The sequence below is a fragment of the Streptomyces sp. NPDC001348 genome, assembly GCF_053597535.1.
On record NZ_JBSFIK010000047.1, the window covers coordinates 1 to 57,422 of the forward strand.

General features: G+C 70.8%; 49 protein-coding genes and 4 pseudogenes (1 of these 53 running past the window's edge). 32 read left to right on the top strand and 21 right to left on the bottom strand.

Going from position 1 to position 57,422, the window contains the following annotated elements:
- Positions 1-91: 91 nt before the first annotated feature.
- Positions 92-1,429, bottom strand: coding sequence for an MFS transporter (locus tag ACWC21_RS34725; RefSeq protein ID WP_450887798.1), 1,338 nt, complete (start codon positions 1,427-1,429; stop codon positions 92-94).
- Positions 1,430-1,529: 100 nt separating this feature from the next.
- On the opposite strand from ACWC21_RS34725, the gene ACWC21_RS34730 reads away from it, so the two are divergent.
- Positions 1,530-2,615, top strand: a complete 1,086-nt coding sequence (locus tag ACWC21_RS34730) for a DUF5937 family protein (RefSeq protein WP_450887800.1) — start codon at positions 1,530-1,532, stop codon at positions 2,613-2,615.
- Here the strand turns inward: ACWC21_RS34730 and ACWC21_RS34735 are convergent.
- Positions 2,557-3,603: a helix-turn-helix domain-containing protein gene (locus ACWC21_RS34735; protein ID WP_450887802.1), complete on the bottom strand. Its 1,047-nt coding sequence runs from the start codon at positions 3,601-3,603 to the stop codon at positions 2,557-2,559. The two genes, ACWC21_RS34730 and ACWC21_RS34735, sit on opposite strands and share 59 nt — an antisense overlap.
- A 436-nt stretch (positions 3,604-4,039) precedes the next feature.
- On the opposite strand from ACWC21_RS34735, the gene ACWC21_RS34740 reads away from it, so the two are divergent.
- Together ACWC21_RS34740 and ACWC21_RS34745 are read left to right on the top strand one after the other, a co-directional pair.
- On the top strand, positions 4,040-5,332 hold the full coding sequence (locus ACWC21_RS34740) for an MFS transporter (protein ID WP_450887902.1): 1,293 nt from the start codon (positions 4,040-4,042) through the stop codon (positions 5,330-5,332).
- 131 nt (positions 5,333-5,463) lie between these two features.
- Positions 5,464-5,817 (top strand): hypothetical protein, encoded by a 354-nt coding sequence (locus ACWC21_RS34745; RefSeq protein WP_450887804.1) that lies wholly within the window; start codon positions 5,464-5,466, stop codon positions 5,815-5,817.
- Positions 5,818-5,913: 96 nt separating this feature from the next.
- Here the strand turns inward: ACWC21_RS34745 and ACWC21_RS34750 are convergent, their stop codons facing one another.
- Positions 5,914-9,060 (bottom strand): AfsR/SARP family transcriptional regulator, encoded by a 3,147-nt coding sequence (locus ACWC21_RS34750; RefSeq protein WP_450887806.1) that lies wholly within the window; start codon positions 9,058-9,060, stop codon positions 5,914-5,916.
- 194 nt (positions 9,061-9,254) lie between these two features.
- On the opposite strand from ACWC21_RS34750, the gene ACWC21_RS34755 reads away from it, so the two are divergent.
- The gene (locus ACWC21_RS34755) at positions 9,255-9,629 is read left to right on the top strand and encodes a peptidase inhibitor family I36 protein (protein WP_450887807.1); all 375 of its coding nucleotides are present in this window, start codon (positions 9,255-9,257) and stop codon (positions 9,627-9,629) included.
- Positions 9,626-10,522, top strand: coding sequence for a hypothetical protein (locus ACWC21_RS34760; RefSeq protein WP_450887809.1), 897 nt, complete (start codon positions 9,626-9,628; stop codon positions 10,520-10,522). The genes ACWC21_RS34755 and ACWC21_RS34760 overlap by 4 nt, the downstream gene beginning before the upstream one ends.
- Positions 10,523-10,779: 257 nt before the next feature.
- Here ACWC21_RS34760 and ACWC21_RS34765 read toward each other — a convergent pair whose 3' ends face one another.
- Positions 10,780-12,774, bottom strand: coding sequence for a flavin monoamine oxidase family protein (locus ACWC21_RS34765; protein WP_450887810.1), 1,995 nt, complete (start codon positions 12,772-12,774; stop codon positions 10,780-10,782).
- A 219-nt stretch (positions 12,775-12,993) separates the two neighbouring features.
- Between ACWC21_RS34765 and ACWC21_RS34770 the strand changes: the two genes are divergently transcribed.
- Together ACWC21_RS34770 and ACWC21_RS34775 are read left to right on the top strand one after the other, a co-directional pair.
- Entirely contained in the window at positions 12,994-14,892 is a 1,899-nt protein-coding gene (locus tag ACWC21_RS34770) for a CASTOR/POLLUX-related putative ion channel (RefSeq protein WP_450887812.1), read from the top strand.
- Positions 14,893-15,470: 578 nt separating this feature from the next.
- Positions 15,471-16,457, top strand: coding sequence for a L,D-transpeptidase (locus ACWC21_RS34775; RefSeq protein ID WP_450887814.1), 987 nt, complete (start codon positions 15,471-15,473; stop codon positions 16,455-16,457).
- A 229-nt stretch (positions 16,458-16,686) separates the two neighbouring features.
- Here the strand turns inward: ACWC21_RS34775 and ACWC21_RS34780 are convergent.
- From ACWC21_RS34780 to ACWC21_RS34790, 3 genes and pseudogenes are all read right to left on the bottom strand, one after another.
- Positions 16,687-16,809: pseudogene (locus ACWC21_RS34780) on the bottom strand (GNAT family N-acetyltransferase); the annotation flags it as partial.
- Between the two features lie 91 nt (positions 16,810-16,900).
- Positions 16,901-17,752 (bottom strand): methyltransferase domain-containing protein, encoded by an 852-nt coding sequence (locus ACWC21_RS34785; protein ID WP_450887815.1) that lies wholly within the window; start codon positions 17,750-17,752, stop codon positions 16,901-16,903.
- 227 nt (positions 17,753-17,979) lie between these two features.
- Positions 17,980-18,264, bottom strand: coding sequence for a hypothetical protein (locus ACWC21_RS34790; protein WP_450887908.1), 285 nt, complete (start codon positions 18,262-18,264; stop codon positions 17,980-17,982).
- Here ACWC21_RS34790 and ACWC21_RS34795 point away from each other — a divergent pair.
- Together ACWC21_RS34795 and ACWC21_RS34800 are read left to right on the top strand one after the other, a co-directional pair.
- Positions 18,226-18,465: pseudogene (locus ACWC21_RS34795) on the top strand (amidohydrolase family protein); the annotation flags it as partial. The gene ACWC21_RS34790 and the pseudogene ACWC21_RS34795 overlap by 39 nt on opposite strands.
- Positions 18,466-18,861: 396 nt before the next feature.
- Entirely contained in the window at positions 18,862-21,246 is a 2,385-nt protein-coding gene (locus ACWC21_RS34800; RefSeq protein ID WP_450887817.1) for a glycoside hydrolase family 44 protein, read from the top strand.
- Positions 21,247-21,366: 120 nt separating this feature from the next.
- Here ACWC21_RS34800 and ACWC21_RS34805 read toward each other — a convergent pair whose 3' ends face one another.
- A complete protein-coding gene (locus ACWC21_RS34805; protein WP_450887819.1) occupies positions 21,367-21,792 on the bottom strand; it encodes a hypothetical protein in 426 nt (141 codons plus the stop codon).
- Between the two features lie 151 nt (positions 21,793-21,943).
- Between ACWC21_RS34805 and ACWC21_RS34810 the strand changes: the two genes are divergently transcribed.
- Positions 21,944-22,264, top strand: coding sequence for a hypothetical protein (locus ACWC21_RS34810; protein ID WP_450887821.1), 321 nt, complete (start codon positions 21,944-21,946; stop codon positions 22,262-22,264).
- 56 nt (positions 22,265-22,320) lie between these two features.
- Here ACWC21_RS34810 and ACWC21_RS34815 read toward each other — a convergent pair whose 3' ends face one another.
- The 3 genes from ACWC21_RS34815 to ACWC21_RS34825 all read right to left on the bottom strand — a co-directional run bounded on the left by ACWC21_RS34815 (position 22,321) and on the right by ACWC21_RS34825 (position 25,192).
- Positions 22,321-22,896, bottom strand: a complete 576-nt coding sequence (locus ACWC21_RS34815; protein ID WP_450887823.1) for a hypothetical protein — start codon at positions 22,894-22,896, stop codon at positions 22,321-22,323.
- A 134-nt stretch (positions 22,897-23,030) separates the two neighbouring features.
- Positions 23,031-24,116: an acyltransferase family protein gene (locus tag ACWC21_RS34820; RefSeq protein ID WP_450887825.1), complete on the bottom strand. Its 1,086-nt coding sequence runs from the start codon at positions 24,114-24,116 to the stop codon at positions 23,031-23,033.
- Positions 24,117-24,409: 293 nt separating this feature from the next.
- Positions 24,410-25,192, bottom strand: coding sequence for a methyltransferase domain-containing protein (locus tag ACWC21_RS34825; protein WP_450887827.1), 783 nt, complete (start codon positions 25,190-25,192; stop codon positions 24,410-24,412).
- Positions 25,193-25,422: 230 nt separating this feature from the next.
- Between ACWC21_RS34825 and ACWC21_RS34830 the strand changes: the two genes are divergently transcribed.
- Complete coding sequence (locus tag ACWC21_RS34830) at positions 25,423-26,001, top strand: DUF6082 family protein (RefSeq protein ID WP_450887829.1); 579 nt, start codon at positions 25,423-25,425, stop codon at positions 25,999-26,001.
- 58 nt (positions 26,002-26,059) lie between these two features.
- Here ACWC21_RS34830 and ACWC21_RS34835 read toward each other — a convergent pair whose 3' ends face one another.
- On the bottom strand, positions 26,060-26,608 hold the full coding sequence (locus ACWC21_RS34835; protein ID WP_450887830.1) for a dihydrofolate reductase family protein: 549 nt from the start codon (positions 26,606-26,608) through the stop codon (positions 26,060-26,062).
- Between the two features lie 216 nt (positions 26,609-26,824).
- Here ACWC21_RS34835 and ACWC21_RS34840 point away from each other — a divergent pair, with 216 nt between their 5' ends.
- Positions 26,825-27,142: a DUF2089 domain-containing protein gene (locus tag ACWC21_RS34840; protein ID WP_450887832.1), complete on the top strand. Its 318-nt coding sequence runs from the start codon at positions 26,825-26,827 to the stop codon at positions 27,140-27,142.
- Between the two features lie 10 nt (positions 27,143-27,152).
- A complete protein-coding gene (locus tag ACWC21_RS34845) occupies positions 27,153-27,509 on the top strand; it encodes an SHOCT-like domain-containing protein (protein ID WP_450887833.1) in 357 nt (118 codons plus the stop codon).
- Between the two features lie 57 nt (positions 27,510-27,566).
- On the opposite strand, the gene ACWC21_RS34850 is transcribed toward ACWC21_RS34845, so the two are convergent.
- Positions 27,567-29,201 (bottom strand): alkaline phosphatase D family protein, encoded by a 1,635-nt coding sequence (locus ACWC21_RS34850; protein ID WP_450887834.1) that lies wholly within the window; start codon positions 29,199-29,201, stop codon positions 27,567-27,569.
- A 138-nt stretch (positions 29,202-29,339) separates the two neighbouring features.
- Between ACWC21_RS34850 and ppk2 the strand changes: the two genes are divergently transcribed.
- Together ppk2 and ACWC21_RS34860 are read left to right on the top strand one after the other, a co-directional pair.
- The gene (ppk2, locus tag ACWC21_RS34855; protein ID WP_450887836.1) at positions 29,340-30,335 is read left to right on the top strand and encodes a polyphosphate kinase 2; all 996 of its coding nucleotides are present in this window, start codon (positions 29,340-29,342) and stop codon (positions 30,333-30,335) included.
- Positions 30,336-30,373: 38 nt separating this feature from the next.
- Positions 30,374-31,336, top strand: coding sequence for a YihY/virulence factor BrkB family protein (locus ACWC21_RS34860; protein ID WP_450887838.1), 963 nt, complete (start codon positions 30,374-30,376; stop codon positions 31,334-31,336).
- Positions 31,337-31,364: 28 nt separating this feature from the next.
- Here ACWC21_RS34860 and ACWC21_RS34865 read toward each other — a convergent pair whose 3' ends face one another.
- Positions 31,365-31,856: a hemerythrin domain-containing protein gene (locus tag ACWC21_RS34865; RefSeq protein ID WP_450887839.1), complete on the bottom strand. Its 492-nt coding sequence runs from the start codon at positions 31,854-31,856 to the stop codon at positions 31,365-31,367.
- A 265-nt stretch (positions 31,857-32,121) separates the two neighbouring features.
- On the opposite strand from ACWC21_RS34865, the gene ACWC21_RS34870 reads away from it, so the two are divergent.
- On the top strand, positions 32,122-32,292 hold the full coding sequence (locus ACWC21_RS34870; RefSeq protein WP_450887841.1) for a hydrophobic protein: 171 nt from the start codon (positions 32,122-32,124) through the stop codon (positions 32,290-32,292).
- 405 nt (positions 32,293-32,697) lie between these two features.
- Positions 32,698-33,177 carry a hypothetical protein gene (locus tag ACWC21_RS34875; RefSeq protein ID WP_450887842.1) on the top strand — a complete coding sequence of 160 codons (480 nt, stop codon included), beginning with the start codon at positions 32,698-32,700 and terminating at the stop codon, positions 33,175-33,177.
- A 200-nt stretch (positions 33,178-33,377) separates the two neighbouring features.
- Here ACWC21_RS34875 and ACWC21_RS34880 read toward each other — a convergent pair whose 3' ends face one another.
- Positions 33,378-33,950: a MarR family winged helix-turn-helix transcriptional regulator gene (locus ACWC21_RS34880; RefSeq protein WP_450887844.1), complete on the bottom strand. Its 573-nt coding sequence runs from the start codon at positions 33,948-33,950 to the stop codon at positions 33,378-33,380.
- A 303-nt stretch (positions 33,951-34,253) separates the two neighbouring features.
- Here ACWC21_RS34880 and ACWC21_RS34885 point away from each other — a divergent pair, with 303 nt between their 5' ends.
- The 8 genes and pseudogenes from ACWC21_RS34885 (at position 34,254) to ACWC21_RS34920 (ending at position 40,233) form a co-directional block, all read left to right on the top strand.
- Positions 34,254-34,796: a CBS domain-containing protein gene (locus ACWC21_RS34885; protein WP_450887845.1), complete on the top strand. Its 543-nt coding sequence runs from the start codon at positions 34,254-34,256 to the stop codon at positions 34,794-34,796.
- Between the two features lie 682 nt (positions 34,797-35,478).
- Positions 35,479-36,123 (top strand): annotated as a pseudogene (locus tag ACWC21_RS34890) (molybdopterin dinucleotide binding domain-containing protein); the annotation flags it as partial.
- A 1-nt stretch (position 36,124) separates the two neighbouring features.
- A complete protein-coding gene (gene narH, locus ACWC21_RS34895; RefSeq protein ID WP_450887847.1) occupies positions 36,125-37,747 on the top strand; it encodes a nitrate reductase subunit beta in 1,623 nt (540 codons plus the stop codon).
- Entirely contained in the window at positions 37,744-38,262 is a 519-nt protein-coding gene (gene narJ, locus ACWC21_RS34900; RefSeq protein WP_450887848.1) for a nitrate reductase molybdenum cofactor assembly chaperone, read from the top strand. The genes narH and narJ overlap by 4 nt, the downstream gene beginning before the upstream one ends.
- Positions 38,259-38,999 (top strand): annotated as a pseudogene (gene narI / locus ACWC21_RS34905) (respiratory nitrate reductase subunit gamma). Before narJ ends, narI begins: the two are co-directional and overlap by 4 nt.
- A gap of 174 nt (positions 39,000-39,173) precedes the next feature.
- Positions 39,174-39,566, top strand: coding sequence for a gas vesicle structural protein GvpA (locus ACWC21_RS34910; RefSeq protein ID WP_450887850.1), 393 nt, complete (start codon positions 39,174-39,176; stop codon positions 39,564-39,566).
- Positions 39,567-39,656: 90 nt separating this feature from the next.
- Complete coding sequence (locus ACWC21_RS34915; RefSeq protein WP_450887852.1) at positions 39,657-39,869, top strand: helix-turn-helix domain-containing protein; 213 nt, start codon at positions 39,657-39,659, stop codon at positions 39,867-39,869.
- Positions 39,870-39,987: 118 nt separating this feature from the next.
- On the top strand, positions 39,988-40,233 hold the full coding sequence (locus ACWC21_RS34920; RefSeq protein WP_450887854.1) for a DUF5133 domain-containing protein: 246 nt from the start codon (positions 39,988-39,990) through the stop codon (positions 40,231-40,233).
- A 39-nt stretch (positions 40,234-40,272) separates the two neighbouring features.
- Here ACWC21_RS34920 and ACWC21_RS34925 read toward each other — a convergent pair whose 3' ends face one another.
- Positions 40,273-40,926 carry a response regulator transcription factor gene (locus tag ACWC21_RS34925; protein ID WP_450887856.1) on the bottom strand — a complete coding sequence of 218 codons (654 nt, stop codon included), beginning with the start codon at positions 40,924-40,926 and terminating at the stop codon, positions 40,273-40,275.
- A 4-nt stretch (positions 40,927-40,930) separates the two neighbouring features.
- Entirely contained in the window at positions 40,931-42,136 is a 1,206-nt protein-coding gene (locus ACWC21_RS34930; RefSeq protein ID WP_450887858.1) for a sensor histidine kinase, read from the bottom strand.
- Between the two features lie 165 nt (positions 42,137-42,301).
- On the opposite strand from ACWC21_RS34930, the gene ACWC21_RS34935 reads away from it, so the two are divergent.
- Entirely contained in the window at positions 42,302-43,519 is a 1,218-nt protein-coding gene (locus tag ACWC21_RS34935) for an abortive phage infection protein (RefSeq protein WP_450887859.1), read from the top strand.
- A gap of 61 nt (positions 43,520-43,580) precedes the next feature.
- Here the strand turns inward: ACWC21_RS34935 and ACWC21_RS34940 are convergent, their stop codons facing one another.
- Positions 43,581-47,750, bottom strand: a complete 4,170-nt coding sequence (locus ACWC21_RS34940; protein WP_450887904.1) for a beta-galactosidase — start codon at positions 47,748-47,750, stop codon at positions 43,581-43,583.
- 501 nt (positions 47,751-48,251) lie between these two features.
- Between ACWC21_RS34940 and ACWC21_RS34945 the strand changes: the two genes are divergently transcribed.
- The 5 genes from ACWC21_RS34945 to ACWC21_RS34965 all read left to right on the top strand — a co-directional run bounded on the left by ACWC21_RS34945 (position 48,252) and on the right by ACWC21_RS34965 (position 53,188).
- Entirely contained in the window at positions 48,252-48,560 is a 309-nt protein-coding gene (locus ACWC21_RS34945) for a hypothetical protein (protein ID WP_450887860.1), read from the top strand.
- Positions 48,561-48,730: 170 nt separating this feature from the next.
- Positions 48,731-49,903, top strand: coding sequence for a histidine kinase (locus tag ACWC21_RS34950; protein WP_450887862.1), 1,173 nt, complete (start codon positions 48,731-48,733; stop codon positions 49,901-49,903).
- Positions 49,900-50,559 (top strand): response regulator, encoded by a 660-nt coding sequence (locus ACWC21_RS34955; protein WP_450887863.1) that lies wholly within the window; start codon positions 49,900-49,902, stop codon positions 50,557-50,559. The genes ACWC21_RS34950 and ACWC21_RS34955 overlap by 4 nt, the downstream gene beginning before the upstream one ends.
- Positions 50,560-50,756: 197 nt before the next feature.
- Complete coding sequence (locus tag ACWC21_RS34960; RefSeq protein WP_450887906.1) at positions 50,757-52,322, top strand: carboxylesterase/lipase family protein; 1,566 nt, start codon at positions 50,757-50,759, stop codon at positions 52,320-52,322.
- A 200-nt stretch (positions 52,323-52,522) separates the two neighbouring features.
- A complete protein-coding gene (locus ACWC21_RS34965; RefSeq protein ID WP_450887865.1) occupies positions 52,523-53,188 on the top strand; it encodes a hypothetical protein in 666 nt (221 codons plus the stop codon).
- A 99-nt stretch (positions 53,189-53,287) separates the two neighbouring features.
- On the opposite strand, the gene dctA is transcribed toward ACWC21_RS34965, so the two are convergent.
- Together dctA and ACWC21_RS34975 are read right to left on the bottom strand one after the other, a co-directional pair.
- The gene (gene dctA, locus ACWC21_RS34970; protein WP_450887867.1) at positions 53,288-54,748 is read right to left on the bottom strand and encodes a C4-dicarboxylate transporter DctA; all 1,461 of its coding nucleotides are present in this window, start codon (positions 54,746-54,748) and stop codon (positions 53,288-53,290) included.
- A complete protein-coding gene (locus ACWC21_RS34975; RefSeq protein WP_450887869.1) occupies positions 54,745-55,863 on the bottom strand; it encodes a PrpF domain-containing protein in 1,119 nt (372 codons plus the stop codon). Before ACWC21_RS34975 ends, dctA begins: the two co-directional genes overlap by 4 nt.
- A 130-nt stretch (positions 55,864-55,993) precedes the next feature.
- On the opposite strand from ACWC21_RS34975, the gene ACWC21_RS34980 reads away from it, so the two are divergent.
- Positions 55,994-56,902, top strand: coding sequence for a LysR family transcriptional regulator (locus ACWC21_RS34980; protein WP_450887871.1), 909 nt, complete (start codon positions 55,994-55,996; stop codon positions 56,900-56,902).
- Here ACWC21_RS34980 and ACWC21_RS34985 read toward each other — a convergent pair.
- Positions 56,835-57,422 carry the 3' portion of a GyrI-like domain-containing protein gene (locus ACWC21_RS34985; protein WP_450887873.1) on the bottom strand. 138 nt of this gene lie beyond the right edge of the window, so the window shows 588 of its 726 coding nt (coding positions 139-726); the start codon falls outside the window, past its right edge — the gene reads right to left on this strand; its stop codon occupies positions 56,835-56,837. The two genes, ACWC21_RS34980 and ACWC21_RS34985, sit on opposite strands and share 68 nt — an antisense overlap.

Consider the following 57,422-nt stretch of genomic DNA (forward strand, 5'->3'; position numbering starts at 1 on the left):
CTTCGGACAGCGTGATCTCCACAGCTGAAGGCCCGGGATGAGACATGACAACAGGGTAGTAACTAACCCTCAGAATTTCTGGCGCATCACACTAGCGGGTTCCCGGCGCATGCCGACGAGTCGGCCGGTCCCGAGCGCGCCACTCGGCCATGGCCCGGTTGGCGTGGGTCTTGACGGTTGAGCCCCTTCGTGGCCGCGGGAGAGAGCAGCGTCTCGTCCGCCGTGACGAGACGGACGGCGTCGAGCGGCGGGCGACCGCGGCGGCGGACAGGAGTGTCGCGGCGGCGAGGCCGCCCCAGAGGGCGGCCGGTCCCTGGGGCGCGAGAGCGGTGATGACCGCCGGTGAGACGGCGAGACCGAAGCCCGTGGAGAGCTGGAGACGTGCCAGGACGCGTCCCAGGGCATGAGCCGGGGCCAGGGCGGTGACCAGAGCGGTGGCGCTGCCGGCGTAGATGATCTCGCCGACGGTACAGACCACGGACACCGCGGCGACGGCCGGGACAGCCCAGCCGTGCCGCAGGGTGATGGTGACGAGAAAGCCGAGATAGGAGACGGTGAGCACCACACCGGCGAGCGCCAGCACGGTCCGCCGGGAGAAGCGGGACAGCGCGATGGTGACCGGAACCTGCAGGGTCACCACCAGCACCGTGTTGGCCACGAAGACGGCTGCCGACCACGCCGGGGCCGCGTGCAACTGCGTCACGAGCACGAGGGGCAGGGCGACTTCGGGAACATTGAGGCAGAACACGTAGACCACGTTGGCGGCCAGGAGCACGCGCATCCGGGGTACGGGCCCGTCACCGGTTTCGCTGACCGGACCGGCGACCGGATGCGCGTGCAGGTGGACCGACCACGCCAAGGCCGCCGAGGTGAGGTAGGCCAGCCCGGTGACGGCGGCCAGTGCCTGCAACACGGTGGTGCCGCCCGCCAGGCAAGCGGTGGCGATGAGCGCGCCCACGCCCAGACCGGCGTTGCGCAGGGAGCGGCCCGCCGCGAGAGCCGCGTCGCGTTCCCGCCCCTGGGCGACCGTGGCCACGACAGCCGCGTGGGCGGCCGGCCACGCCTGGTTGCCGATGCCGAGGAACAACGCCGCCGCGGTGAACGGCCAGACATGCCCTGCCGGGGTGGCCAGCAGCACCGCCACACCCAGCACCCGCACCAGCATCGACGCCGCCACGGCCGTGCTGCGGGCGCCCCGGTCCAGCCACCGGCCCACCGCGGGCATGCACCCGAGACCCGCGACGATCCCGACCGTCATGGCTGTGCCGGTGGCCGGCGCGGACAGCCCGAGCACCGTCACCCCGTAGAGCAGCAGGAAGGGGCGCAGCAGACCGGTGCCGAGTGCGTCGACGGCCAGGGCGACGGCGTAGCGGGGGCCTCCGGAGGCACGGACGAGGCCGCCGGGCCGGATCTTGGTGGTGGTTGCCATGGTGTGAAACCGTGCGGCCGGCCGCCGCGTCGGGCACGTCGGTTGACGGAGACCGTCAACCGACGCGGTCGCCGGCCGCCCGGTCGGTGATGATGACGGGATGACGTTGAGGATCGACATCAGCGGCCTGCCGTCCGAGCGGCTGCGGTTCGCCGCCTCCCCGCTGGCGGAGCTGACCGCGATGCTGCACGTGCTGGCCGAACCCGGGCATCACCCGCAGCTCGCCGGCTGGGCCGGGGACGTCTGGGCCGGGCTGCGGCCGGAGCTGGCCGAGCGGTTGCGGGAGGCCGATTTCCTCTGGCGTTCCTCGCAGGCGGACTTCCTGATCCCGGCCCGTCCCCGGCCGACCCTCGCGGAAGAGCTGGACGACGTCGACCGGATCGACGACGAGACGTATGTGACCGCCGCGCTCGTCACCACGTGCGGCAGCAGCCGGATCCACTTCGCCGCGCCGTCGCCGCTCACCGACCCGGCAGCACGCGAGCGGGCCCTGGACGTTGCCCAGGCCCGCGGCGCGCGGCAAGAGGCGTTCGCGGAACGGCTGCTCCAGGACCCGGCCGCGGCGCGGGCGCGGTTGCGTGACACCCTCGAACAGTGCGCCGAGGCCTTCTTCGACGCCGCCTGGGCGGATGTCGCCGTGCGGCTCGCCACCGACCTGCGGCGCAAGAACGACCTGCTGAAGCGTCAGGGCGTCGGGCCGGCACTCGCAGCGGTGTCCGGTGCCGTCACCCTGGCGCCGGACGGTGACTGCATCATCGTGGACAAGGTGCAGGACAAGGCGACCGCCGCCCACGGCGCCGGGGTCACCTTCATCCCCAGTGTCTTCGGGAACCCGCACCTGGTGGCGGTCCACGCCCCCGGCTGGCAGCCGGTGGTGCAGTACCCCGTGACCGAGCCGGGTCCACCGGAGCCGGTGTCGCTGGAGACCGTCGCACTACGGCTGCAGGCACTCTCGCATCCGGTACGGCTGCGGCTGCTGCGCACCCTGGCCCGCGGCCCGCACACCACCAGCGAGCTGGCCCACGCCTGGGAACTCTCACCGCCGGAGGTCTCGCGCCACCTCGCCGTTCTGCGCCGCGCCGGCCTGCTCACGCACCGGCGGCAGGGCCGTTACGTCCGGCACACCCTCAGTCTCCCCGATGTGACGTCGCTGGGCGCCGACCTGCTGGCGGCCGTCCTGCGCTGAGCAGATCGTCCTGCCGTACGCCGTCCAGTGCGCCGCGGTCCCGGCGGGGCACGGGAGCGTGGGCCGGGGACAGCGGGCGGGCGGGGCTCGGGTCGGCGGCCGGCTCCGGGTGGCCCGCGGGCGTCGGCTCCGGCCGGGCGGCCGCGGGCTCCAGGCGGAGCATGGCTTGCTCGTCCAGGGTGCCCGGGGCGGCCTGGTAGACCACCATGCGCTGGTCACCCGTGCGGGCCAGCCGCATGACCTCGTAGGTGAGGGTCATCGGTCCCACCTTCGGATGCCGGAAGGTCTTCTGCCCGCCACCGCGCTCGCAGACGTCGTACCGCTCCCAAAGCCGCGCGAACTCTGGTGACTTCAGCACCAGTTCGCCGACCAGTGAGGTCAGCTCGGGGTCGTCCGGGTCGGCGCCGGCGACCGCCCGCAGATGCGCCACCGACAGCGCGACCGTGTCCTCCCACGGCTCGTACAGCGTCCGCCCGACGGGATGGAGGAAGAGGTAGCGGGTGAGGTTGCGCTGGTCCTCCGGCCAGTCCCAGAGCCCGGGCAGCAGTCGCCGGCCCGGCGGGTTCGCGGCCAGTACCCGGTTGTACCGGCTCACCACGTAGGCGGGCAGCGGTCGTACGGCCTCCAGCATCCGCAGTACCGAGTCGCGGACGGTGTGGTCCGAGGAGGCGGGAAGCTCGGAGACCCGGCCGGAGGCCAGCTCCGCGAGCTCGTGCAGGCGTTCGTAGGCGTCACCGCGTAGCCGCAGGGCGCGGCCCAGGGCGTCCACGACAGCAGGCGAGGGGTTGGTCTCCCGGCCGCGTTCCAGGCGGATGTAGTAGTCCACGCTCACCCCGGCCACCGCGGCCAGCTCCTCCCGGCGCAGTCCGGGAGTGCGGCGCAGACCCGCACCGGCCGGAAGGCCGACGTCCTCCGGGCGCACCTGTGCCCTGCGGGCTTTGAGGTATTTGCCGAGTTCCGTGCCCCGCGGGTTGGTCGCTGCTGCCATTCGGCCCATTCTGGCAGGCGCGCCGGGGACTTGGGGGGCCCTGTCAGGGCCTGGAACGCCGCACCACGGTACGGCACGGTCTGCCGCGCGGTCGCGGGCGGGCGCAGAGTTGTTCCCGGAGCGGGCGGCCCGGCCGCCGGGGACCCAGGGGGTGCGTGACACCGGACCGCGGCCCTGGCGAACCGCGGCCGCCCGCCCGATCACCCTGATGGACACCGTCAACCATGCCTGCTTCGTCCAGGAGGCCACTGTGCCGGGCACCCCTTCCCCCTCACCGTCCACCGTCCCTGCCCACGGACACGCCCCCGCGCCGGCGGCGGCCGGGTTCCGGCCACGGCAGCCGGACCCGGCCCGACCAGCCGCGCCGCCGGCCTGCGCCCCCGGCGAGGCGAGGCGGGCAGGCGTCGCACTGGTCGCTTCCCTCCTCGGCTTCACAGTGATCACGATCGACGTGTCGGCCGTGAACATAGCGCTGCCCGCGATCCGGGACTCGCTCAGCGGCGGGATGGCCGGGCTGCAGTGGGTGGTGGACGCGTACACCCTGATGTTCGCGGCCCTGATGCTTTCCGCCGGTGCCCTCGCGGACCGCGCTGGGGCCCGCCGCACCTACGCCTGGGGCGTCACCCTGTTCACCCTGGCCTCCCTCGGCTGCGCGCTCGCGCCCGGCATCGGCGTGCTGGTCGCCGCGCGTGTCGCGCAGGGCGGTGCCGCCGCGGTCGTGATGCCGGCCTCGCTGGCTCTGATCCGGCAGGCCTACGGGGACACCCGGGAGCGCGCCCGCGCCATCGCGCTGTGGACGGTCGGCGGCTCGGTGGCGATGGCCGCGGGCCCCGTGCTGGGCGGCGTGCTGACCGAGTCGGCCGGCTGGCGGGCGGTCTTCCTCCTCAACCTCCCCGTGGGAGCGGTGATACTCGGTCTGCTGATCCGGGTTCCGCGCTCCCCGCGCCGGCCCGCCGCGCTGGACGGCGGCGGCCAGCTCACCGCCGTACTGGCCCTGGCCGGGCTGGCCTTCGCGGTGATCGAGGGCCGCGACCTGGGCTGGACCAGTCCGCCCGTGCTGACCGCCGCCGTGCTCGCCGTCGCCTCCGGATTCGCCTTCCGCGCGGTGGAGTCCCGCCACCGCCAACCGATGGTCCCACTGACGATGCTGACGAAACGAGAGGTGGCCGTCCCCCTGGCGGTCGGTTTCGCCGTCAACGCCGCCTTCTACGGCGGGATCTTCCTCCTCGGCCTGTACTACCAGCAGCTGCGGGGCATGTCGGGGACAGCGGCCGGGCTGATGTTCGTCCCCTTGTCGGCGGTGGTGACCGCGACCAACCTGGTCTCGCCGCGCCTGGCGGAGCGCATCGGACGGCGGCCGGTGATCGTCGCCGGTCAACTGGTCTTCACGGCGGCGATGCTCACCATGCTGCCGCTGACCGCGCACACCCCGGTCTGGCTGGTGCTGGTCCTGCTGCTGCCGCTGAGCGTGGGCGGTGCGCTCGCGGTCCCCGCCTTGACCGCGCTGCTGATCGACGCCGTCCCGGGGGAACGTGCCGGGACCGCGTCAGGACTGCTCAACTCCTTGCGTCAGACCGGCGGTGCGCTTGCCGTCGCCCTCTTCGGCAGCCTGCTCTCCGGCCCCGGCGGCGACTTCTCCCTCCCCGGCATGCGCCTCGGCCTTCTCCTCATCGCCGCGCTCCTCCTCACCACCGCCACCCTCTCCCGCCTCGTCCTGCCCAGGCACTGACGACCGTCAGCCCGACCTCGTGGCGGCCTGCCGTGAACCGTCCGGCGGGCACACCGCATGACACTTGTCACGAGCAACACCGGACGACGCACACTGACAGGCCAACCGACCCCACCCATATGGTTCTTGGCATGACGAAGAGCGACGGGGAAAACCCGCGGAAGACCGATGTCAAGGTGAGCCTCCTCGGCGGCCACCGCCTGGAGGGAACCACCCTGCACGAGCGGACCGTCACCGCGTCCCTCATCGGTGGCGCCGACATCGACCTGACGGACCTCGACATCCCGGACGGCACCGAACTGCGCATCACGAAGCTGAGCCTGATCGGTGGCGTCAACCTCAAGGTCCGTCCCGAGGTGCGGGTCGAGGTCCACGGGCTGCGCCTGGGCGGGGTGAAGGACGACGGCCCGACCGAACCGGGCGGCCCGACGGTCCGGATCGACGCCTGGGGCCTGGTCGGGGGCGTCACCGTCCACCGCGCATAGACATGGCCGGCGCCGCGGCCGCGGCTCACGCCCGCCCTCCGCGGGACTCCGCATCCCCGGACCGCCCCTTGGCCGCGGCGGCGACGCGTCCGGCGGTCACACCCGGGAGCCCGTCACCGTCGCCAGGACAGCTCGGATGTCGTCCGCTTCGGGCATGCCGAGTTCGGTGTAAAGGGCCAGGGCGCGCTCGCAGTGGCGAACGGCCGGCTGGGCGTCGCCGAGAGCGTGGTGGGCATCGCCCAGTCCGCCGTGCGCACGGGCCTGCTGGCCGGGGTTGCCGATGTCCTCGGCGATGGCGAGAGCGTCGGTGTGGTGGGTGAGCGCGTCGGCGTGCCGCCCGGCGGCACGGGCGGCCTCACCGAGCCCGTTGAGTGCGCCCGCTTCGCCGTCCCGGTCGCCGTTCTGCCAGTAGATGGTGATCGCCTGCCGGTGGCATTCGGCGGCCTGTTCGGGCCGTCCGAGGCGCGTACGGATGATGCCGAGGCTGTTCAGCGCTCCGGCTTCGCCGTAGCGGTCACCGACTTCCCGGAGCAGGAGGAGCGCCTGCTCCTGGTGGTCGACGGCCGGCCCGTACCGGCCGAGGCGCGCCTCGACCATGCCGAGATCATTGAGCGCGTGGGCTTCCAGGTACCGGTTGCCGCTGCGACGGAGCAGGGCCAGGGCCTGCCGGAGACGGTCGGCGGCCGGCCCGTAACGGCCCAGATGCCGCTCGACCGTGGCGAGATCCTTCAGGACGATCGCTTCGCCCAACCGGTCGTCGGCCTGCCGGTACAAGGCCAGCGCCTGTTCGAGATTCCCGACGGCCGGCAGGTAGCGGCCCTGCCGCTCGGCGACGAGGCCGAGGTTGACGAGGGCGCGGGCCTGGCCGGTCGGGTCGCCGACCCGCCGGAACAGCGTCAGCGCCTGCTGCAGGTGCCGGATCGCCGGTTCGTGCTGGGCCAACTGCCAGTAAGCGGTGCCGAGGCCGAGCAGGGCCCGGGCTTCGCTCACCGGGTCGGCGGTCTGGCGAGCGGCGTCCCGGGCGTGGCCGTGGATCGTGAGACCGTCGGTGTGATGGCCGGTGACGAGGTAGCGGTACAGGGTCTGGGACAGCCGGATGGCATGGGTGGGCCGCCCATGGGCGGCGGTGTGCGCGGCGACCGCCGTCAGACACGGTCGTTCGCCGTTCAGCCAGGCGCGCGCCGCGTCCGGGTCGGACAGGTCGGGCATCGGGGTGGCGGCCGGGGGAACGCCGGGCCGTAGGTGCGCCTCGGCCGGATGGAGGCAGTCCATGGCGGCGGCAGCGGTGGCGAGGTAGTGGTCGCACAGCCGGTCGACCGCCGCCCGGGGGACGTCCGGCGCGTCCTCGGCCGTGGCGAGACGGGTGGCGTAGGCGCGAAGCAGGTCGTGCATGCCGTAGCGGCCGCCGTCCAAGGGCTGGACCAGATGGGCGCGGGCGAGGACGTCGAGGGCACGGCGGACTTCCGTCAGGCCGTCGCAGCACAGCGCGGCGGCGGCGTACGCGTCGAAATCGGGCCCGGGATGCAGCCCGAGCAGCCGGAAGGTACGCGCCACGTTCGGGGACAGCTGCCGCAGCGACCAGGAGAACACCGCGGCGACCGCGGCCCGCGGGTCGCCGTCCGCGTCGAGCAGGTCCAGCCGCCGCTGCTGGTCGGCGAGTTCGGCGACGAGCTCGGACAGGGGTGTGGTAGGGCGGGCGACGGCGAGTTCGGCGGCGACCCGCAGGGCGAGCGGCAGCCGGGCGCACTGTGCGGCGAGGGCGTCCACGGCGCCGGGTTCGGCCTCGCCACGGGCGCCGACGAGCCGCCGCAGCAGGGCACGGGCGGCGTCGGCGGGCAGCAGGTCGAGGTCGAGCCGGTGGGCGCCCTCCCGCGCGACCAGCCCGGCCAGGCTGTCGCGGCTGGTCACCAGCACGGCACAGGAGCCGGTGCCGGGCAGCAGGGGACGGACCTGCTCCACGGTGGCGGCGTTGTCCAGCACGATCAGCATCCGCCGGTCGGCGACCTCGCTGCGGTAGCGCGCCGCCCGGTCGTCCGCTTCCAGCGGGACGTCCTGCCCGGGCACCCCGAGCGCGGTCAGGAAACGGACCAGCGCGTCGGCGGCGGTCATGGGCTGGTCGGGGTCGTAGCCACGCAGGTTCACGTACAGCTGGCCGTCCGGGAACCGTTCCCGGGCCCGGTGCGCCCAGTGCACGGCCAGGGCCGTCTTGCCCACCCCCGCCGTTCCCGACACCGCCGAGATCAGCACCGCGGCCGGCCGTTCCGCCGCCGTGGCCAGGGTTGCCTCCAGCCGGGCCAGCTCCTCCTCACGGCCGATGAACGCCCCAGCGGCCATGGGGAGTTGCGCGGGAACGGGCCTGGTGCGCTCCACGCCGGCGCCGGGCGGTGTGCGGTGGACGGCCGGTGTGGCGGGCTTGCCCGTGAGGAGCGCCCGGTGCTCGCGCTGTGCCTCGGCGCCCGGGGTGGTGCCGAGTTCGTCGGCCAGCCGTCGTCGCAGGCCGGTGTAGCAGGTGAGCGCTTCCGGAGCGCGCCCGGCGGCGTGCAGCGCCCGCATCAGGGCCACGGTGAGCGGCTCGGTCAGGGGATGTTCGGCGGCCAGGACGGTCAGCGTGTCCACCACCTCGAGGTGACCGCCGACACGGAGTTCGGCGTCCGCCCAGGCCAGGACCGCGTCGATGCGCTGTCGCTGCCAGCCTTCGCGGATGCGCGCCGCCCACTCCCCGGCCAGGCCGGCCAAGGGCTCGCCCCGCCACAGCCCGAGGGCCTCCCGCAGCATCGCCAGCCGCCCCGGGTCGGACCCGCCGGCCGCACGGGCCCGGGTGACCAGGTGCCGGAACCGGTGCGCGTCGACCAGGTCCCGCGGCATGTCGAGCCGGTAGCCTCCCGAGCCGCGCAGCAACTGCGGGGCCACGACCGGGCCGGGCGGGCCGTCGGGGTCGCCGGGGTCGCCGGGGAGGAGCGTGCCGGCCCCGCCGGGAAGGCTCCCGTCGGCGTCGCAGGAGAACTGCGGGGCGGTGTCGGCGAGGATTCGGCGGATGCGGGCGATGTGCGCGTAGAGCGTGGCGCGCACCTGAGCGGGCGGTTCATCGCCCCAGACCCGGTCGATCAGCGTCTCGGTCGCCACCCAGCGGCCCACGTCCACCAGCAGCGCCGCAAGGACAGTACGCCGTTTGGCGGGACCCAGGTCCACGGGGCGGCCCGACACTCTCAGCTCGACGGGCCCCAGCAGCTGAAATCCCGTCACGCCGCCCCCTGACCCGACCCTGTACGCGCCGACCTGATCCCCGGGCGTCACCCAACCACCTGGCCACCTGTGAGGCAAGGTTCGAGCAAGCTTCTCGACCACCTCACTCCTCCACCGTGTCCATGGCACCCCTGCGCACCACGGGCGACACCCGGTCCCGTGGGCGGTCCTCGAGTGATGGAGGAACACTGAGCATGAAGCGGATCCTGGCCAAGGCCGGCATCGCCCTGGGAAGCGTGGCCCTGGCCACCACCGGCGCACTCATCACAGCCGCCCCCGCGAACGCGGCGTGGTCGGACTGTCCCGCCGGAGCGCTGTGCGCCTACCTCGGCGTCAACGGCGCGGGCGACCCGGGCGTGGTCTACAACGACAACGCGAACCTTCTGCAGTACAACAAGTTCAACAACGCCGAGTCCCTGTACAACCACGGCAACAACTGCAACGTCCGCCTGTACTCGGGGCTGAACTACACCGGCGCCAGCTATGTGCTCGCCCGGGGCTACTACAACGGCTCCCTGGCGAACACCGTGTGGTGGCACAACGTCGCCTCGAACGACTGGTGCGTATGAGCGCATCCACGGCGCGGCGGACACTTCCCACGGTGCTCCTTGCGCTGACCGCGGCCGGCTGCTCCCTCGGCGGGGAGCCCGGCCGCGGGCCCGTGGCACTCGACGTCCGCCCCCTGTCCGGGGCCACCGCGTTCACCTACGCCCAGGCCGTACGCCTGCACGACCGTGAGGAACGTGCCGTCGCCGCCTGCATGACCTCGCGCGGCCAGAGCTACACGGCACAGCCCCGGACCGCCTCCGCCCGCGGTGAGGAGACCAACCCCTACGGGCTGCTCACCCCGGAGAGGGCGGCCCAGGACGGGTACGGGATCGTCGGTGAGTACCTGTACCGCCAGTCCGCTCCTCCGCCGCCCGAAGAACCCCGCAAGGCGGCCTGGAAGCACGCTCTGACCGGTACAGCCGCCCACCGGGTGCGTCTGCGGCTGCCCGACGGCGTCAGCCTCGAGTACTCCACCGACGGCTGTGTCGCCCGGGCGCGCGCCGAGCTGTACGGGGCGGACTGGAACACCGTGGCTCCGGTCGCCATGGGACTGGCGAACCGTGTGATCGGCTCCGTCGAGGCGGACCCCGGCTACCGTGCCGCTGTCCGGCACTGGTCCTCGTGCATGACGAAGTCGGGGCACCCGGTGACGGACCTCCAGGCACCGCGCAGGGCCATCGACTCCCGGCTGCAGAAGGCCGCGGCGGACGCGGAGGCCCTGCGTGCGCTGGGCCGCGACGAGATCAGGCTGGCGGGCGCCGACGCCGGCTGCCAGATCGAGACCGGCCTGTCCCAAGTGGTCCAGGACGTGCAACGGGCCGCGGAGAAGCGCCTGCTGACGCCGAGCGACAGAAGAACCGTAGCCCGTTACCTGGCGGACAAGCGCAAGGCGCTGGCCACCCGATCCGCATGAGCAGCCGGCCTCACCCGAGGCCGGCTGCTCTTCGGCGCCGACCGCGAACCGGAGCGGAACGGCGCTGTCCGCAGAGGACTCTCGCCGCCCGTACCCGCGCCGACCTCGGACGGAAGCCGCGCGTCCGTGGCATTCCGCCCGTCCGGTCGCGCCGCCGTCTGCCAGGCGCTCGGTACCTCCATGAGCCGCTCGGCGCGGGCCCCGGCGACGGTGCGCCGGGGCCCGCGCCCACCCCATGGCTCAGCGGACCACCCGGCTCATGCGGTGTGGATCTCCAAGGCGGCGCGTACCGCGGACTCCACGGCTCCCTCGATCCACGCCGGCTTGACGGACGTGTGGTCCCCGGCGAAGTGCAACGGTCCTTCTGCGACGGGGATGACGGGCAGCAGCTCCGTGTGCTGCCCGGGCAGGAGCACGGACGCCTCCCCGTATGCGTAGGGGTCGCGGAGCCAGCTCTGGGTGCGTCCGGCGCCCGTGTAGAAGACCTCGATGCGCTGGCCGTAGACCTGCTGGAGGCCGCACAGAGCGTGGGGGTACCGTGCCTCGTCGTCCAGGGAGTCCCAGCGCATCGCGTCGTCCGCCCAGCTGTAGGAAGCCAGGACCACGCCCCCGGCACTGCCCGGAACCGGATGCGAGGGATGGAACATGAACCGGTTGGCGTTGTCCGACACCGATCCGCCGCCCACGACGTCGACCGCCTCCGGCTGGTCACGCGCGACCGCGCGGTTGGCGGCGTAGTGGGTGCGCTGACCCGCTGTGATGTGTCCCGACGGCACGGAGGGATGGGCGCCGAGCAGGCTGCCGTCCGCGGGGGCGCGGCCGGTGCGGTAGGTGTCGTACAGACCGGGGGCGACGGCGTGCAGCTCGCGCTTCCAGTCCGCCTCGTCGAACTCCCACCAGCGGCGGCTGAACTCCAGCAGCACCTTGGTCGCGCTGTCGTAGTGCAGTTCGCAGACCGCGCGGCGCTTGCCGTACGACATGGGCGGATCGATCTGTACGTGGCGCAGCCCGGAGAACGGCACGGTGATCACGGCGACGTCCGCGGTGAACTGCTCGCGTACGACGGGACCGTCGCGGCCCTCGGACACGGTGTCCACCCACACGTGCGGGCCCTTCGCCCGGACGTGCCCCGTGTCCGCCGAGGGGCGGTCGGGGTGGTGGTATTCGATGCGCGTGACACGGCGGTCGAACCGTACCTCCTTGCGTACGCGCTCCAGCAGGGCGTCCGGCAGTACCGCCGTGCCGCCCTCCAGCTCGTAGAAGGGCGTGTCGGGGCTGATGAGGGAGGAGCCGATGAAGCTGTGGATGAAGGACAGGGGCAGGCGTGAGGTGAGGTTCTCAAGGGTGCCGATCAGGTCGATGGTCCGCTCGTCGAGGCCGGCGTGCTCGGTGAGGAAGCGGAACATCGACCAGTCACCGAACCGCTGTACGACGCGGGCCCAGCCCCGCAGCCGTTCGGGGAGCGGCTTGTCGACCCGCTTGCCGTCGCTGCCGACGTGACTGAACTCGTCGCGCACCGGGTCCAACGCGGAGCGCAGGATGGCGGCGGCGGGGGTGTCCCAGTGGGCCCGGGGGACGCCGAAGGACCGGTTGATCCGCCGGGGTGCGCGGGCGTATTCGGCGCGCCGCATGCGGATGCCGTTGACGTGGATCCAGGTGCGGCTGGCGGGACGCCCTTCGTTGTCGACGTCGACGTAGTGGAAGGGCCGCTTCTTCAGGCCGAACTGGTCGATCAGCTCCATCACCAGGGGATGGCTGCCGGGAAGACGCATCGCGCCCGCCTCGGCGTACTGGCGTGGGTCGGCGAAGGGCTGCTGGGCGTGTTCGTGGCCGCCGCTCCGGAAGGTCTTGATGCGTCCGCCCACGCGGTTGCCGTTGGCCTCGAGCACGGTCACCCGGTGACCCGCCCTCTTGAGCAGCCAGGCGGTCACCAGCCCGGCCGGACCGGCCCCGACGACCAGAACGTTCTTGGGGCGTGTGCGTCGCCGGGCCGGTAGTCCCTCGTGGAGGACGCGTTGGTAGCGCGGGACGAGAGGGCGGTCGTCGGAGTCCAGTACGAGGAGCGCCCGAGCCACGGCGAGGCACCGGTCGAAGTCGGTGCCACGGCTGTCGCTCGGGGCGCCCGGAGCGGGCAGGGCCGCGGCGACACCGCCGGTCAGGGCCGTTGCCACCGTGGTCGTGCCGACCGCCGCCGCGAAGCTCCTGCGGGAGAAACCGCCGTCTGGACGCACCACCGAGTGATCTTCAGTCATGCCGGCTTTTGTACTGGTGGCGGCGCCCGGGCGTCCGGCCTTCGCTCCGGCGTTGACTCGAAGGAGCTAAGACGCAGACGAACCCTGACGTCACAGCACGTCCGCCGAGTGGGACGGCCCGGAAACCCGAAGGGATGAATGCCGGGCGAACTCCGTATGCCGCCGCGATCGATCCCTCACGCTGCCCCATGCGTATCCACATCCACGGAGGGGGGAAGGGTGGGGCAGCGGCGCACTCCGTTCGGTGACAGGGCCCGTTACTGGTTCGACAGCACACTGGCCCGCGGTGCCTCCGCGCTCGTGGGCTGGATGGCACTGGTGTGTCTGGCCGTCGTCGTCCCGGCCAGCGCCGTGCTGGTGTGGACCGACCCCCACGCGCCGGCGACCCTGGCCGACCGGCTGGCGGAGGTGTGGCGCCTCACCGGGGAGACACTGCGGCTGGGCGGTACCACGGGGACACCGCTGCGCGTGGTGATGTCGGTCGTGCTCGCACTGGTCGCCCTGCTGTACGTATCGACGCTCGTCGGCTTGATCACGACGGCGCTCACGGAGCGGCTCACCGCGCTGCGACGGGGCCGATCCACCGTCCTCGAACAAGGTCACGCTGTGGTCCTGGGGTGGTCGGAGCAGGTCTTCACCGTGGTGAGTGAGCTGGTGGCCGCCAACGCCAACCAGCGCCGGGCGGTGGTGGCCGTGCTGGCCGACCGGGACAAGACGGCCATGGAGGAGGCCCTGAGCACCAAGGTGGGCTCCCTCGGCCGCACACGGTTGATCTGCCGCAGCGGACCCACCACCGACCCGGCCGTACTCACCCTGACCAGCCCGGCCACGGCCGGTGTCGTGCTGGTCCTGCCCCATGACGAGCCCGACGCCGACGCGGAGTCGGTCAAGACGCTGTTGGCGCTCAGGACGGCCCTGACCGGGGAGGGAAAGCGTCCGCCCGTCGTCGCCGCCGTCCGGGACGACCGCTACCGGCTGGCCGCCTGTCTGGCCGCCGGAGCCGGCGGAGTCGTCCTGGAGAGCGACACGGTCACGGCCCGGCTGATCGTCCAGGCCGCCCGCCGCCCCGGTCTCTCCCTCGTCCATCAGGAACTGCTCGACTTCGCCGGCGACGAGTTCTACCTGATCACCGCGTCGGCCCTGACCGGCCGGCCGTTCGGTGACGCGCTGCTCTCCTACCCGACGTCGAGCGTCGTCGGGATCATGCGGGGAGACACCCCGCTGCTCAACCCGCCACCACGAACGCCCATGGCCCCGGGCGACCTGCTCATCGTCATCTCCCGCGACGACGACACCGCCTGGCCGGGCGACTGCACCGACTTGGTCGACGAAGCGGCCGTGGTGTCCGGCCCTCCGACCCCCGAGCGGCCGGAGCGCGTCCTCCTGCTGGGCTGGAATCGCCGAGCCCCGCTCATAGTCGAGCAGTTGCGCCGCCGCGCCCGGCCCGGATCAGCCGTCGAAGTGGTGACCGACGGTGACGAGATGACGGTCCGACAGGTGATCGAGAGCGACGCGTACAGCGGAGCCGAGCTGGCCCTGACGCTGCACCGCGGTGACGTCACCCGTCCCGAGACCTTGCGACGTCTGGACGTGCATTCCTACGACAGCGTCATCGTGCTCGGCCAGGACCCCGCACCCGGACAGCCGCCGGACGCCCCCGACGACCGCACGCTCGTCACCCTCCTGCTTCTGCGTCAACTGGAGGAGGCCACCGGGCAGGAACTGCCGGTCGTCACCGAACTGATCGACGACCGCAACCGGGCGCTGGCCCCCGTCGGCCCCGGAGCCGACGTGATCATCAGCGGCAAACTCATCGGGCTGCTCATGGCACAGATCTCCCAGAACCGGCACCTGGCAGCGGTGTTCGAGGAACTGTTCTCCGCCGACGGCGCCGGGGTTCGTCTGCGGCCGGCCACCGACTACGTGCTGCCGGGACGCGAGACGTCCTTCGCCACAGTCGTGGCCGCGGCACGTCAGCGCGGCGAGTGCGCCATCGGTTACCGGAGCCACGCCGACTCGTCGACGCCTCCTGGTCACGGCATGCGGATCAACCCGTCCAAGGCCGAGCGACATCTCTGGACGGCCGAGGACGAGGTGGTCGTCGTGGGCGCCGACTGACGAGAGACCAGGGTCGGCCCCGTGTGCGTTCCCGGGGGTTGACGATCACCGACGACCTTGTCGTCGCCATCGCCGGTTGCTCAGCAACAACACGGTCCACATGAGCGTCTGAAGCGCCGCGCCGGCAATCCTGACCGTGCCCGCCCGGGTGACCACGCGATACACCAGCAGCCCGGTGCTCAGGGCGAGGAAGGGCCCGTAAACCCAGGGAGCCCAGCGCCGGATCCGTTTCGGCCCTGGCGCCCGCCGCGACTCGGCAGGCCCCTGGCAGGATCCGTTCATACCGCCTGCCGGACCAGCAGCCGGCCCACCACGCCGGGCACGGTGCGGACCGTCCCGGCTCGCGGTCGTTGCACGACCTCCACATCGATTCCAGGAAGCCGTGATTCGGTGGCGGCAGGTTGCGGTACACGACTACTGGACAGGCCTCACCGAGGCGGAGGCTGCAGAAGGAAGCCGGTGGTGCGCCGCTTCTTGGGACACGCTTTACGTGCCGCACGCAACTGCAGCTCGTGCCGTGGCTGTCTGACAGAGCGTGGGGCCCGGCAGGGCCAGGTAACGAGAGAGCGGGGCAGGTCGTGGGACGGCGCAGGGGCGGGATAGGGATCGCACTCGTCACGGTCGCGACGCTGGTGGGTGCGAGTGCCTGCGGCGGCGGCAGCAGTGACAAGGCGAGTGGGGACGACGCGAAGGCGCCGGGCAAGGCGAAGACGAGCGCATCGCCGTCACCGGCGAAGCCCAAGGGCCCGCCCATGCTGCTGGAAACGATCACCCCCCAGACGGGAAACACGGTCGGCGTCGCCATGCCGATCTCGGTGATCTTCACGAACCCGGTGGCGGCGAAGGCGCGGGCCACGGTGGAGAAGCACATGAAGGTGAGCGCCTCCCAGCCGGTGGCCGGCGCCTGGCACTGGATGGGCGACAAGCGCGCCGACTGGCGGCCGAAGACGTACTGGCCCTCCGGCACGAAGGTGAAGATCGACGCTGACATGAAGGGCGTCAGCAACGGCAACGGACGCTACGGCGTGCACAGCTACACCCACACCTTCACCGTCGGCGACGACGTGCGCGCCGATGTCTCGGTGACCGGCCACACCATGAAGGTGACCCGGAACGGCAAGCTCGTACGCACCCTGTCGATCAATGCGGGCAGCGCCCAGTACCCGACGTGGAACGGCACGATGGCCGTCATCGACAAGCAGGAGAAGGTCCACATGACCTCCTGCAGCGTCGGCATCAGCTGCGACAAGGGCAGCCCGAACTACTACGACCTGACACTGCCCTGGGACGTCCACCTCACCCAGTCCGGCACGTACGTGCACTACTCGACCGGCGACCCCAATCCGGGCAGCGGCAGCGCCCGCGGCTCGCACGGCTGCGTCCACCTGTCCATGTCGGACGCCAAGTGGTTCTACGGCCAGGTCAAGCAGGGCGACCCCATCACCATCACCGGCTCGCCCCGTGCCAAGGCCTCGGCCGACAACGGCTACGCCGACTTCAACCTGGGATGGGACCAGTGGCTCGCGGGCAGCGCGTCCGGGGAGCAGACGACCGCGACACTGTGACGCGCCGCGCCGGTGACGCTCGCGGACGGACGTGAGACGGCCGTCGGCACGGCGACACATGGCGTCTCCGGCCCGACGGCAGGCCGCCGGGCCGGCCGTGCGTCGCGGTCGGCCGACGTCCGGTGGGCGTGACATGGCCGCCCACCGGCGTAGCCACGCCGATTCAGGTGTTCACGGCCGGAGAGGACAGCGGGTACGGGCGGACGACGACGGAGCCGACCGGGAGGACCAGGTCCGGCGATGCGAACAGCTCGATGAACGCCGCACGGTCCCGGGCCTCGGACTCGTGGAGCGCGAGCCGTTCGGTCCGTATCAGGGCAGGTGGCCAGGCGACGGGTCCCCACTCGGTCATGGCGGGCAACGTATCGCACGCCGAGGCAGCGATCCGCAGGACGAGGGCCCGCACCGTGTCTCGTGCCATCGTTGCCGGTCGCCCGCTCGTGTCACCGAGGCCGGTAGGCGGTGGCCAGCACGGAGACCGTGATCCGGTCGGGCAGGAGGCCGCCGTCGTCCGGCTCCGTGCGGCTCAAGTGCCGTGCGCTCGGCGTCATCCCCACCAGATCCAGGGCTTCCGTCACGGCCAGGGTCATGGAGTACTCGACGCGTTCGGTGACGACCGCCTCGAAGCAGGGATCCAGCGCCCGGTGCAGGCGTTGTTCCTTGGCCGGGTCGATGGAGACCATCGCGGGAAGCCGGCCGCGCAGCTCGGTGAGGTGCCGCCCGGTAGGACGGACCACGATCAGCCGGCCGGCCGGGCGGAGTACCCGGCGGAACTCGGCCGGGTTGCGCGGGGCGAACACGTCCAGCACCACGTCGGCCACATCGTCGGCCAGCGGGAAGGGACGGAAGACGTCCCAGGTCGCGGCGGCCCCTCGTTCGTGGGCTCGCACTGCCGAGCGCAGCGCTCGCGCCGACGTGTCCAGGCCCAGACCTCGGGCGCCGGGCAGCTGGTCGAGAACGCCGGCCAGGTAGTAGCCCGTGCCGCACCCGACGTCCACGACCGTGGCCCGCTCGGGGGCTGAGGCGGCCGCCAGACGGGTCACGGCCCGGCGAATGGGCGCGTACCCGCCGGTGGCCAGGAAGCGGTCCCGAGCCTGGACCATGGCCGCGTCGTCGCCGCTGGTGGCCCGGCTGCCCGTCAGGAGGCCGGCGTAGCCGCAGCGGGCGATGTCGAAGGAATGACCCGCCGGACACCGCAGCGCGCCCCGGCCGGGATGCAGGCGGCGTGTGCGGCACGTCGGGCAGCGCAGCAGGTCGAGGAACGGTCCGAGGGCAGGGGGAAGCAACACGGGCACGAGGCACTCCTGGCGAGGCTGAAGGGAAGGGACCGTGCCCGCGCGTACGGAGGGCCACTGCCTCAGGAAGGAACGGGCAGCGCCGGGAGGGTGGTTCGCAGAGCGGGCACACCGAGGAGGGCGACGCCGTGCGGCATCGCCCTCAACGCCTTCCGATCACAGGAAGCAGCAGTGCGGGGTGCTCATGAATGCCACGCCGGGAGTCTACGTGGACCGACCAAGCCCTTTCATGTCCGCCGGAGCTCCGCCGTGACCAGCCACGCCGTGCTGCGCAGCCGGACGGTTCCGTCATCCGCCTGGTGGCCGCGCAGATGGCCCGTCAGGGTGCGGCGGGCGCGGTCCCGTGTCCTCGCGTCCACCTGTCCCATCAGGTGGCGGCCGGGGCCCGTTCCCGGCAGGAACTCCGCCGCGTCCTCGGCTCCGTGCCCCCAGGCCCCGTACGCCTGCGCCTGGCCGATGGTGAGACCGGTGAATTCGACACGACGATGGCGTTCACCGATTTCGCCGAACAACTCATGCCGTTCCCCCGCCGGGCCCTGTCCCGGCTCGCCGCACTGGGCGACCGCATCCTGCTTGGCTCCGACTTCCCCAGCATCCCTTATCCCTGCCTGCACCAACTCCAGGCACTGGAACGGCTGGACCTCGGCCGGGAATGGCTGCGGGCCGTGTGCCACGACAACGCGGCGGACCTGTTCGGCCTGTCACGCGGTTGACCAGGGCCGCCGAGTGACCGGTGACGGCGCCACCGCCGACGGCACTCGCGCCACTCGGGCCGCCACCGGTCCGGCACACCGGTGGGCGACGATGACCTGCCAGCCGCCCATCGGCGTTTGTGTCCGGGAGGTTGACACTGTCTCGGAGGTCGCTGAACATGTGAAGCCGTGAAGCCGTTGGGAGCGCTCCCACAGCGGCATTTTCCGTGTACCGGTTCCACACCGCACGCGCACGCCTGCTCCGTTCTGCCTCGTCGTCCCCCACGTCCAGATCGTGCGGCGCCACGCGCCCGGCGCCCCGCCCGCTCGTGCCCAGGCGGTCTGCCGCTGCGTCGCCCGGGCCGGCGCTCGGGCGTCCGGGCCTGCCGCGCGGCCGCAGGGAAGGTGATCATGCGCATGTCTCCGAGAGCCGCACTCGCGGCCGTCGTCCTGCTGATGGCAGGAGCCGGCCCGGCGGTGACGCCCGCCGTGGCGACAGCGTCACCGGCCGCGGCGCCGCGGGGTGTCGTGGCCGGTGACGGCCCAGCGCTCAGCGTCGACGCCACGACCGGCCGCCGCCCCATCGACCCGCACATCTATGGCATGAACTTCGCCGACGAGTCCCTGGCCGCCGAACTGCGGCTGCCGGTGCGCCGGTGGGGCGGCAACGCCACGACCCGCTACAACTACAAGCTCGACGCCTACAACGCGGGCGCGGACTGGTATTTCGAGAACCTGTACTACAACAACGACACCTCGAAGCTGCCGGACGGCTCGGAGGCCGACAAGTTCGTAGACCAGAACCGTCGCACCGGCACCGACACCGTGATGACCGTGCCGATGAGCGGCTGGACGACCGCCGCCCGCAACAGCGCCTGCGGCTTCAGCATCGCCAAGTACGGGGCCCAGCAGGGCAGCGACGCCCAGTGGCGGCCCGACTGCGGAAACGGTGTGAAGTCCGACGGCACGAAGGTGACCGGCAACGACCCTGCCGACACCAGCAAAGCCGTCGGTGCCGACTTCACCAAGGGCTGGGTGCAGTACCTCGACAAGACGTACGGCACCGCGAACGACGGCGGGGTACGGTTCTACAACCTCGACAACGAGCCCGACCTGTGGTGGAGCACCCACCGGGACGTGCACCCGACCGGGCCGGGCTACGACGAGATCCGCGACAGCACGTATGCCACCGCCGCCGCCATCAAGGACGCCGACCCGGCGGCGCAGACCCTCGGGCCCGTCGGCTGGGGCTTCAACTCCCTGATCTACTCCGGTCTCGACCAGAAGACCTGCGGCGAGCAGGGCGGCGACTGCTGGTCCAACCCGCCGGACCGGGCCGCCCACGGCGGTGTCCAGTTCGCTCCCTGGTACCTGCAGCAGATGAAGGCCTACGAGCAGGCGCACGGCCGCCGTGTCCTCGACTACTTCGACGAGCACATCTACCCGCAGCAGTCCGGGGTGTTCGGCGGCAACGACGATGCCGCGACCCAGGAACTGCGGCTGCGTTCCACCCGCCAGCTCTGGGATCCGACCTACGTGGACGAGAGCTGGATCAACCAGCCCGTGCAGTTCATTCCCCGGATGCGCTCCCTCGTCGACGCCAACTACCCGGGAACCAAGCTGGCCATCACCGAGTACAACTGGGGCGCCCTGGACAAGATCGACGGCGGGCTCGCCCAGGCCGACGTCCTCGGTATCTTCGGGCGGGAGGGCCTGGACCTGGCCACCCTCTGGGATCCGCCCAAGTCCAACGACCCCGGAGCCTTCGCCTTCCGGATGTACCGCAACTACGACGGCAACGGCGGCTCCTTCGGCGACACCTCCGTGCACGCGGCCAGCGCCGACCAGGGCAAGCTCGCCGTCTACGCGGCCGAACGCAGCGCCGACCACGCGCTCACCGTGATGGTCGTGAACAAGACCACCGGCGACCTCACCGCACCGGTGTCGCTGACCACCAACACCGCGCTGCCCCCGGCCGCGCAGGTCTACCGCTACGGGCAGGACGACACCACCGCGATCAAACACCTGGCGGACCAGCCCGTGTCCGGCGGTTCCTTCACCGCCACCTACCCCGCCTACTCCATCACCGAGTACGTGCTGCCCGCCGGGTCCTCCACGGCGACCCCGCCCTCCGCCCCCGGTAGGCCGACCGCGACGTCCGTCGGCTCGGACCGGGTGACGTTGGGCTGGACGGCCTCCAACGCCGGTTCCTCCCCGGTGTCGAGCTACCAGGTGTACTCCGGCGACCCGGCCAGCACCGCACCCGTCGCCACGGTCGACGCACCGGCCACCACCGCCACCGTCACCGGCCTGTCTCCGTCCACCGCCTACACCTTCCGGATCGTGGCCAGGGACACCGCCGGCCGCAGCTCCTCGCCGTCGTCACCTCTGCAGGTGACCACCACGGCCGCGACGGCCTCCGTCTGCACGGTCGACTACCGGGTGACCAACGACTGGGGGAGCGGTTTCACGGCCACCGTCACGGTCACCAACAAGGGCGCACCCCTCAACGGCTGGCAGCTCGGTTTCACCTTCCCCGGCAGTCAGAAGGTCACGCAGGGCTGGAACGGCACCTGGAAGCAGAGCGGCACCGCGGTGACCGTCAAGGATGCCGGCTGGAACGCCGCCGTGGCCACCGACGCCTCGGTCGGCATCGGCTTCAACGGCTCCTACACGGGCACCAACGCCGTGCCCAAGAACTTCACCCTCAACAGCAAGCCCTGCACCGCCCCCGGTACCGGTGCGGCGGCTCGCGTCGCCACAGCGATCGGGCACGCGCCCGGCAGTCACGCCGTGCGGTGACCGTCCGCCCGGGTGACCTGCGCCCACGGCGGTCCGGGTAGCCCCGGACCGGGGACGCACACGGGGCGTGCCGCGCCGTGTGCGTCCCGTCCACGGTGTTCTCCTCGGGCGCGGACCGGCTCACAGAACGGTGACGACCGTCTGGTCCGCCGAGACCGACTCGTCGCTGCCGACGAAGACGGCGACCTTGACCTTGTCTCCCTTGGCGAAGTGGGTACCGGCGGCCGTATGCAAGGTCACCGTGGCAGTGTGGTTCGCGTAGTCGCAGATGACGTTGTCCTTCTTGACGATGCCCGCGGCGATGCCGGCGCTGGGGCTGTCCGAGCCGAGCGCCGTCGCGTTGGCCAGGAGCTCCTGCCCGAGGGCAGGGTCGCAGGAGTAGGTGACCCGCACCTGCACATCCGACTTGTGGAGCGACACCGTGTCGATGGTGATCCCGTTGCCCTTGGCCGCTGCCGAAGGCGCGGCTGCCAGACAGCCCACACCGGCCACAAGGGCCGTGACGGCGGCCCCGGCCAGACGACGCCTCAGATTGATCGACTTCATCGGCTTTCTTCCTTCCCCCTGCACGGTCACCCTGGTCTGAGCTGTGGAGGAGACCCCCACGGGGCGGGTGGCTGCGCACAGTTGATCGATTAGAGCCGGGATCTTACGTGATCTTCGCTGTCCTCGCCGGTCCGACCTGCCCCGACGGGCGTTGACCGACGGCGAACTCGTTCGGATCGCCGAAGCCTCCCGGATCTGGAAGACGGTCGCCACCGCTCTCGTACCGGGTGGCAAAGCGATCTTCATCGACGACGGCCCCGCCGCAGCCGTGCACGAGGAGGTTCTCGCGGGCCGGCCGACCCCGGCGGCACTGCGCCGGCTCGGCGACGGCAGCCAGTACCGCATTGTGAAGGTGTTCCACGATGCGCAGGCACTCACGGCCGACCTCACCGCCCTGGGGTGGTCGGTCCGTATCCGAAACAGGGGCGAGCACTTCGTCGGCACCGCGGAACCGCCGGCCACCGCCGACTGAGGAGAGGCGGCGCCCCCCGACGCACGGCCGGTTCCCGCAGTGGCCGGCTGTGGGCATCAGCCCGTCTTGACGGACTTCTGTCCGGACGGGGTGATGGCGTACCACTGCTCGTCCTTCGCCTCGCCGTTCGCCTGTCCGGCCGTCGTGTCGCCCATGTACCGGTACACGGGCCAGCCGGCGAGGGTGAGCTGCTTCATGCCCTTTCGGTGGACCGTGCCGAGAAGGCTCTTCTCAACCCCCGCGGTCTGTACGGAGTCCCGCACGATGACAGGCATCCACGTCTTGGTACACGTACCGGTGCACGTCCACTTGGAGGGGTTCGGCTGGTCCTTGTCGTAGCGGTAGAGGGTCATCCCCTTGTCATCGGTGACCACGTTGCCGATGCCGTCGATCGCCTTGGCCATCACCATGGTGGTGATGGCCATGTGCCCGTCTCCGGAGTTGCCGCTGTCGGCCGGTGCCGAGGCAACTGGCGCCGAGGTGGCCGGTGCGGAGGTCGCGGGAGCCGACGCGGCTGGGACGGCCGGGGCGGTGGCGCCGGTGCTGGTGTCGTTCGAGGAGCCGCACGCCCCCAGCAGGAGCGTGGAGGCGAGCCCTACGACGAGGCTGAGGACGATACGTCGCGGGTTCAAGGAGTTGCCCTTCGTCGGGAGTCGTATCTGCTTGCTCCCTTAGTACGTCGGGCGGCTCCCGCCCTCTCACCCGCTGGTTTCTCATGACGCAGTCTTGACCATCGCCGTGGCCGCTCGGCGGGGCGGCCCGGGGATCACGGTGCGGAACGGCGCAGCGCGACAAGGGATTTCCAGGATCTGTGGCGCTTGAAGGGCATCTCGAAGATCTGGGAGAACATCCATGCCCCGAGTGCTGACACCGGTAGCGCCAGGACAAGCGTGAACCCGAAAGTGGGCAGGCCGGGGGAGACGCAATGCGGGGCCACACGGCGGATCACGACCATGACGATCGGCAGGTGGATCAGGTAGAGACTGTAGGAGAAGTTGCCGAGCGTCTGTATGGGGCGTGCGGTCAGGAGCCGGATGAGAACGGCGGGTCTGCCGGTGGCGACCGCGGCAAGCAGCATCGTCATGGCGGGAGCGATGGCGAGGTCCACCCAGAAGTAGTGGTTCACCGTCCAGACAGACCCCTTGATGACGCCGACAGCCAGGACAGGCATGCCGGCCAGTACGGCCAGCCATCCCCAGGGCAGTCTCCGCACCCTGTCCGACGCGACGACGACTCCTGCTCCCACCATGCCTGCGACGAACACCGGAGCGAGATGGGGAGCGAGCCAGTTGTCACCCTCCACAGGGGACGCGCCAGCCGCCATCAGCCCACCGGCGATCACCGGAAGTGTCGCGCACACGCCCAGGACCGCCGCCCCCAACCGCCGTCTCACCAGAAGAAGAAGGGGGAACAGAAGATAGAGTTCGGCCTCCACGCCGATCGACCAGAAGGCGCCGTTCGGCGTCGGAGCGGTGAACACGTCCTGGGCGATGAAGCCGTACACCAGGATGGTCGCGCCGGTAGGCAGTCCGTAGTGCGAAGCCGGGACCACGAACCGGGCAACGACCAGGCTCATGGCCAGTGCTGCCCAGTACGGAGGCAGGATGCGCCAGGCGCGTCGCCGCAGGAACCGGCCGACGCCGTCCGACCGCCACCCGTGACGCGCAGGTGAGATCGTCAGCGAGAAGCCGGACAGCACCAGAAAGAAGACGACAGCGATGCGCCCGAACATCAGCCCGTCCAGCCACGCGGGGGCCGAACTGCGGGGGTAACCAGGGAAGGTGTACAACCAGCAGTGGAACAGGACCACATACAGTGCCGCCAGGCCGCGCAGGCCATCCAGACCGGGCACTTGCCGACGGACCTGGGCCGCGCCGGTCCTCTCCTCCTGCCGCGTCGGAGCGGCCAAGTCGAGAGCGCTGCCGACCGGACGGCTCGAATCCACTGAAATCGCTCGACCCTTTCTCTGGGCACCGGCTGTGCCGCACGCGACCGACGCGTCGCCGGTCGCCGCAGGACGCAACCTGCGACAGGCACAAACGGCCTGACCGCTTTCCTGGCGGCACGAGGGGCGGCACCGTACCGCCCCACGGTGACTGGTACGCAGCGACCGGCCGGGCAGTTCAAAGACAGGCGCGAACCCCGTCAGGGCTTGGTCTCGGCGACGACGATGTAGAACGTCACCGCGGCGAAGAAGGGGCCATGCGTGAGATGACTCAGCCAGTCCTCTGCAGCCCGGTCGGTGAAGTAGCCTGCCTCGACGGCTCGACCAGTGGTGCGTTCCAGGCCGAGGATCTCGTCCGCGACGTGGACGTCGCGGAAGACCGGGGTGACCGGGACGACCGTGGGCACGGTGAAACCGCTCCCGGCCGCCAGGCGTGCGAGCTGCCTGCCGATGCCTGCGTTGCGGACCACCCGTTCGGCCACGTGGCGGGTGTAAGCACGCGTCAGGTCGCTGTCGGGATGGTCGACGGTCAGGGTCTCCCAGTCGGGTTCGCCCATGACGAGCCGTCCGCCCGGCCGCAGGACCCGGCGGATCTCACTCAGCGCTGCCAGGGGATCGGCGACATGCTGCAGTACCCGATCGGTGCGGGCACGGTCGGCGGTGTGGTCGGGCAGTGGCAGGTCGTGAACGTCCGCGTGCCGTACGTCCACAACGGCCTGTCCGACGGTGCGTGCCCGGGCGGTGTCCACCATCTTCCGGTCGTGGTCGATGCCGATGACAGCGCCTTCCGGGGTGACCGCCCGGGCAAGTGCCCCGAGGTCGTTACCGGGACCGCAGCCGAGGTCGAGCACCCTGTGCCCGGCACGCAGGTCGAGTTCGTCGAGCATGCGCTGTTTGTAGGCGCGGCCGAGATCGCTGGTGGCGAGCCGGTCGAGGTAGGTGACGGGGTCGGGTTTGGCGTTCTCGAACGAGGATGACGTCATGCGTCTCAGTCGATCAACCTCCGTTCACACACCGCCGCGTCGACGCTGCGCACTCCGTCAGGTGACTTCGCTCGCAGACATGGGTAGGCAAGTCCGAGACGCCGGGGGGGTGTCGTTCGCTCTCGTGCTAGGGGCTTGAGTCGATGCGAACGAGGAAGTCGGCACGGAAGCTCGTCTGGGCAGTTCTGACGGGAGCTTTCGCTCTCGGGCTGGTTCTGGCGACTCCCTTCATGCTCATGGCGCTCGGCCCGCGGAACGCCGACTGGGAAAAGCTCAGCCAGATCAGCCAGGCCTACGGAGCCCTGTCGGTGATTTTGTCGGCAGGGGCCCTCGCCGGCGTGGCGGCGTCACTGGCCTACCAGGCAAGACAGACCCGTATAGCAACAGAGGAGACAACCTGGACAGCCCACCGTGAGCTGTTACTGCTGTCGCTTGCCGACACCGAGTTCCTGACTTGCTGGGAACCGCCCTCCATCGCGGTCACCCTGGAGGAGTGGCGCCGCATCGTCTATGCCCATCTGATTGTTCAGGACTGGGAGAAGAGCTACCAGTTCGGCCTGATCAACGATGACCAGTTGACCAGGACATTCGCCCTGCACTTCCGCGGGCAGACGGCGCGCGACCACTGGCGCAACTCCCGTGACTTCTACCTGCAGCACGCGGCCGCCGGCGAGAACCCGCGGTTACACCGGTTCGCCGGTCTTGCCGAACGGGCCTACCAGGCAGCAGTCGCCGCCGGACCACCGATCTCGAGCGCGGACTACTTCTTGCATGCGGACGAGCCTGAGCCGCGTGCGTCGACTGCCTGAAACGATCCGGCCGGGTGCTGTGACCGCACGGCTCCGGGGCTCGTGACGGACCACGAGCTCACCGCTGGCTGGCAGGTTTGCCCGGAAGTTCTGTGCGACTGCCCCGGCAGGAGTAGACGATCTCCACCGAGCCGCCGGGGAGGGGGCGCTCCCGCTGGAACGTCAGCCCGGTGTCGGCGCTCAGCGCGGGTGTCAGGCGCATCCCAGCGCCGAACATCAGCGGCAGTACGACCAGTTCGAGGGTGTCGAGTGCGCCGAGGGAGTGGAAGGCGCCGATCGTGCGCGGTCCCCCGATGAGATGCACGTCGCCACCCCGGTTCGCCGCGCGGACCTTCTCCAGCAGCCGCACCGGGTCACTGTCGGTGGTGACGTGATCGGGGGTGCCGTCCGGACGGTGTGAGCCGAGCACGAACACATCGAGGTCCGGCCATGGCCAGCGGGTGTTGGTGAGCGCGGGCTCGAAAGTGGTGCGGCCCATCAGGGCCGCCTCGCAGTCCTGGAGGAACTCCCGGATGCCGTGGCTTTCGCCCGAGACGAACGCAGGGTCGGCAGTCAGTGCCGGCCATCCGCTCGGAGTGGTCACGTAGCCGTCAGCACTCATGCTCATACGGGCTCGGATCCGCATGTTCTTCTCCCTGTGGCGTTCGGTGCCTGTTGATCACAGAGTCGCGGGTCGCGCCTCCACCTGAGCGTCGATCGGAAGACCCGTCGATCGACACGCTGCCGAGAAAAATTCTCCTCGACGATCACGACACGGGCCTGCGGCCGCGCGCGGGGAGCGCACGGGCAGGAACTGACGGACCTGACGCAGGGGCGGCCGTTCGTGGTCGAACGGGTCCGCCTCACCGACAGCGGTGTCGCCGTCGAGGGGCAGTTCGAGCCGCCGCAACTGGCTCTGCTCAGCATCGACGACCAGGTGCTCGTCGCCGCGTTCGTACGGTCGCACGGGTCGATCAAGGAGATGGAGCGGACCTTCGGGGTGAGCTACCCGACGGTCAAGTCCCGGCTGAACCGGATCGCGGGGCAGCTCGAGTTCGTCGACACCGACCCGGCGCCCAGCGGCGCGGATGTCCTCGACCGCCTGCGGCGGGGGGAGATCAGCGCCGAGGAGGCGCTGGCCGAGCTGGAGAGGTCCCGATGATCCCCCCGGGGTGAGGCCGACCGGCGCGCTGCGCGGTGTCGGCCGACTGGTGTGGGCATGGCCCGGCACCCGCTTCGAGGGCCGGCCCAAGTACCTGCGTGTGGTGATGGAGGACGACTCCGAGGGCGGGGCGACGCGGATCAACATCCGGGTGCCGCTGCAGCTGCTGCGCGCCGGGGTCCGGCTCACCAGCCTGATCCCTCCGCAGGCGGTGACCAAGGTCAACGCGCAGCTGAACAAGCAGGGGCTGCCGATCGACCTCGGCGAGCTCAAGCCGCAGCACCTCGAGGAGCTCATCGACCAGCTCGACGACGTCACCGTCGACCTCGACGACCCCGACTCCAAGATGCAGATCTTCTGCGAGTGATCCGCGCTCCCAGCGCGTTCGCGCCCCCCCGGGCTTGAGGTGAGGTCACGGCCACGTCTACGACCGGTCGTCGGTGAGAACGGACTCGTGAACGGTGCGCAGGGTCGCGTTCGGCATCGTGCGTTCCAGGCGGAGGTGGGCCGAACGGCCGCGCAAGGTCAGGGTCATCAACTGGTTGCCGAACCAGGGGCCGCCCTGCTTCCGCCAGCCGACCGGCGGACGGGGGCAGCGGCCGTGCCGGGCGAGGAGGCGTCCCAGCAGGCGGGCGGGTGTGCTCCAGCCGAAGCGGAAACCGATCCGCATCGTCAAGGGTACGGAGTTGTGCACGGGTGAACAGGTGAGCTGGACGACGGGGAGGCTGGGGCCGCCGGACGGCCAGGAGGCCTCGGCGAGGTAACCGTGGTGGACGTCACCGGACAGTACGCACACGGTTGCGGGGGCGGTCGGGGCGGCCCCGGCCTCGGCGAGGAGATCGGCGAGGTCGGCGAAGGAGCGGGGGAAGGCCGCCCAGTGCTCCAGATCGGCCCCGCGGCGCAGCCACTCGCCGAAGCGGGCCCAGCGCTTCCCGCGTTCTCCGGCACACAGAGCCGCGTTCCAGGCCTCGGTGTCGTGCACCAGGTGCGGCAGCAGCCAGGGCAGGGAGGTGCCGATCAGAAGGTGGTCGTAGGAACCCTCGTCGGCCAGCACCTGCTCGCGCAACCAGGCCGCCTCGCCCGGGTCGAGCATGGCACGGCGGTCCTCGGCGAGGACCCGCGCGGCCCGGGAGTCCACCATCACGACGCGGACCCGGCCGAAGTCGCGCCGGTAACTGAAGCGTACCGAGGCGGAATCGGCGTCGGCCTGCTCTGCCAGAGCGCGCAGTGCGGAGGTGCCGTCCGGCGTGGCGTGTACGGCGGCCCAGGTGGGGTCCTCGGCCAGTTCGGTGGGGGAGAGGTTGCCCAGGTGCTGGTGGACCCAGTAGGACATCAGGCCGCTGAGCAGCCGCTCCTGCCACCAGTCGGTGGTGCGCATGTCGGCGAGCCAGGCGGCGGAGGTGTTCCAGTCGTCCACGATGTCGTGATCGTCGAAGATCATGAAGCTGGGCACGGTGGACAGCAGCCAGCGGACCTCGGGGTCGAGCCAGGATTCGTAGTAGAGGTGGCAGTACTCCTCGTAGTCGGTGACCTGGCCGCCGGGCGGCTTGTCGAGGTCGCGGCGGCCGGCGAGCCAGCGCCGGGTCTGCTCCGAGGTCTCGTCCGCGTAGATCTGGTCGCCGAGCAGGAGCAGGACGTCGGGGCGTACGGCCTCGGGATCGGCAGCCAGCCGGGTCGCGAGGGTGTCGAGGGCGTCCGGGCCGACGGGATCCTTGCCGTCGGCCGGGGGCGCGGCCCAGCGGCACGAGCCGAACGTGACCCGGACGGCGTCGCCGGTGCCCGGCGAACGGATGACGGAGGGCGGGAAAGAGGAGTCCGACAACGGCCACACCAGGGTGTCGTCCAGGACCACTTCGTAGGAGGGGGACGTGCCGGGGCGCAGGCCGGTCACCGTGATCAGCGCGTAGTGGTGCCCGGCCACCTGGAAGGTGGGGGCCGTGCCGCCCGCGCCGTCCGAACAACGCACCTGTGCCGTGCAGGGCTCGCTGGTTTCGACCCACACGGTCGCGCACGAGCCGTCGGTGTACCTCAGCAGCGGTCCCAGGCGTAGTTCAGCCACAGCGATCGCCCTCCTGTCTCTTGCCGTACGGAAAGGAACGACCGTAGCGACGGTACAGGGCCGCACAGTCGTGCGTCTGGGGCCGGTCTGCGCGGGCACGCGGAGGGGGTGGGCGGTAGGGCGAACAAGGGCGGTGGCGTGGCCGAGCAGGAGCAGGGGACGCAGGCACGGGGGAGCCGGGGCACAGGGCGTGAGGACGACCTGTTGCAAGGGCTTGCGGTGGACGACCGGCAGCCGGAGCGGCCGGTGCTTCTCGGCGGCGACGGCCGGCCGATCGAGACCTGGCGGGAGAACCACCCGTACGACCATCGCATCGGTCGGCGCGAGTACGAGCGGACCAAGCGGATCCTGCAGATAGAGCTGCTCAAACTGCAACGCTGGGTGAAGGAGACGGGGCAACGGATCGTCGTGGTCTGCGAGGGACGGGACGCGGCCGGCAAGGGCGGCACCATCAAGCGGTTCACCGAGCGGCTGAACCCCCGTGGCGCCCGCGTGGTGGCACTGGACAAACCGACCGAACGGGAGGCGGGGCAGTGGTACTTCCAGCGGTATGTGACCCACCTGCCGGCCCGCGGTGAGATCGTCTTCTTCGACCGGTCCTGGTACAACCGGGCGGGCGTCGAACGGGTCATGGGGTTCTGCACGGACGCCGAGTACCGGCAGTTCCTGCGGCAGGCACCGCTGTTCGAGCAGCTGCTCACCGACGACGGCATCCTGCTGGTGAAGTTCTGGTTCTCGGTGTCGCGTGCCGAACAGCGCACCCGGTTCGCCATCCGGCAGATCGACCCGGTGCGCCGCTGGAAGCTGTCCCCCACCGATCTGGCCTCGCTCGACCGCTGGGACGACTACACCGCGGCCAAGGTCGACATGTTCCGGGCCACCGACACCGTGCACGCACCGTGGACGGTCGTGAAGAACAACGACAAGCGGCGGGGCCGGTTGGAGACGATGCGCAGCCTCCTGGACCGTTTCGACTACCCGGCCAAGGACCACGCGGCGGTGGCCACGCCCGATCCGCTCGTCGTCGGCGCGGCGGACACCCTGCTGGAGCCGGGCGAGGAACCCACGGCCCTGTCGCCGACGCCGCTGGCCGGCCCGGGCGGCGGACCCGGGAACCATCCGGACCCGAGGTGACGGCCGGCCGCAACCACAGGTGAGGGGAGCCACAGACGATGGGAACGGTGGTGCAGGTCCCGCAGACACGGGACATGGTCGGAGACGAACTCTCCGGCGACGAGGCGTTCACCGCGCTGCGACGCTACGGGGGCATGCGACTGCTGCTCGACGCGCTCTCCAGGTTCCGCTACGCCGACGGCTTCACCAACGCGCGTGCCCTCGCTTTCCAGATCGTGCTGGGCATGGTGCCGTTCACCATCGCGCTCGTCGGGCTGGCCACGGCCGCGCACACGGAGAGCGTGGGCCGGATCATCGAGCTGACCCTGGGCAGGATCGTGCCGGGAGCCAGCGGGGACGTGGTCCGGGACGCGCTGCGCGGTACCCGCCGCACCGCCGGCTCCGGCACCTGGAGCAGGGTCGCGCTCTTCCTGGGGCTGGTCTTCTCCGTCCTCAACCTCGCCTCGGCCATGGGCCAGGTGGAACGGGGTGCCAATCGCATCTACGGCATCGAACGGGACCGGCCCTTGCTGCGGAAGTACGGCAGGGCCGTGCTCCTCGCCTTCGCCGCCGGTGTCCCGATGGTCCTGGGCTTCCTCGTGCTGGTGGCCGGCGAGGCCGTGACCTCCGCGACGGCCGAGGCGCTGAACCGGTCCAGGCCGCCCGGGTGGTGGGGCGCCCTCGAGGTGCCCGTGGGGACGGCCCTCGCCTGGATCGCCTCGGCCGTCATCTTCCGCTGGTCACCGCGGCGGGACCAGCCCGGGTACACCTGGCTGGCGTTCGGCTCCGCCGTTCACCTGGTGCTGTGGGTGAGCGCGACCTGGTTGTTGACGCTCTACGTCTCCCGCAGCGGCTCCTTCGGTGCCGTGTACGGGCCCCTCACCGCGTTCGTGGCCCTGCTGCTGTGGGCCAACCTGACGGGGATGGCGCTGTTCCTCGGCATCGCGTTCGCCGCGCAGCTGGAGGCGGCGCGGGCCGGGCTGGGCCGGGCCGTGCGGCCGGACCCGGGGCCGGGGCCCTGACCCCGGCCCCGGACGCGCGTCGACGCGTTCAGGAGTTCACGATGCGGCGTACGTTGTCGACCGAGCCGCAGCCGTCCTTCAGCCGACGTGCGCGCTCCTCCTCGAAAGCCACCCCGAGTTCCTCGCGTCGCTCCATCGCCACGTTCTCGCGGGCACCGTTGAGGATGGTGCGCTCCTCCTCGTCGGCGTGGTGGGTGACCGCCTCCACCAGTTCCTCCAGCTTCGCGTCCCACTCCTCGGAGCCGACATCCTCGACCTCCAGGAGGGCCAGGAGCGCCTTGTTGCCCTCGTCGTGCTCGTGCTCCCCGTGCTCGAGCTCTTCGTCGTCGATGTCCTTGTACCGCTTCAGGGCGGGATAGACCTTGGCCTCCTCGGCCAGGGCGTGGGCGATCAGCAGGTCCGCGAAATCCCGGAGCGCGGCGGCCCGGTCTGCTTCGACGCTGCGCATCAGGCGGAACAGGTCCTCCATGCGCCGGTGGTCCTGAAGGATGAGCTCGACGACGTCCTGTGTCCTGGCCATGGGGAGAGCACCACTTTCCTGCGAACGGTTGGGGTCACTACCGCCTACCCTCGCCGCCCCCGCTGATGACTCCCCGGCTCCGCGGCCACGACGCTCCGTCGGTACCCCGCCCGGCCGTACTGCACCGTCGTCCGTGCGCGGACGCTGAGAGTGTGTGCGGTGGTGAAAGTGTGCCGAGTATCCGTGAGAGCGGTGGAGAAACCAGGGAAATCGACCGTGTGTTCTTCGGTTGGCCGGGCATCCGGAGCGTCGGAGGTTGATAACTATGGTTCCCCTGCTTCTCGTTCTGCTGCTGGCTCTGATCCTCTTCGGCGCGGGCTTCGCGCTGAAGGCACTGTGGTGGATCGCCGTGATCGTGCTGGCGGTCTGGCTGCTGGGCTTCGTGGTCAGGACGGCGGACAGCGGCGGCCGTAAGGGCCGCTGGTATCGCTGGTAACGCAAACGGTGCACGCCGCGACCGCGGGCCCCGGGGACACCCCGGGGCCCGCAAGCATGTCGGGGGCGATACACCCCATCGGTCCGTTCGATGCGGGCCAGGGCCGGTCGCTGCCGCGGTCCGGCAGGTCCGGACGGCGCAGAGCCCCGAATCGTCCCAGTCGTCCGTCGTCCAGTCGTCCGTCGTCGCTCCGGGGTGCCACGGAGCGGCCGTCACAAGGTTTTCGCAAGGTTCCCCGTAGATCCTCGTCCCACGGGCCGTCAGGCGGACCCGCGGCAGGCACTGCGTGCCGCGGAACGGACCGACGCCGGCCCGCGCAGGGCTCGCACGAGTGACGTTGTCACCCGCCCTGCCGACAGTCGGACGAGGCGTGGCCGAGCCGACGTGACAAGAGATTGGAACTGCATGCGCAAGTTGATGTCCGGAGCGAACCGGACGGCCGTCGGGATCGTTGCCACCGCCCTGATGGCGTCCGCAGCCGTCGTCGCCGGGGCGACGACGGCATCCGCGGACGGCTGCGTCGGTCCCCTGTGCGGCGCGGTCAAGAACAGGACCGGCCGCACGATGAGCTACACGATGAGTCTGGGCGAGGGCCCCCACTTCTGTGACGTGTGGAACTGGGGCGGCGGTACCGGAAGCGAGTTCAAGCACGCCAAGTGCGAGCAGGAGTCGTTCGGCAACGGAACGCGGGGCGGCAACGGCACCGGCAACGACGTCGACGCCTTCACATTCGCCGCCAACGGGTACCACGAGCGGTTCTCGCGGGTGGGTACCTGGCACTGGCGGCAGAAGGGTGTCTGGACGAAGATCCGCAGCGGAGAGATCGCCGACTGCGGCATCGGCGACGGCAACGAGGTCTGGTGCACCGTGCTGGTGCAGGCCTGAGACACCGGGAGGCGGCGCACGACCCGTAGCCGCCTCCCGGCGTGACCGCGTCGGCGTCGCGAGGCCGGAGCCCGGCGAACGGCCACGCCGCCGGCCGGCCCCGTGCCGGAAGCCCACCGCCGCCGACATGGTCGACCGGGGCAAACCTGGTGGACGCGCCCCCCCCGCGTGCGGGCCGGGCCTCGGGCCGCCGGACGGTCCTACGGCGTGGGGTTGAGCGGATCGTCGACGACTCCGGCGAGGCGACCGGCCTCGCCGTCGGGGTCCAGACCGAGTTCGAGGTCGGCGGCGGCTGCCGTCAGGGCCCTGAGCGCCGGGACCAGACCGCCGCGCTCCTGCGCGGGCAGACGCTCGACCAGTGCGCGGATCTCCGCCCGCCGATGGCTGAGCACGCTCTCGACAAGCTCCTGCCCCGCAGGCGTCAGCCGCAGTACGACCTCCCGTCGGTTGTCCGGGTTGACGCGCCGGTCGATGAGGTCCAGGGACTCGAGTCGCTCGGCCATGCGCAGGGCGGTGGACGGGGTGACCCCCAGGGTGGCGGCCATGGCGGCGAGCTTGATGGGGCCGCAGCTGTGCAGGGCGACCATGGAACGCAGCTGGGGCAGGGTCAGCGGCACCTCGACGGAGGCCAGCGCACGGGCGGAGAGTGCGACGACCAGACGGGAAGCGGCCATCACCGCCAGGGTCACCTCCTCCGCCTCGCGGTCCAGTACGTCGTCCGCGGTGGGACGACCCTGAGGTGGCTGCTCCTGACGGTCGCCCTGCTGAGCCATGGAACCCTCTCTGCGTGATTGCTGTGCCCGAACGGCGCCCCTCGAGTCATCACTCGGGGCGACCATTGCAGACTGCAATGATAAGCTTCCGGCAGCACGGGCCGAGCGGACGCGACGGCACCGTGCCGAGGGTGATGACCATGAGAACCGAACCGATACACGAAGCCTATTCCTTCGTATGCCTGCGCTGCGGGCACGGCTGCGAGGGTGCGTACGAGATCCGGCACATCCGCGACGGCTCCGGGCGTCTGCGTGCCGACTACTTCGTGAGGGGCGGCTTGAAGGTGCCGTCTCAAGCGCTCGGTGCTGACCGAGAAGCTCGCCAGGCGCGGTCTGCACCTGACCCGCGAGTACTCCATCGATCCGCTCGAGGTGCATCTCGTGCGCCAACTGGAGACACCGGCCACCGTCACCTTCCGCGGCGACCGGCCGGCGGGGGAGATCACCGCGTTGCTGCGGGCCGCCCACGACGCCGGCGACCCCGAGCGACTGCTCGCCCAGCGCCTCTACCCCGTGCTCGACGAGGACGGCACCGTGAGCGGCGTCGTCACCCGCCATGCGATGGTCCACGCCGATGCCGCCGACCGCACCCCGCTCGCCGACCTCGCCGCCGGCCCCGTCGTCGCGCACGCCGACGAGACTCGGCGAGCTCTGGCCAACCGGATGGCGCAGCACGAGGTGACCCGACTGCTCATCGTGACCCGGGGGCCGCGTCCCCGTGTCGAGGGCATCATCAGCCTCCGTGATCTGCTGACCGCCCGGCGCGTCGACCATCACGAGGAACACCACGCCGAACGTGTCCTCAGGCTGCGCACCCGCCGTGTCCCCGTCACTGCCACCACCTGAGTGAACGGTCCCGCCCCGAATCCCCATGTGGTGCACAACTATTGCAAAGAGCAAGGAAAGCTCTGTATAGACATCATCAACTCTCCGTAGTCATGTGAGCGCATTGGGTCACCGTGGTCGACGCTGACGGAAGCGGAACGCGGGCCTCGACGGTCTCGGCCGTCGAGGCCCGCGTGCTTCGCCGACTGCGGAGGGAGTGAGCACAGTGGGACGGCGCGGTGCCCGACGGGAAGCGGAACGATTGGCGGCGCTGGCTGCCGATCAACTCCTGCGCGTGGGTGGGATGCTGCGACGAACCGCGACCACACCTGATCTGCGCGCGGCGTTCCGTACGGATCAGGACGTCAACGACACTCCCTACCGGGAGCGCTGGGCGCACGACAAGGTCGTCCGCTCCACTCACGGCGTGAACTGCACCGGTTCGTGCTCGTGGAAGGTCTACGTCAAGGACGGCCTGATCACCTGGGAGACCCAGGAGACCGACTACCCCTCGACGGGCCCGGACCGGCCCGAGTACGAGCCGCGCGGCTGCCCGCGCGGCGCGTCCTTCTCCTGGTACACGTACTCGCCCACGCGCGTGCGCCACCCGCACGTGCGAGGCGTCCTCCTGGAGATGTACCGCGAGGCCCGCGCGCGGCTCGGCGACCCCGTGGCGGCATGGGCCGAGGTCACCGGCGATCCCGGCAAAGAGGCCCCGGACCGGCGCTATGCGCCGTTCACGGTCAACACCGAGCACCACAAGCCCTGGCACACCCTGACGGGCCGCCAGCACTTCTGTCTCGACCACGACTGGATGGCCGAACTCGGCGAGCAACTACCGGTGTACCGGCCACCCTTGGACCTCGCCACGCCGACCCGCTCCGCGGAGCGGGAGGTCGATGTCCGCTACCTCACCCCGCACTCGAAGTGGTCGATCCACTCCGAGTACCAGGAGAACCTGCTGATGCAGACCCTGGCCCGCGGCGGCCCCGTCATCTGGATGAGCGTGGCCGACGCCGAGGCCATCGGCGCGTACGACAACGACTGGGTGGAGGCGGTCAACCCCAACGGCGTCGTGGTCGCCCGCGCCGTCGTCTCCCACCGCATGCCGACCGGCACGGTGTTCATGTACCACGTGCAGGAACGCCTGGTGAACGTGCCCCGCACCGAAAGCACCGGCCGGCGCGGCGGCGTCCACGACGCCCTCACCCGAATCATGCTCAAACCCACCCATCTCATCGGCGGATACGCCCAGTTGTCGTTCGCCCCCAACTACTACGGACCCACCGGAAACCAGCGCGACGCCCGCACCGTGATCCGCCGCCGCGCGCAGGAGGTGCAGTACTGACATGCGCTGTATGGTCCGGATCGCCATGGTCATGAACCTCGACAAGTGCATCGGCTGCCACACCTGCTCGGTCACCTGCAAACAGACCTGGACCAACCGCAAGGGCACCGAGTACGCCTGGTTCAACAACGTCGAGACCCGCCCCGGACAGGGCTACCCCAGGGGCCACGAGGACCAGGAGGAGTGGAAGGGCGGCTGGCGCCGGGACGCCCGTGGCCGGCTCGTCCCCCGCACCGGAGGACGCGCCCGCCGTCTGGCCCGGCTCTTCGCCAACCCCGAACTGCCCTCCCTCCAGGACTACTACGAACCCTGGACCTACGACTACGACACCCTTGTCTCCGCACCGCTCGGCGACGACCTGCCCACTGCCCGGCCCCGCTCCCTGATCGACGGCCTCCCCACCACGGTGACCTGGGGACCCAACTGGGACGACGACCTGGGCGGCGGGCCCGGTCACCTGGCGGGCGACCCGGTGCTGAGGCAGATGAACGAGCGGGTCCGCCTGGAGTACGAGCAGGCCTTCATGTTCTACCTGCCACGCATCTGCGAGCACTGCCTGAACCCCTCCTGCGTGGCGGTCTGCCCTTCCGGGGCGCTCTCCAAGCGGATCGAGGACGGCATCGTCCTGGTCGACCAGGACCGCTGCCGGGGCTGGCGGATGTGCGTGAGCGGATGCCCCTACAAGAAGGTCTACTTCAACCACGCCACCGGCAAGGCCGAGAAGTGCACCCTGTGCTACCCGCGCGTGGAGGCGGGCGAGCCGACCGTCTGCTCGGAGACCTGCGTGGGTCGGCCGCGCTACCTCGGCGTCATGCTCTACGGCGCCGACAAGGTGGGGGAGGCCGCCGCAGCCGAAGACGAACGCGACCTGTATCAAGCCCAGTTGGGGTGTTTCCTCGACCCGCACGACCCCGAGGTGGTCCGCGCCGCCGAGCAGTCGGGCATTCCGCACGACTGGATCACGGCGGCCCGTCGCTCCCCGGTCCGCGATCTCATCACGACCTACCGGATCGCACTGCCCCTGCACCCCGAGGACCGGACGATGACCATGGTCTGGTACGTCCCGCCGCTCTCTCCCGTGGTCGAGGCGCTCACCCGCAGCGGCCACGACGGGGAGGACCCATCGGCCCTCTTCGGCGCGATCGACTCGCTGCGCATCCCCCTCGGATATCTTGCCGGCCTGTTCACCGCGGGCGACACCGCGCCCGTGGAAGCCGTGCTGTGCCGCCTGGCCGCGATGCGCGCCCACATGCGCCGCATCAACCTCGGTGAGGAGCTCGATCCGGCCATCGCCCGCAGTGTGGGCATGGACGAACGGTCCATCGAGGCCATGTACCGACTGCTGGCGCTCGCCAAGTACGACGAGCGGTACGTCATCCCCACGACCTACGTCGCGGAACCCGGCGGGGGAGGGGCGGACGGCTCGGGGTGCAGCCTGGGGCACGACGGCGGCCCCGGTATGTACGGCACGGACGCCATGGAAGCCTTCCACGCCCCGCCCGTTCCGACGGAAGCGGGCACCGGGGCGGCCGGCGGGCTGCGTGGCCGGACGAACCTCCTCAACTGGAACGGCCGCGGCCGACCACGTGGGCTCTTCCCCGACCGAAAGGCCGAGCCGCGATGAACCAGCACCGTGCGGTGCACCAGGCCGCCTCCCTGCTCCTTCAGTACCCCGACCAGCGCTGGGAGGCCCAGCGTGCCCTCGTGATCGAATCGCTCGGCGGGTTTCCCGGCCCGGCGACGGAACCGCTGCTGCGGTTCTGCCGCCGCACCGCTGACATCCCCCTGCTCGACCTCGCGGCCCACTACGTCACCACCTTCGACCGCAGTCGGCGCCGCACTCTCCACCTGACCCACTACACGGACGGAGACACCCGCCGTCGCGGCGCATCCCTCGCCGCTCTCAAAGCCCGTTACCGGCAGTGCGGCTGGGAGCCGACCGACGGTGAACTGCCCGATCACCTCCCTGCCGTCCTGGAGTTCGCGGCACGCTGTCCGGCCGTCGGCCGTGCCGTGCTGCACGAGCACCGCGGTGCCCTCGCACTGCTCGCCGCCGGCCTCGCCGCCCAGGGGAGCCCCTATCTCGACGTGATCCGAGCCGTCCGGACCACCCTCGACGAAGGAGTACGCCTCGGATGACGCACCTGCGTATCGCGCTGTGGGGTGTACTGCTCTACCTCGCCCTGGCCACGCTGGTCACCGGGACCGCCTGGCGCTACCGCTACGACCGCTTCGGCTTCACCACCCGCTCCAGCCAGCTCCACGAGTCCCGGCTGCTGGGCATCGGCGGACCCCTCTTCCACTACGCGCTGTTCCTCGTCATCGGCGGGCACGTCATGGGCCTGCTCGTCCCCGAAGCCCTCACCCGGCGCCTGATGATCAGCTAGGAGCAGTACCATGCCGTCGCCCTGGTCATGGGAGGCACGGCGGGCATCGCTACCGGCTGCGACCTCGCCCTTCTGCTGTACCGCCGGCTGCGTGTGCCCGCGGTGCGCAAGGCGACCAGCCGCAGCGACCGCGCGACCTACCCGCTGCTGGCTCTCGTCGTGCTGGCCGGCCTCACCGCCACCGCATCGTCGGTGGCCCGCCCCTACGACTACCGGCTCGGTGTCGCCGTGTGGTTCCGCAGCCTGTTCACCCTGGATCCGGACATCACCGCCATGGCACACGCACCGCTCGCGTACCAGGTGCACGCGCTCCTGGCGCTGGCCCTCTTCGCCCTGTCGCCGTTCAGCCGCCTGGTCCATGCGTTCACGCTGCCGCTCGGCTACGTCGCCAGGCCCTATGTCGTCTATCGCTCCCGTGGCCGTTCCACCGCCCACCGGACGCGGACGCTCGGCGCCCACGGGACCCGCCGGCAGCCGTCCGCACGATGACTGCCCCGGCGTGCCGGTCCACTCCGTCGGCATCGTACTGGTGTTTGGCCGCCGTCGGTCGGGGCTACTCGCACGTGGAAGCTTGCGTCGCAGCGAGGGACGGCCAGGCCGGTGCGGTGCCGGCGGTCTCCGCCGACGGGACCGTGCAGAGACGGACGACAAGGGGTGGTCGCGATGACCGTGGCGACACAGCAGGGTGGCGGGGGCGGTTCCAGTGGCCTCTACGATGTTCTGGAGCTCATTCTCGACCGCGGGCTGGTGATCGACGCGTTCGTGCGCGTCTCCCTCGTCGGCATCGAGATACTCAAGATCGACATACGGATCGTGGTCGCCAGCGTCGACACCTACCTTCGCTTCGCCGAGGCGTGCAACCGCCTCGACCTGGAAGCGGGGCCGCGCAAACCGGCCGGGCTCACGGAGCTCACGGGACAGCTCACGGAGTCCGGTGCCCGCGGGAAGACCAAGGGAGCCCTGTCCGGCGCCGCCCAGACGATCTCCGATGCCTTCCAGCAGGCACGGGACGAGGGCCGGGAGCGTCAGGGCGACCGCCGCGGGCAGGAGAGGTGAATGAGAGACGGGCAACCACCTGATCGTCACATGACTCGCGGTGATGTGGGCAACCGGTGATCACATAGCGACCTTGTGAGAGGAGACCTCGTGCAGAAGGGGAAGTGGATCACAGGCGGTGCCCGCGAGCAGTTGGCGGAGACCTTCGCTCGGGAGTACGGCGAGGGCCGGTCGATCCGGGCCATAGCCGAGGCCCATGGACGGTCCTACGGCTTCGTCCACCGAGTGCTCACCGAAGGGGGCGTACGCCTCAGGGCCCGCGGAGGTGATGTACGCACCGAGGCCGCCCGCTCGGCGTCGTGACGACGGTGCATACAGTGATCTACTGGGGGCACACGATTTTCCCGGTTGAAGTATCTGTTCGTTCGCGACCGTGACGCGAGCCCGGCAAAGGGTTCGCAGCTCGAGAGGGATTGTCGCTGTGCTGCTGCCTGCGGAGAAAGAATTGCGTGCGGTGCTGGCCCGCTTCGCCCATGCCCGTTTCCGGCATGACCTGCAACCCACCGGCCACTCGAGCCGTGAGCTGGAGGACACCTCCCACACGCTGTGCGCCATGACCGGCTCCCGGTCGGTGGACCAGGCCCTCGTCGCGGCCGACGCCCTGCTGGAACGGATGCGGGCGGACCGGCGTACGACCACTCGGGCGATCCAGACTCTGGCCGCCTGACCCCGACGAAGACGTCGTCGCCCGGATGCTGCCGGCCGGTCAGGACGGCGGGCCGGCGTCGTGGGTGAGGAGGGCGAGCTGGACGCGGTTGTCCAGCTCCAATTTGGCCAGGGCACTGGAGAGATGGGCCTTGACCGTGCCGACGGAGAGGTGCAGGCGGGCGCCGATTTCGGTGTTGGACAGCCCCTTGGCCACGGCGGCCGCTACCTCGCGCTCCCGCTCGGTGAGCCGCATGAGCTGCTGCCGGGCGTGTTCGGCCCGATGGCCCGGTCCGGCCGCCGCATGCTCGATGAGGGCGCGTGCGGCGGACGGTGACAGCGCGGGCTCGCCGCGGGCGGCCCGCCTCACCGCCTCGACGATTTCCTCCGGCACGGCATGCTTGACGAGGAATCCGGCGGCACCGGCCCGCATCGCCTCCAGCACCAGCCCGTGTTCGTCGAAGGTGGTCAGCACGATCACCTGTGGGGCCTGGGCACCGCGACGGGTGAGCGCCCGGGTGGCTGCGAGGCCGTCCATGACCGGCATCCGGATGTCCATCAGGACCACGCCGGGCCGGTGTTCGCGGACGGCGGCGGCCACTTGGGCGCCGTCCGCCACTTCCCCGACGACCTCGATTCCGTCCGCCCCACGCAGCATCATCTTCAGACCGGTTCGTACCAGGGGGTCGTCGTCGGCCAGCAGCACTCGGATCATGGAGTCACCTCGGGGGCCACGGTAGCCGGGCGCGCAGTGTGAAGGCGCCGTCGGCAGCGGTGTGGTCGAGTGTGCCGCCCTCGAGGCGGACGCGTTCGGCGAGCCCGGTGAGTCCGGCGCCGGTACCCGGGATCGAGTCGCCGGTGTGCGGCGATCCGGTCAGCTCATTGCGGACCTCCACCGTGAGGCCGCTGCCCGGTCCCCCTGTCAGGCGCAGGCCGACGGATGCGCCGGGCGCGTGTTTACGGGCGTTGGTCAGGCCCTCCTGGGCCACACGGTAGACGGTTCGGTGCAGTTGCGGCCGCAGTTCGTGGACGGCATCGCCGGCCAGCCCGGTTCGGAAGTCCACCGGCTGCCCCGTGGCACGGGCGTCCGTGACGAGACCGTCGATGTCCTCGATGCGCGGCAGCAGCGAGATCTGCTCGCCGCCCTCGGTGTGCAACAGGCGCAGCACCTCCTGCAGTTCCTCCACCGCCTCGTGCGCGTTCCCCCGGATCACTTCGGCGCTCTCGGCGACCTCCGCGCTGCTCAGCGCGGGGCCCTCACCCGCCTTGGCCTGCCGTGTGCGGTAGGCCAGAGCGCCCGCGTGCACGGAGAGCAGTGAGATGCGGTGCGCCAGCACGTCGTGCATCTCACGGGCGATGGCCCGGCGTTCACCGAGTCGGGCCTCGTCGAGCCGGCGTTCGTGCTCGGCCCGGGCCCGCTCGGCGTCCGCACGCAACCGCTCGACGAGGAGTCGCCTGGAGCGCAGGGCGTTGCCCGAGGCGAAGGCGGTCAGGAGGTACGCCAGCGAGAACGCCGCGTCGGACCACAGGTGGTCGCCCGTCCCGAACAGCAGTGGACCGGATGGCACCATGAACACCGCGTACGCCGTGAGCACCGGCAGTGCCCGACGCCAGCGCACGTGGAGGGCCAGGTTGCTGACGATCACCGCGCCTGCGGGCAGGGCGCTGCCGGCCAGTGCCACCGCGGGCAGCCCGAGCAGGGCCACGGCAAGGGGGAAGCGGCGCCGCCACCACAGGGCGAGGCAGGCCACGAGCCCTGGCAACGGGTCCAGCTCCGTCGCCCACCCCGGCAGATCACCCTGCTCCTTCACCACTCCGAGGACCACCATGCCGAGGAAGACGGTCCCGCAGAAGAGCACTGAGTCCACCGCCCAGTCGCGCAAGGTACGCCCGGCCGGGAGGGGCAGGTCGGGGCCGTTGGTCATGGGACGAGGGTAGGCGGGCCGAGCAGAACGCGCGCCACGGCCGATCGGCCAGAGTTTCCTGGCCGGTCGGCGGAGGCTTCCCTCGCTCCGCAGACCATCGGCGAATGCCGCTCGACCGCGGTGGCCCCGCAGGCTGCTTCCATCCGAGGAGACAGGAGGAACGAGATGGGTGCACCCCGGTTCAGCAGGGCTCGGTTCTTGGGACTCGCAGGAGCCGTCGCACTCGGCACGCCGCTGCCTGCCAGGCACGCCGCTGCGGCCGGCCGGCACGACAGTACGCATGTCTTGGCCAGTCCGAGCCGGGAAGGAGCCGCGGGGCCGGGCGGCGGGGTGACGTACCGGGGGGTCGTCTACGAAGTGGGAGAGGGGGAGACACCGGCGACGGCCTGGAGCGCGGCGCGTACCCGGGCCGATCTGCGGACGATTCGCCGCGATCTCCATGCCGACACGGTGAAGATCACTGGCGATGGCCTCGAACGGCTCACGCGCACCGCGGCCGAGGCGGCCGAGAGCGGTCTGAACGTGTGGCTCGAACCCACCCTCGGTGATGTGCCTGCCCGGGAGATCCTCGACCACCTCGCGGAGACCGGTCGGTTCGCCGAACGACTGCGCCGGCAGGGAGTGCGGGCGCATCTGAACGTGGGCTGTGAGTTCTTGCTCTTCGTTCCCGGGATCGTGCCCGGAGCGACCGCGGTCGAACGCATCGAGAACCTGAAAAGGGGCAACTACGACCCGGTCACGACGGCCCGGCGGCTGCGCCGCTTCACGGCGCGGGCCGCTGCCGTCGGCCGTTCGGTCTTCCGCGGGCCGTTGTCGTACGGTGCCGCGCAGGACGAGGACGTGGACTGGGACCTGTTCGACCTGGTGTGCATCGACTACTACGGCTACTTCCCGAACCGCGCCGGGCACGTCCGCGAGCTGCGCGAGTACCAGCGTCACGGCAAGCCGCTCGCGATCACCGAGTTCGGCTGCTGCACCTTCGAGGGTGCGCCGCGCCTGGGCGGCATGGCGTGGGATGTCGTCGACTACGGGACAACACCGCCGCAGGTCAGGAAGGGCCTGGTGCGCAGCGAGCGCACGCAGGCCGCGTACCTGACCGACGTGTTCCGGGTCTTCGAGTCGATGGGCCTGTACGCGGCCATGGCCTACACCTTCGTCACCCCGGACGCCCCGCACCGCCGCGAGCAGCGGCTGGACCTGGACATGGCCGGCTACAGCCTGGTCAAAGTCATCCGGGACCGTCCGGCGGATCCGGATTCTCCCTGGCACTGGGAGCCCAAGGAATCGTTCCGAGCCCTGGCCGGCGAGTACGCCCGCGGTGGCCGGGCGTGGAGGTCCGCCTCCACGCCGCCACGAACACCGCCCCGCGGCCGACCTGACTGAGTCCTCGACCCAGTCAGGTCCCCACCGTGGGCCATCGGGGCCGCACCTTCCGCACCACCTTTCAGCCGCACGTCAGCGTCGGCACTGCCCAGTCACCGTGGTCGCTGCCGTTGCCGTCGGCGCCGTCACCTACCTTGAGGTCGACCACCTGTGCGCCGCTGACGTCGACGTCGATCGGCACCGCGGCCTGTTTGCCGCGGATCGTCGGCGTGGTCACCAGGGTCTTGCCGTCGGCGATCACGGAGAAGGTCACCGTGCCCGCTCCGCCTGTCTCGTCGTCGACGCCGACGTCCGCCGTCAGGCGAGAGCACTTTCCGGCGAGGTAGAGCTCGACGTCGCTGACCGCGTTGGTGCCCAGGCCCTTGGCGTAGCCGACGCCGCCGACAGTGATCGGACGGCCGTCCCCGGACGCCTGCTCGCCGACGCTGCTGTCACGCTCGACCGGGCCCCACCCGTTGGTGGACGACAGGAACGGCAGGTCGCTCACGGCGATCCGGCCGGCCGGCGGAGCCGGCGGGATCCCGCCGATGATGCGCTCGTCTGCGTCGGCTGCCTGCCGTCCGTGCCGCAGGTAGTGCACCGTGGCGGTGAGCGCCGAGGCTGACGGCAGCTTCCCGGCCGGCGGTTGGACCTTCCAGGTGAAGGTGGCCGATTCGCCGGGTCGCAGTCGCTTGGCCGACGTGGGGCTCGTGGCACTCACGCTCCAGCCGTCGGGTGCGGAGAGCGAGGCCGTCAGGCGGGAGGCGGACGGTCCGCCCTTGGGCACCCGCACCGTCGCCGCGGCCGTGAAGGGCTGCCCTGACTGCGCGGTGTTCGGAACGTCCAGGGTGACATCCGTCCCCGGCCGCTTGGGCATCGCATACTTCTTGTGGTCGTAGCGGGGACTGTCGTTCTGGGCGACACGCAGGGACGAGGCGAAGCTGCCGTAGTCGGTGAGCGAGACCTTGCCCAGTCCGCCGGTACTGCCGTCCAGGTTCCACACGGCGATGGCGATGCTGTTCCCGCCGTTCGGGTGCAGAATCCCGTTGGGGACCGGGAAGGTGTGCTGGGGGCCGAGGTAGTTGACGTAGTTGCCGACCTGCCAGCCGTTCACGAAGACCGTGGCACGGTACTTGCGTGACGGATCGTCGGTGAACGTCAGCCCGAGCGAGGTGTCCTGGCCGCGCGGAAGGTCCAGGCCGACGTCGGTGCGGTACCAGGAGACGCCGGGACGGGTGTCGGTCGCCGGCAGGGACACCCGCTTCCATGTGCCGTCCGGGTAGCCCGGCAGGGACCAGCCGGCCCGCTCGCCGTACAGGCCGCCCGTCGAGAGCGGACCGCGCACCGTGTCCTGCAGTTCCTCACCGCCCCGTACGCCCTGCAGCCGCCAGGTGACGGAGGTCAGCGGCGCCCCGACGAGGGAGGCGCTGGTCAGACCGCGCGCGGTCTTGTTGCCGTTCGTCGAGCTGTAGTCCTCCTCGTGCCCCATGTTCACGGTGAGCACCGAGATGACGTTGTCCCCCTTGGACTTCACCGAACCGGCCGGGAAGGTGAAGTCGGCGCTGCCTGTGGTGGAGCTGCCCAGGAAGGTGCCGTTGAGCCAAGCGGAGAAGGCCTGGGCGTCCCCGCCGGAATCCGATACCAGGTGGATTCCCTTCTCGTTGCCGTCGGCACGGAAGCGACCGCGGTACCACGTGTTGCCCGTGTGGAAACCGTAGTCGTCCGCATAGAGCACCGGCAGCGAGTTGACGCCGGAGACGCTGTTCGTGGTCGCCTTGTCGGCCACTTGCCAGCTCGAGTCGTCGAAACCGGGGGCCGCTTCGGGGGACTCCTCTGCGTGTTTCCAGTTCGTCAGCGTCGGCAGGTGTATCGGGGCGGCCACCGGGATCTTCCCGGTGTGGCTGCCCGCGTCGCCGGCCCGGGTGTCCAAGGCCCTGCCGTTCCAGGTGACATGGCGGGAGGAGGTGAACACCTCGATGTTCTTGTCGTCGGCGTTGTCACCGGTGAGCGCCAGCGTGTGGCCGCCGTCCAGACTGGTCGCCGTCCGCAGCAGGTGGGTGCCGCGCACGAGTACCGGGCCGTTCGCCGTGTCCTGACGCCAGAAGGTCTCCGCCGTGGCCTTGTCGCCGACGAGCAGCAGCAGCGGGCGCGATCCGCCGCCGCTGACGTTGATGCGGATGAGGCCCTTGTGCGTGTAGTTCAGCCGGAGGTCACCGGTGGCCTCGTCCCAGGCCGACGTGACCGTGCCGCCGCTGGTGGTCACGGTGGGCCTGGAGGAGTAGCGAAGAACGGTTTCGCCGTCGCTGCCCGGGTCGCCGTAGAGCACGGCGACGTCCCGGTCGCCGATGGCCGCATGGGTCATGATCTCCGACGTCGAGTACTGCAACTGCGTTTCCCCGAGCCGGTAGTTCGCCACGATCACGTGGGAGTCGCGTCCGTCGAGGGTGATCGCGGTGCCCGGCTGCTGCGGCACGACCGGGTAGGTCGGTTCGGAGGCGGCGGCCGTCGGCACGTCGATGGCGTCGATGGACACGTAGTCGTCCGTCGACCCCGGGCTGTGGTTGCCGTCGACGACGATCCGCAGTGTGTGCGCCCCGGGCGTCAGGCCGGTCTTCTGGAAGATCACCGCCTGGTTCTCGCCCCCGGAGTCGTCGACCGTCGCCACCTTGGTGCCGTCGAGGTAGACGTCGGCGTTGCCGTGGTTGTCGGTCTTCGAGCCGATCCAGCGGATCGCGGTGCCGTCGAAGGGGACGGTGACCGAGTCACCGGCCTTGTTGGAGAACGACTCCGTGTGCTTGTAGTCGCCGCCGGTGTAGTTCGTGTCGGCCACGTGCGACCACGAACCGGTGTACTGCAGCGCGGAGTCCGGGTCGTCCCAGGTGTAGTGGGTGTCCGTGGACGGCTGGGCGTTGAAGTCCAGCGAGATGTGGGTCTTGTCGACCGCCGTGGACGTGGAGTTCCCGTGCCGCAGGACGTGGAACTGCGTCTTGGTGTCCGGGTTCATCCGGGCGGTGTCGACGATCGCGGAGTCGTCGGGCGGGGTGGCCTTGATCGCCTCGGTCTTGGTCAGGGGGGCCACCGACTGCGTGAGGTATCCGATCAGCTTGTCCTCGTAGTACTTCGGATCGAGCTGGCGGTTCTCACGGATCGCGGCCCCGTAGTCGTAGGAGGTGTAGTTCTCCGGCATGCCGAGCCAGCCCCAGTTGGTGCCGCCGTAGGTCATGTAGAAGCTCTGCGCGGTGGCACCGACGGCTATGTTCTGCTTGTAGAACACGTTGGCGAACTGGTCGTTGATCAGCTGGGCGCACTTGTCGTAGCCCGGCCCGCCCCAGGGGTCGAAGGCGCCGCCCTGGAACTCCGGCGAGTACAGCGGCCTGCCGTCCGGGTGGTCGTAGCCGATGTCGGGTACGCCGTTCCACTTCGAGGGGTTCGAGCAGTTGAAGCCCTGTGGGTAGGAGTCCGGTCCGTCGACGTCGAGGGCGCCGGCACCGGAGTTGAAGGTGCCGTTGTTGTTGCCGGTCAGCGGCACCGTGATGCCATCGGCTCGGGCCTTGTCCTCCAAGTGCTTCATGTAGGAGCGCCCGGCGTCCGAGCCGTTGTAGTACTCGTTCTCGACCTGGTAGGCGATCACCGATCCGGTGCCGTTGGTCAGTTGGTGGCGGGCGATGATCCGGTCGATCCGCGTCAGCCATTCGTCGGCGTACTTCAGGAACTGCGGGTCGTCACTGCGGTTGTGCCCGGCCTTGGTGGTCATCCAGCCGGGCAGGCCGCCGCTGTCGACCTCCGCGTTGATGTACGGTGCCGGGCGCGCGATCACATAGAGCCCGGCCTCCTGGGCCATGTCGAGCAGCTTGTCGACGTCGCGCACCCCGCTGAAGTCGTACACACCCGGCTTCGGCGAGTGGTAACCCCAGTCGAAGTACAGCGACGTGGAGTTGAAACCTGCGGCCTTCATCTTCTGGAAGATGTCGCGCCACAGGTCCGGACTCGGGAGCCGGAAGTAGTGGAACTCGCCGGACCACAGGTAGGTGCGCTTGCCGTCGACGAGGAACGAGTAGCCGTCGAGACTCACCGTGTGCGCCTGTGGGCCGGCGGCAGCGGCGGCGGGTGCCTTCCCGTCGGCCTCGTGCGCCACGGCGGGCGCCGTCATACCCGTGGCGAGGGCGATGGTCGCGGCCGTCGCGAGGGCCGCCCTCCACCACCGACAGCGTCCGGGTCTCGCAGTTTTCGAACCGATCCGATTACCCCGCACTGCGGCCTCCATACCGCCTGAGCAATCAGCATCAAACAGACTCAGGCAAAGTCGAACAGTAAGGGGGTGCAGGGCGCAGCACAATGGGGCGGGAGTACACGGCGGACACGGTCGGGCCGACTCATTCGGACCAGTGCACCTCGGAGTGCTGCCGTGCGTCCACCGGCTGGATCGATTGGGGCGGCGTCCTGTTGAGCAGGGTGGTGAGTCCGGCACGTATCTGGAGGTGACCAAGCTGTGCTTCGAGGGGATCGTCGGGACAGCCGTACGACGGGATGGCGTTTCGGCTCGACTCCGGCCGCCGGGAGGCCGGAGAGCCAGGCCGCGGCCGGAGGACGCGGCGCCCGGCGATCGCGTTCGACCTGTCACTGACCAGTGCCGCGGGGGCACTTCACCGCGCCCTCCGGCCCCCCTCAGGTACAGAACGACACTCAGGATCACGCGCCCTGGTCGCCGCATGCTTCGCCGGGGGGTTGCCCGGCCCGATGGAGGGAGACGCCCATGTCACGGGACGAGATCGCGAAGAGCCGCTTCGCCCGCTGGCTGCTGGACCGTGCCCGGGACGCCGGGTACGACCCGGCCACGCAGGACATGGAGGCGAGGATCCTCCTTCTGGCAGCCATCGCTTTGTCCGGCGGCCTGGACGACGCGACCACAGCGAGTGTGGCGGAAGGGCTCGCCGTGACGCCGCAGGAGCTGACCGAGGCGTACATCCACGAGATGCGGCAGTGCCTCCTCGACGAACTCCTGGGGCACCCGGACCTGGCGCGGCTGGACCGGCAGCTCGATGTGATCGCCCACGCCGACTGAGCGGCGGCAGAACCCGTCCCGGGGCGTGCCGCGGGCCGACGTCGCGAAGGGTGACCGCCGGTTGCCGGTCCTGGCACCGCATCCGACGTCCCGCTGCCGTCGGCCGCCACCGTCCACGACGTTCGTCTCCATCTCCCGAACGACCGGGCCCGCGCCGATAGGGTCGGTGCGTGGACCGAAGCAGCAGGGGGCCGGAAGACGCGTTCGGAGGGGAAGGGCAGGGCGTGGTGTCGCCCAGGGAGACCCGGGCGCTGTGGTGGGGGTCGGCCGGTGTGGTGCTCGCTGTCCTCGGCACCTCGGTGCTCGCCGCGGGTACTCAGCACGGCCGACGGCTGCCCCTGGCCGTGGCCCTGGTCCTCGCGCAGGCCTGCGCCCTGAGGTGGCAGACGCGTGCCCCGGTTGCCGTGCTGATCGTGAACGCGGTGACGGGGCTCGTGGTGTGGGCACTGCTGCCCGCGGTGACCCTGACGGGGGCGCTGCTCGCGGCGCAGGTCGGACTGTGTGTGGTGTCGGCCACCAGGCCGTGGCGGGTGGGGGTGTCCGCGCTCGCGGCGATGTGTCTGCCGGCGCTGCCGGCGTTCGCGGTCGGTGGCGGCGCGGGTCTGACGGTCTATCTGCTGGCGGTGGTCCTGGCCTGGACCGCGGGGCAGTGGCGCAGGGCCCAGCAGGCACGGACGAGGGCGGAGACGCGCCGGGCCGTGATGGAGGAGCGAGCGCGGATCGCGCGCGAGGTACACGATGTCGTGGCGCACACCTTGTCGGTGATGGTCATTCAGGCGGGTGCTGCCGAGGACGTGTTCACCCAACGGCCAGAACAGGCCCGTCAGGCGCTGCGGGCCATCGAGACGGGAGCCCGCTCGGCGCTCGGCGAGCTGCGGCTGCTGCTGCGAGCCTTCCGGCTGGAGGCGGGGGAGGGCGGGGCCGATGAGCAGGAGGGGGAGCCGGGACCCTCGCTGGCGCACCTGGACGAGTTGGCCGACACGGTGCGCGCGACCGGAATGACCGTGCACGTGCACCGCGAGGGCGCCGCCGACGGGTTGCCGGCGGCGGTGGACCTGGCGGCGTACCGGATCGTCCAGGAGGCCCTCACCAACACACTGCGCCATGCGGTCGGCGCCGACGAGGTGAGCGTGCGTGTGACGTGCGAAGGGGAGTGGATGCAGGTCACCGTCAAGGACAACGGGCGCCAGCCGCTGCGCAGTTCGTCCTCGGCGGGTGCGGGGCGCGGCATCGTGGGGATGACGGAGCGGGCCCGGCTCGTGGGCGGCGGCCTGCGCGCCGGTCCGCTGCCCGGAGGCGGGTTCGAGGTGGCGGCACGGCTTCCTGTGGAGTGCGCGTCATGACGCTGCGTGTGGTGGTCGCCGATGACCAGACCCTGGTCCGTACCGGATTCCGCATGATCATCGACGCCCGGGACGACCTCGAGGTGGTCGGCGAGGCGTCCGACGGCCGGGAGGCGGTGCGGCTGGTGCGGGAACTGGCGCCCGACGTCGTGCTGATGGACGTACGCATGCCTGTTGTGGACGGCATCGAGGCGACCCGGCGGATCGTGGAATGCGGCAGTCGGGCCCGGGTGCTCGTACTGACCACCTGGGACGTCGACGCACACGTGGTCGCCGCCCTGCGGGCCGGGGCGAGTGGTTTCCTGCTGAAGGACATGCGCCCCGCGGAACTCGTCGACGCGATCCGCCTCACCGCGCACGGCGACGCGCTGCTGGCGCCGACCGTGCTGAGCCGCGTCCTCGACCAATTCCTGCGCAGCACGCCCGAGCATTCGCCGCCGCCCTCCCTGCAGGCCCTCTCCGGCCGCGAGCGGGAGGTGCTCACACTGATCGGGCAGGCGCTGTCCAACGCGGAGATCGCCGCCCGGCTGCGCCTGTCGGAGGCCACCGTCAAGAACCATGTCACCGCGGTGCTGCGCAAACTCGGCCTGCGCGACCGTGTCCAGGCCGTCGTCGCCGCCTACGATCACGGCCTCGTGCGGCCGCGCCGTCCCTGACGGCACCTGCTCCTCCTCAAGGAGGAGACCGGGCCGCAGTCCTCCTGCGTTCCCAGTGCCGGTCCGTTCCCGCGGCCGATCCCTCGCGCGGCCACCGGCCATAGCGTCGAGGTGTGTCCCAAGACCTGCCCGGCCTCATGCACCTGCTCCGTGATCGCCGTACGGGCCGGCGTGGGCGGCAGTCACCGGAGGAGATGATGAGCATGCACCGCGCCCTGACCACCCTGGGCTGTGCCCTGGCCGCTGTCCTCGCGACGGCCTGGTCCGCAGCGCCACCGACGGAGCCCGCCCGGCCGGGCGCCACTACGACGGTACGCACCCACGACGGCCTGGTGCGAGGCGTCGCCCATGACGGCTACCGCACCTTCGAGGGCGTCCCCTACGCGGCGCCACCGGTCGGCAGGCTGCGCTGGGCGCCGCCCCACCGTGCGGCCCCCTGGCCCGGGGTACGGGACGCCACCCGGCCCGCGAGCGCCTGCCCGCAGCCGGCCGGCGAGGTACCTGGCGGCAGCACCGATGAGGACTGTCTCCACCTGAACGTCACGACGCCCGACGGCAGAGGACCGGCACGCCCCCGGCCGGTGATCGTGTGGCTGCACGGCGGTGGCTTCACCACCGGAGCGGGCAGTTCCTACGACGCCCAGCGCATGGCCACCCGCGGTGACGTCGTGGTCGTCACCGTCGACTACCGCCTCGGGGCCCTCGGTTTCCTCGCGCACAGCGGGCTGCCCGGTTCCGGCACCTTCGGCCTGGCCGACCAGCAGGCGGCGCTGCGCTGGGTCCGCGCAGAGATCGGCGCCTTCGGCGGCGACGCGCACAACGTGACGCTGGCCGGCGAGTCGGCAGGCGGCTACAGCGTCTGCGCCCAGCTCGTCTCGCCGACCGCCAAGGGTCTCTTCGACCGGGCGATCATCGAGAGCGGCCCGTGCACGGGGCGCCCCGACCGGCCCTTCGCCCCGTCCTCCGTCCCTGTGTCCACCGCGCGCGCCTCCGGCTCGGACCTCGCGGCAAAGGTCGGCTGCGGCTCCGCCCCCGACGTCCCGGCCTGCCTGCGAGGCGTAGCCGTATCCCGTCTGCTCGCGGCCCAGGACACCGATCAACAGCCCGCGTACACCACCCCGTTGCTCCCCAGCGACCCCGCGGTGGCGATCGCCGCCGGCCGCTTTCACCGCGTCCCCGTGCTCATCGGCAACAACCACGACGAGGGAAACGGCTGGGCCGCCGGAATTGTCCGGGCCGGCCATCCCGTCACCCACGACACCTGGCCCGACGTCGTCGCCACCTTCTTCCCGTCCCCGCGGCAGGCGAAGGCGATCGTCCGCGAGTACCCGGTGCACCGCACCGACGGCGGCCCGGTGTTCGGCGCGGTCATCGGCGACGCGAACTTCGCCTGCCCGACGGTGCGCACCGACGACCTGCTCGCCGCCCATGTACCGGTCTGGCGCTACGAGTTCGCCGACGAACACGCCCCTCCGCTCACCTCGGGCACGCCGCCGTTCCCGCTCGGCGCGCCGCACGCGAGTGAACTGCCCTACCTGTTCGACCTGGGCGGCCGCCCCCGTGAGCTGACCGCCGCACAGCACCGGCTGGCCGACAGCATGACCGGGTACTGGACCCGCTTCGCCCGCGACGCCGACCCGAACGGTGCCTCGTCGCCGCACTGGTCCCGGCGGACGGTGTTGTCCCTGGCGCCGGACCACATCGTCCCCACCGGCGCGGCGCCGCTGCGCCACCACTGCGCGTTCTGGGACACCGTCAGGTGACCATGGAGACGACGCACGGGCCGGCGCAGATCGATGGCGCCCACAGCGGCAGCCGTTCCCGGCAGGGGTGTCGGCAGGGCCACCTCCCGTCCGGTGCCCAGACCCAGCGACGAGAAGCCGCGGGCGCGGCAGTATTCACCACGCCGAACCATCACCGAACCAACGAGGCACCCACCACACGGAACCCCAGGGGGAGAGCCATGAACGAAACCGTCGCCAGGCGTCTGACAGGCCTCGCCGGCATCGCCACCGCGGTCGCCTTCATCGTCGAAGTACCCCTGTACTTCGTCTACTCCGGTCCGCCGCCGGACTTCAACGTCCTCGCCAGGCTGCTGATCGGGATCCTTGCCCTGGCGTTCCTGATCGTCTTCGTGACGGCCTTCCGCGAACTGGTCACAGCGGCGAACCCCGCCTACGAATGGGTGGGCACGATGGCCTTCGCCACCGGACTGGTCTACGCGACGATCACCCTGGTCTCCAGCGGTCTGGAAGCCGGTGCGGTCATCGCCGCCGACCACCCGGTCGACCCGACCATCACGGTCAGCGGCACCTACATCCTCTACGGGTCGATCGACCGGCTCATGCTCGGGCTGTTCCTGACCGCCGTGGGCTATGGAATCTCCCGTACGGACCTGCTGCCGCGCTGGACCGGCCGCTCCGCCTTCGTCCTGGCGGGGGTCAACCTGGTCTTCGTGCCGTCCCTGTTCTTCGGCAACACCCCCGCACACTTCTACGCAGCCAACGGCTGGGGTACCACCGCCCTGATGGGCGCGGTTTTCAGCTACTGGATGCTCGCCCTTGGCATCTCCGCCTACCGCAGCGCCACACGGTACGCGCTCGCCGACTCACCGGCTCCGCAGCACTGACGCCGCCCGCGGCTGCCGTCGTCCGCCACGCCCTCTGACAAAGGGATGCCGCAGCCGACCGGGCCGGTCCGGAGCACAGGCCCCGGACCGGCCGGGGCGTCAGCCCGCGGTGGGTACGGGGTCGCGGTCCGATCCAGCCCTCGCCTTCGCGTCCGCCGCCTCGGTCTCATCGGGACTCGCGGCGGGTGCGGGGCCGACCTGCGGTGCGTGACCGGCCTGCGGCTCGGGGGCGCGGTCGGCCTCGGGGGAGGAAGTGTAGGGGATCTCGCCGTTCAGGACGGCCCTGGCGCGCTTCTCGTCGAGCTGGCCCTCCCACTTGGCCACCGCGAGCGTGGCGACGCCGTTGCCGACCACGCTGGTCAGGGCGCGGGCCTCGGACATGAAGCGGTCGATGCCGAAGATGAGGGCCAGTGCGGCGACGGGGACGTGTGGTACGGCGCTGAGGGTGGCGGCCAGGGCGATGAAGCCGGAGCCGGTGACACCGGCGGCGCCCTTGGAGGTGAGCAGCATGACGGCGAGCATCGACAACTGCTGGGTGAGGCTCAGGTCGACACCGAGGGCCTGGGCGAGGAAGACCGCGCCCATGGTCAGATAGATCGCGGTGCCGTCGAGGTTGAAGGAGTATCCGGCGGGCAGTGTGATGCCGACGACGGGCTTGGAGGCGCCCGCGTGGTGCAGTTTGGCCATCATGCGCGGCAGTACCGGCTCGCTGGACGAGGTGCCCAGGACGATCAGCAGCTCCTCCTTGATGTAGCGGAGGAAGGGCAGCAGGCGCAGCCCGTTGACGCGCATGACCGTGCCGAGGACGACCAGGACGAAGAGCAGCGCGCTGAGCCAGAAGGAGCCGACCAGCAGGAAGAGGTGACGCAGGGTGTCCAGGCCGTAGTTGCCGATGGTGAAGGCCATCGAACCGAAGGCACCGATGGGGGCCAGCCGCATGATCCAGCGGATGAGCTTGAACAGGATCACGGAGAGCTTCTCGATGCCCTGGGTGATCCCCGCACCCGCATCGCCGCCGGCGTTCAGACCGAAGCCGAACAGCACCGAGACCAGCAGCACGGGCAGGATCTCGTGCCCGGTCAGCGCGCTGAGCAGGGTGTCCGGGATCATGGCGAGCAGGAAAGCGGAGACGCTCTCGTGGCCCGCGGTCGCCTCGGGCGGCAGCCCCTTGGCCGACAGGGTCGAGGGGTCGACGTGCAGCCCGCTGCCGGGCTGGACGACGTTCACGACGACCAGTCCGATCAGCATGGCGACGGTCGTCAGGACCTCGAAGTAGACCAGCGCCTTGAGACTGACTCGGCCGACGGCGCGCGCGTTGCCCATCGAGGCGATGCCGTGCACGACGGTGCAGAAGATGACGGGCGCGATCATCATGCGGACCAGTGCGATGAACCCGTCGCCCAGGGGTTTGAGATCGGCTCCGAAGGACGGCCACAACCAGCCGACGGCGGCTCCGGCGAGGACGCCGACCAGGCACTGGACATAGAGCAGGGACAGCAGTCGGCGCAGGCGGCCGGGTGGAGTGGTGACGGTGCCCGGGGCGGCGTCGTTGCGGCTCATGCGGGGCGTCCTTCCAGGACGGGAACGAGGAGTTCGGCTCGTGCGATGCGGCGGGCGGCGCGGTGCAGCAGCACCGTGGGTGAGGTTCCTTCCGCTGCGGGGACGGTCCGGGCGGTGATGACACCGGCCGGTGTGCCCAGGCGCAGCGTCCCGTCGGCGGTCTGCCGGGCGACGCGGTGGGCGAGGGTGCCGGGGATGGTGGCTGCGGTGGCCAGGGCGACGGCGGAGGTGAGGCCGATCGCCGGGTGGGGTGCGTGCATGGAGACCATGCGGACGCCCAGGTCGTACTCGTCGTCTCCGACCGGGGTGCCGTCAGTGGTGCGGTACGCGACAGGACGGGCGACCACTCCGACCTTCGGGACGGCGTGGCTGACGGGGTCGGTCTCCTGGGCCAGTCCCATGGCCAGGGCGGCCTGTCGGCGCAGCACGGTGAGGGCGGGCACCGCCTCGGCGAAGCCGGCGAGGGACTCGGTACCGTCGAGTCCGAATGCCTTGGCCTCGAACAGCGCCGCCGGGGCGCCGGCGTCGACCAGGGACGCCTCGACGGTGCCGGTGGGGCCGGTCAGCGTGTCCAGAGGGTGGCCGGTCGGCAGGGCCCGGCCGGTCGACGTACCCGCGGGGTCCTCGAAGCCGAGGAGCACCGGCACCCCGAGCGCGGCGGTGCCCGGCACCCGGGCGGTTCCGGCGTCGGGGGCGGTCCGCCCCGGGGTGGGGATGGTGCCGGTGAGGCGGGCCCCGGTGTTCACATTGAGCATGCGCACCGTGGTGGAGTCCGACGCGATCGGCACCAGGCCGTTGTGGACGGCGTACAGGGCGACAGCGGTGGCGCAGTTGCCGCAGTTGCTGGTCCACTCCACGCGCTCGTCACCGATGCCGACCTGCGCGAAGGCGTACTCGACGTCGATGTCCGGCTCCGCCGACATACGGACGATCGCGGCCTTGGACGTGGTGGAGGAGGCACCGCCGACGCCATCGATCTGACGGGGGTCGGCGGCGTTGTAGGCGGCGAGCAACAGGGTGTCGGTGTCCACGCCGGTCGCGACCACGGCGTGGTGGTCGAAGATCCAGCACTTGCTGGTTCCTCCGCGGATCATCTCGCCCTGCAGACGCAACACAACAGACTCCTCATGGAAACCCCGACGGCACTTCCGCGGGACGCGATCCACACTGGCTGCGGGGAGCATGAAGTACAATCTCGGAAATCTGCAGGGGTATTAAGCTCTGATTAACGCTGGAGGTGGCGCGGTGCTCGACGTCCGGCGCATCCTGCTCTTCACCGAGGTCGCCCGCCGGGGCTCGGTCACCGCCACCGCGCGAGCCCTCAACTACACGCCATCGGCGGTGTCCCAGCAGGTCAGCCGTCTGGAGGCAGAGGCCGGGCAGCCGTTGCTGGAACGTCATGCGCGGGGTGTCACGGTCACCGACGCGGGACGCGCCCTGGCCGAGCGCGGGGAGCGGATCGAGCGCGAACTGACGGCCGCTGAGAACGAGTTGGCCGACTTCGCCGGGCTGCGTGCCGGCACCCTCCGGGTCGGCACCTTCCCCACCGTCGGCGCCTCCCTGCTTCCCCGGGCCGTGATCGCCTTCCGGGAAGCCCACCCCGACGTGCGGCTGACGGTGCGCAGCGCCCGTATCGCGGGTCTGTGGGCCATGTTGGAGAACCGTGAAATTGAAATGTCCCTGATGTGGGACTATGACTGGAACCGTATAGACCGCGAGGACATCGTGGTCACTTCACTCGTCGACGATCCCCCGGCCCTCCTGGTCCGTGAGGCTCATCCTCTCTCGGGGCGCCGCTCGGCCGCCCTGGCCGACTTCGCGAACGATCCCTGGATCACCCGCGCCGACAACCATCCGGTCGCCGAGGCACTCGCCCGCAGCTGTCACGCGGCCGGTTTCGAGCCTCAGATCGCCTACGAGGCCCACGACTACCAGGAGGCCCAGGCCATGGTCGCCGCCGGAATCGGCGTGGCCCTCGCCCCCGCCCTCGCCCTGGAAGGCATCCGTGCCGGCGTCAGTGTCCTGCCCCTCCAGCCCCCCGCCCCCGTGCGCCGCATCCTCCTGGTCCGCATGAGCGACCACGTCCTCACCCGCGCCGCCCAGGCGTTCGCGGGCTTCCTGCGCGACAGCGCCGCCGCCGGCACGTCGTCATGACCTGCCCGCGCACACGGCCACCACGCGCAGCGCCGTGACCCATTACGATCAGCGCAGCCGGCACCCCTCCGGACCTTTCCACGGGCTGCCGCAGAACCGTCCTGAGCTTGGCGGGGGCGGTCCTGCGCGGGTCGCTGAGGTATATCTCATGGTGCAGCCCCGACTCCCGCAAGTTGTTGGCGGGGAGGTAATCGTGGTGCAGCCCGGTGAGGATCGGGGTCTCGGCGTCGTATGGGCCGATGTGGAGCACCTGGGCGCTGGTGTCCTCGTGCAGTGTCTCTGACCGGACGTCCGGAATGGCGGGATGCCTCTTCTCCGTCAGGGCGATGTGCTTGGCATGTTCGATCATGGCGTCGGCGATCCAGTCGGGGTTGACCAGCAGTCTCCATCGCCAGTTGTCCTTGCGCCTGGCCAGGAAGTCGTCCATGTCGTCCGCCCACCACAGTCCCTCGAGTGGGCTCACGACGAAGTCCTTGTCGAGGTCGCCTTCGCTCGCGAACGTTGCGGTATGGGCGACCGC

Bases quoted from the DNA above. Each gene is read 5' to 3' on its own strand.
- ACWC21_RS34870 (WP_450887841.1), top strand. From the start codon at position 32,122: ATGGTTCCCCTGCTTCTCGTTCTGCTGCTGGCTCTGATCCTCTTCGGC.
- ACWC21_RS34830 (WP_450887829.1), top strand. From the start codon at position 25,423: ATGCTCATGGCGCTCGGCCCGCGGAACGCCGACTGGGAAAAGCTCAGC.
- ACWC21_RS34960 (WP_450887906.1), top strand. From the start codon at position 50,757: ATGAGCATGCACCGCGCCCTGACCACCCTGGGCTGTGCCCTGGCCGCT.
- ACWC21_RS34880 (WP_450887844.1), bottom strand. From the start codon at position 33,950: ATGGCTCAGCAGGGCGACCGTCAGGAGCAGCCACCTCAGGGTCGTCCC.
- ACWC21_RS34955 (WP_450887863.1), top strand. From the start codon at position 49,900: ATGACGCTGCGTGTGGTGGTCGCCGATGACCAGACCCTGGTCCGTACC.
- ACWC21_RS34725 (WP_450887798.1), bottom strand. From the start codon at position 1,429: ATGGCAACCACCACCAAGATCCGGCCCGGCGGCCTCGTCCGTGCCTCC.
- narJ (WP_450887848.1), top strand. From the start codon at position 37,744: ATGAACCAGCACCGTGCGGTGCACCAGGCCGCCTCCCTGCTCCTTCAG.
- ACWC21_RS34805 (WP_450887819.1), bottom strand. From the start codon at position 21,792: ATGAAGTCGATCAATCTGAGGCGTCGTCTGGCCGGGGCCGCCGTCACG.
- ACWC21_RS34730 (WP_450887800.1), top strand. From the start codon at position 1,530: ATGACGTTGAGGATCGACATCAGCGGCCTGCCGTCCGAGCGGCTGCGG.
- ACWC21_RS34865 (WP_450887839.1), bottom strand. From the start codon at position 31,856: ATGGCCAGGACACAGGACGTCGTCGAGCTCATCCTTCAGGACCACCGG.
- ACWC21_RS34825 (WP_450887827.1), bottom strand. From the start codon at position 25,192: ATGACGTCATCCTCGTTCGAGAACGCCAAACCCGACCCCGTCACCTAC.
- ACWC21_RS34745 (WP_450887804.1), top strand. From the start codon at position 5,464: ATGACGAAGAGCGACGGGGAAAACCCGCGGAAGACCGATGTCAAGGTG.
- ACWC21_RS34965 (WP_450887865.1), top strand. From the start codon at position 52,523: ATGAACGAAACCGTCGCCAGGCGTCTGACAGGCCTCGCCGGCATCGCC.
- ACWC21_RS34945 (WP_450887860.1), top strand. From the start codon at position 48,252: ATGTCACGGGACGAGATCGCGAAGAGCCGCTTCGCCCGCTGGCTGCTG.
- ACWC21_RS34935 (WP_450887859.1), top strand. From the start codon at position 42,302: ATGGGTGCACCCCGGTTCAGCAGGGCTCGGTTCTTGGGACTCGCAGGA.
- ACWC21_RS34765 (WP_450887810.1), bottom strand. From the start codon at position 12,774: ATGACTGAAGATCACTCGGTGGTGCGTCCAGACGGCGGTTTCTCCCGC.
- ACWC21_RS34760 (WP_450887809.1), top strand. From the start codon at position 9,626: ATGAGCGCATCCACGGCGCGGCGGACACTTCCCACGGTGCTCCTTGCG.
- ACWC21_RS34755 (WP_450887807.1), top strand. From the start codon at position 9,255: ATGAAGCGGATCCTGGCCAAGGCCGGCATCGCCCTGGGAAGCGTGGCC.
- ACWC21_RS34835 (WP_450887830.1), bottom strand. From the start codon at position 26,608: ATGAGCATGAGTGCTGACGGCTACGTGACCACTCCGAGCGGATGGCCG.
- ACWC21_RS34875 (WP_450887842.1), top strand. From the start codon at position 32,698: ATGCGCAAGTTGATGTCCGGAGCGAACCGGACGGCCGTCGGGATCGTT.
- ACWC21_RS34800 (WP_450887817.1), top strand. From the start codon at position 18,862: ATGTCTCCGAGAGCCGCACTCGCGGCCGTCGTCCTGCTGATGGCAGGA.
- ACWC21_RS34735 (WP_450887802.1), bottom strand. From the start codon at position 3,603: ATGGCAGCAGCGACCAACCCGCGGGGCACGGAACTCGGCAAATACCTC.
- narH (WP_450887847.1), top strand. From the start codon at position 36,125: ATGCGCTGTATGGTCCGGATCGCCATGGTCATGAACCTCGACAAGTGC.
- ACWC21_RS34910 (WP_450887850.1), top strand. From the start codon at position 39,174: ATGACCGTGGCGACACAGCAGGGTGGCGGGGGCGGTTCCAGTGGCCTC.
- ACWC21_RS34860 (WP_450887838.1), top strand. From the start codon at position 30,374: ATGGGAACGGTGGTGCAGGTCCCGCAGACACGGGACATGGTCGGAGAC.
- dctA (WP_450887867.1), bottom strand. From the start codon at position 54,748: ATGAGCCGCAACGACGCCGCCCCGGGCACCGTCACCACTCCACCCGGC.
- ACWC21_RS34925 (WP_450887856.1), bottom strand. From the start codon at position 40,926: ATGATCCGAGTGCTGCTGGCCGACGACGACCCCCTGGTACGAACCGGT.
- ACWC21_RS34930 (WP_450887858.1), bottom strand. From the start codon at position 42,136: ATGACCAACGGCCCCGACCTGCCCCTCCCGGCCGGGCGTACCTTGCGC.